Origin of the sequence: Actinoplanes nipponensis (assembly GCF_016862275.1) — a bacterium.
In the GTDB taxonomy this organism is placed as follows: domain Bacteria; phylum Actinomycetota; class Actinomycetes; order Mycobacteriales; family Micromonosporaceae; genus Actinoplanes; species Actinoplanes nipponensis.
On sequence record NZ_BOMQ01000056.1, the window covers coordinates 1 to 54,883 of the forward strand.

The 54,883-nt window shown below is 73.6% G+C and carries 55 protein-coding genes (1 of these 55 cut by a window edge); 28 read left to right on the forward strand and 27 right to left on the reverse strand.

Going from position 1 to position 54,883, the window contains the following annotated elements:
• Positions 1–210: hypothetical protein (locus Ani05nite_RS23715; protein WP_203771564.1), on the reverse strand; the 210-nt coding region annotated here is incomplete at its 3' end.
• Positions 211–611: 401 nt separating this feature from the next.
• A complete protein-coding gene (locus Ani05nite_RS23720) occupies positions 612–1,754 on the reverse strand; it encodes a RecB family exonuclease (RefSeq protein ID WP_203771566.1) in 1,143 nt (380 codons plus the stop codon).
• Between the two features lie 170 nt (positions 1,755–1,924).
• Between Ani05nite_RS23720 and Ani05nite_RS23725 the strand changes: the two genes are divergently transcribed.
• From Ani05nite_RS23725 to Ani05nite_RS23735, 3 genes are all read left to right on the forward strand, one after another.
• Complete coding sequence (locus Ani05nite_RS23725) at positions 1,925–2,995, forward strand: site-2 protease family protein (protein ID WP_203771667.1); 1,071 nt, start codon at positions 1,925–1,927, stop codon at positions 2,993–2,995.
• 11 nt (positions 2,996–3,006) lie between these two features.
• Entirely contained in the window at positions 3,007–3,954 is a 948-nt protein-coding gene (locus tag Ani05nite_RS23730) for a tRNA (adenine-N1)-methyltransferase (RefSeq protein WP_203771568.1), read from the forward strand.
• 75 nt (positions 3,955–4,029) lie between these two features.
• The gene (locus Ani05nite_RS23735; RefSeq protein WP_203771570.1) at positions 4,030–4,620 is read left to right on the forward strand and encodes a hypothetical protein; all 591 of its coding nucleotides are present in this window, start codon (positions 4,030–4,032) and stop codon (positions 4,618–4,620) included.
• 57 nt (positions 4,621–4,677) lie between these two features.
• Here Ani05nite_RS23735 and Ani05nite_RS23740 read toward each other — a convergent pair whose 3' ends face one another.
• Complete coding sequence (locus tag Ani05nite_RS23740; protein ID WP_203771572.1) at positions 4,678–4,971, reverse strand: ferredoxin; 294 nt, start codon at positions 4,969–4,971, stop codon at positions 4,678–4,680.
• A 175-nt stretch (positions 4,972–5,146) separates the two neighbouring features.
• Between Ani05nite_RS23740 and arc the strand changes: the two genes are divergently transcribed.
• From arc to prcA, 6 genes are all read left to right on the forward strand, one after another.
• A complete protein-coding gene (gene arc, locus Ani05nite_RS23745) occupies positions 5,147–6,925 on the forward strand; it encodes a proteasome ATPase (RefSeq protein ID WP_203771574.1) in 1,779 nt (592 codons plus the stop codon).
• A gap of 179 nt (positions 6,926–7,104) precedes the next feature.
• The gene (dop, locus tag Ani05nite_RS23750) at positions 7,105–8,622 is read left to right on the forward strand and encodes a depupylase/deamidase Dop (RefSeq protein WP_344935270.1); all 1,518 of its coding nucleotides are present in this window, start codon (positions 7,105–7,107) and stop codon (positions 8,620–8,622) included.
• 93 nt (positions 8,623–8,715) lie between these two features.
• Entirely contained in the window at positions 8,716–8,931 is a 216-nt protein-coding gene (locus tag Ani05nite_RS23755; RefSeq protein ID WP_023364349.1) for a ubiquitin-like protein Pup, read from the forward strand.
• Positions 8,932–9,373: 442 nt separating this feature from the next.
• Positions 9,374–9,640: an endonuclease VII domain-containing protein gene (locus Ani05nite_RS41325; protein ID WP_239130545.1), complete on the forward strand. Its 267-nt coding sequence runs from the start codon at positions 9,374–9,376 to the stop codon at positions 9,638–9,640.
• Positions 9,559–10,398 (forward strand): proteasome subunit beta, encoded by an 840-nt coding sequence (gene prcB / locus Ani05nite_RS23765; RefSeq protein ID WP_203771576.1) that lies wholly within the window; start codon positions 9,559–9,561, stop codon positions 10,396–10,398. The genes Ani05nite_RS41325 and prcB overlap by 82 nt, the downstream gene beginning before the upstream one ends.
• A 57-nt stretch (positions 10,399–10,455) precedes the next feature.
• On the forward strand, positions 10,456–11,313 hold the full coding sequence (gene prcA, locus Ani05nite_RS23770) for a proteasome subunit alpha (RefSeq protein WP_203771578.1): 858 nt from the start codon (positions 10,456–10,458) through the stop codon (positions 11,311–11,313).
• 146 nt (positions 11,314–11,459) lie between these two features.
• On the opposite strand, the gene rfbB is transcribed toward prcA, so the two are convergent.
• Complete coding sequence (gene rfbB / locus Ani05nite_RS23775) at positions 11,460–12,434, reverse strand: dTDP-glucose 4,6-dehydratase (RefSeq protein ID WP_203771580.1); 975 nt, start codon at positions 12,432–12,434, stop codon at positions 11,460–11,462.
• A gap of 128 nt (positions 12,435–12,562) precedes the next feature.
• Between rfbB and pafA the strand changes: the two genes are divergently transcribed.
• On the forward strand, positions 12,563–13,921 hold the full coding sequence (pafA, locus tag Ani05nite_RS23780; protein WP_203771583.1) for a Pup--protein ligase: 1,359 nt from the start codon (positions 12,563–12,565) through the stop codon (positions 13,919–13,921).
• 24 nt (positions 13,922–13,945) lie between these two features.
• A complete protein-coding gene (locus tag Ani05nite_RS23785; RefSeq protein WP_203771685.1) occupies positions 13,946–14,167 on the forward strand; it encodes a hypothetical protein in 222 nt (73 codons plus the stop codon).
• Between the two features lie 4 nt (positions 14,168–14,171).
• On the opposite strand, the gene Ani05nite_RS23790 is transcribed toward Ani05nite_RS23785, so the two are convergent.
• Complete coding sequence (locus tag Ani05nite_RS23790; protein WP_203771585.1) at positions 14,172–14,681, reverse strand: helix-turn-helix domain-containing protein; 510 nt, start codon at positions 14,679–14,681, stop codon at positions 14,172–14,174.
• 62 nt (positions 14,682–14,743) lie between these two features.
• Here Ani05nite_RS23790 and Ani05nite_RS23795 point away from each other — a divergent pair, with 62 nt between their 5' ends.
• Complete coding sequence (locus Ani05nite_RS23795; protein WP_203771587.1) at positions 14,744–15,373, forward strand: O-methyltransferase; 630 nt, start codon at positions 14,744–14,746, stop codon at positions 15,371–15,373.
• Positions 15,374–16,327: 954 nt separating this feature from the next.
• On the opposite strand, the gene Ani05nite_RS23800 is transcribed toward Ani05nite_RS23795, so the two are convergent.
• Both Ani05nite_RS23800 and Ani05nite_RS23805 read right to left on the reverse strand, forming a co-directional pair.
• Positions 16,328–17,410, reverse strand: a complete 1,083-nt coding sequence (locus Ani05nite_RS23800) for a DUF3866 family protein (RefSeq protein WP_203771589.1) — start codon at positions 17,408–17,410, stop codon at positions 16,328–16,330.
• Positions 17,411–17,420: 10 nt separating this feature from the next.
• The gene (locus Ani05nite_RS23805; RefSeq protein WP_377882862.1) at positions 17,421–18,497 is read right to left on the reverse strand and encodes a cation diffusion facilitator family transporter; all 1,077 of its coding nucleotides are present in this window, start codon (positions 18,495–18,497) and stop codon (positions 17,421–17,423) included.
• Positions 18,498–18,588: 91 nt separating this feature from the next.
• Between Ani05nite_RS23805 and Ani05nite_RS23810 the strand changes: the two genes are divergently transcribed.
• The 8 genes from Ani05nite_RS23810 (at position 18,589) to Ani05nite_RS23845 (ending at position 24,180) form a co-directional block, all read left to right on the forward strand.
• Complete coding sequence (locus Ani05nite_RS23810; protein WP_203771591.1) at positions 18,589–19,584, forward strand: helix-turn-helix transcriptional regulator; 996 nt, start codon at positions 18,589–18,591, stop codon at positions 19,582–19,584.
• A complete protein-coding gene (locus tag Ani05nite_RS23815; RefSeq protein ID WP_203771593.1) occupies positions 19,581–20,567 on the forward strand; it encodes a helix-turn-helix transcriptional regulator in 987 nt (328 codons plus the stop codon). The genes Ani05nite_RS23810 and Ani05nite_RS23815 overlap by 4 nt, the downstream gene beginning before the upstream one ends.
• A 10-nt stretch (positions 20,568–20,577) precedes the next feature.
• Positions 20,578–20,856, forward strand: coding sequence for a hypothetical protein (locus Ani05nite_RS23820; protein ID WP_203771595.1), 279 nt, complete (start codon positions 20,578–20,580; stop codon positions 20,854–20,856).
• 155 nt (positions 20,857–21,011) lie between these two features.
• Positions 21,012–21,389, forward strand: coding sequence for a Sec-independent protein translocase subunit TatA (gene tatA, locus Ani05nite_RS23825; RefSeq protein ID WP_203771597.1), 378 nt, complete (start codon positions 21,012–21,014; stop codon positions 21,387–21,389).
• Positions 21,390–21,395: 6 nt separating this feature from the next.
• Positions 21,396–22,343 (forward strand): twin-arginine translocase subunit TatC, encoded by a 948-nt coding sequence (gene tatC, locus Ani05nite_RS23830; protein WP_203771599.1) that lies wholly within the window; start codon positions 21,396–21,398, stop codon positions 22,341–22,343.
• Positions 22,344–22,368: 25 nt separating this feature from the next.
• A complete protein-coding gene (locus tag Ani05nite_RS23835; protein ID WP_203771601.1) occupies positions 22,369–23,268 on the forward strand; it encodes a diacylglycerol kinase family protein in 900 nt (299 codons plus the stop codon).
• A 68-nt stretch (positions 23,269–23,336) separates the two neighbouring features.
• Positions 23,337–23,528 carry a hypothetical protein gene (locus Ani05nite_RS23840; RefSeq protein ID WP_203771603.1) on the forward strand — a complete coding sequence of 64 codons (192 nt, stop codon included), beginning with the start codon at positions 23,337–23,339 and terminating at the stop codon, positions 23,526–23,528.
• Between the two features lie 67 nt (positions 23,529–23,595).
• Positions 23,596–24,180 carry a carboxymuconolactone decarboxylase family protein gene (locus tag Ani05nite_RS23845; RefSeq protein WP_203771605.1) on the forward strand — a complete coding sequence of 195 codons (585 nt, stop codon included), beginning with the start codon at positions 23,596–23,598 and terminating at the stop codon, positions 24,178–24,180.
• 16 nt (positions 24,181–24,196) lie between these two features.
• Here Ani05nite_RS23845 and Ani05nite_RS23850 read toward each other — a convergent pair whose 3' ends face one another.
• Positions 24,197–24,940 carry an HAD family hydrolase gene (locus Ani05nite_RS23850; RefSeq protein WP_239130547.1) on the reverse strand — a complete coding sequence of 248 codons (744 nt, stop codon included), beginning with the start codon at positions 24,938–24,940 and terminating at the stop codon, positions 24,197–24,199.
• A gap of 89 nt (positions 24,941–25,029) precedes the next feature.
• Here Ani05nite_RS23850 and Ani05nite_RS23855 point away from each other — a divergent pair, with 89 nt between their 5' ends.
• Complete coding sequence (locus tag Ani05nite_RS23855; RefSeq protein ID WP_203771607.1) at positions 25,030–27,834, forward strand: DEAD/DEAH box helicase; 2,805 nt, start codon at positions 25,030–25,032, stop codon at positions 27,832–27,834.
• A gap of 235 nt (positions 27,835–28,069) precedes the next feature.
• Here the strand turns inward: Ani05nite_RS23855 and Ani05nite_RS23860 are convergent, their stop codons facing one another.
• Positions 28,070–29,098: a LacI family DNA-binding transcriptional regulator gene (locus tag Ani05nite_RS23860; RefSeq protein ID WP_203771609.1), complete on the reverse strand. Its 1,029-nt coding sequence runs from the start codon at positions 29,096–29,098 to the stop codon at positions 28,070–28,072.
• Between the two features lie 73 nt (positions 29,099–29,171).
• Between Ani05nite_RS23860 and Ani05nite_RS23865 the strand changes: the two genes are divergently transcribed.
• Positions 29,172–29,987, forward strand: a complete 816-nt coding sequence (locus Ani05nite_RS23865; RefSeq protein WP_203771611.1) for a phytanoyl-CoA dioxygenase family protein — start codon at positions 29,172–29,174, stop codon at positions 29,985–29,987.
• A 47-nt stretch (positions 29,988–30,034) separates the two neighbouring features.
• On the opposite strand, the gene Ani05nite_RS23870 is transcribed toward Ani05nite_RS23865, so the two are convergent.
• Positions 30,035–31,375 (reverse strand): pectate lyase family protein, encoded by a 1,341-nt coding sequence (locus Ani05nite_RS23870; RefSeq protein WP_203771613.1) that lies wholly within the window; start codon positions 31,373–31,375, stop codon positions 30,035–30,037.
• A 137-nt stretch (positions 31,376–31,512) separates the two neighbouring features.
• Positions 31,513–31,893 (reverse strand): VOC family protein, encoded by a 381-nt coding sequence (locus Ani05nite_RS23875; protein ID WP_203771615.1) that lies wholly within the window; start codon positions 31,891–31,893, stop codon positions 31,513–31,515.
• Positions 31,894–31,926: 33 nt separating this feature from the next.
• On the opposite strand from Ani05nite_RS23875, the gene Ani05nite_RS23880 reads away from it, so the two are divergent.
• Both Ani05nite_RS23880 and Ani05nite_RS23885 read left to right on the forward strand, forming a co-directional pair.
• Positions 31,927–32,874, forward strand: coding sequence for an RNA polymerase subunit sigma-70 (locus Ani05nite_RS23880; RefSeq protein ID WP_203771617.1), 948 nt, complete (start codon positions 31,927–31,929; stop codon positions 32,872–32,874).
• Positions 32,858–33,640: an inositol monophosphatase family protein gene (locus tag Ani05nite_RS23885; protein ID WP_203771619.1), complete on the forward strand. Its 783-nt coding sequence runs from the start codon at positions 32,858–32,860 to the stop codon at positions 33,638–33,640. The genes Ani05nite_RS23880 and Ani05nite_RS23885 overlap by 17 nt, the downstream gene beginning before the upstream one ends.
• Before the next feature lie 3 nt (positions 33,641–33,643).
• Here the strand turns inward: Ani05nite_RS23885 and Ani05nite_RS23890 are convergent, their stop codons facing one another.
• Entirely contained in the window at positions 33,644–34,096 is a 453-nt protein-coding gene (locus Ani05nite_RS23890; protein ID WP_203771621.1) for a DUF1707 and DUF4190 domain-containing protein, read from the reverse strand.
• 93 nt (positions 34,097–34,189) lie between these two features.
• Here Ani05nite_RS23890 and Ani05nite_RS23895 point away from each other — a divergent pair, with 93 nt between their 5' ends.
• On the forward strand, positions 34,190–34,663 hold the full coding sequence (locus tag Ani05nite_RS23895; RefSeq protein ID WP_203771623.1) for a DUF3592 domain-containing protein: 474 nt from the start codon (positions 34,190–34,192) through the stop codon (positions 34,661–34,663).
• A 42-nt stretch (positions 34,664–34,705) separates the two neighbouring features.
• Here the strand turns inward: Ani05nite_RS23895 and Ani05nite_RS23900 are convergent, their stop codons facing one another.
• Entirely contained in the window at positions 34,706–35,194 is a 489-nt protein-coding gene (locus Ani05nite_RS23900) for a peptidoglycan-binding domain-containing protein (RefSeq protein ID WP_239130541.1), read from the reverse strand.
• Positions 35,195–35,364: 170 nt separating this feature from the next.
• On the opposite strand from Ani05nite_RS23900, the gene Ani05nite_RS23905 reads away from it, so the two are divergent.
• Positions 35,365–37,740 carry an ATP-binding protein gene (locus tag Ani05nite_RS23905; RefSeq protein WP_203771625.1) on the forward strand — a complete coding sequence of 792 codons (2,376 nt, stop codon included), beginning with the start codon at positions 35,365–35,367 and terminating at the stop codon, positions 37,738–37,740.
• A gap of 5 nt (positions 37,741–37,745) precedes the next feature.
• On the opposite strand, the gene Ani05nite_RS23910 is transcribed toward Ani05nite_RS23905, so the two are convergent.
• From Ani05nite_RS23910 to Ani05nite_RS23970, 13 genes are all read right to left on the reverse strand, one after another.
• Positions 37,746–38,390: an FHA domain-containing protein gene (locus Ani05nite_RS23910; RefSeq protein WP_203771627.1), complete on the reverse strand. Its 645-nt coding sequence runs from the start codon at positions 38,388–38,390 to the stop codon at positions 37,746–37,748.
• Positions 38,387–39,652, reverse strand: coding sequence for a vWA domain-containing protein (locus Ani05nite_RS23915; RefSeq protein ID WP_203771629.1), 1,266 nt, complete (start codon positions 39,650–39,652; stop codon positions 38,387–38,389). Before Ani05nite_RS23915 ends, Ani05nite_RS23910 begins: the two co-directional genes overlap by 4 nt.
• Before the next feature lie 10 nt (positions 39,653–39,662).
• Positions 39,663–40,637 (reverse strand): PP2C family protein-serine/threonine phosphatase, encoded by a 975-nt coding sequence (locus tag Ani05nite_RS23920; RefSeq protein WP_203771631.1) that lies wholly within the window; start codon positions 40,635–40,637, stop codon positions 39,663–39,665.
• 10 nt (positions 40,638–40,647) lie between these two features.
• A complete protein-coding gene (locus tag Ani05nite_RS23925; RefSeq protein ID WP_239130542.1) occupies positions 40,648–42,876 on the reverse strand; it encodes a serine/threonine-protein kinase in 2,229 nt (742 codons plus the stop codon).
• On the reverse strand, positions 42,873–44,072 hold the full coding sequence (locus tag Ani05nite_RS23930; RefSeq protein WP_203771633.1) for a hypothetical protein: 1,200 nt from the start codon (positions 44,070–44,072) through the stop codon (positions 42,873–42,875). Before Ani05nite_RS23930 ends, Ani05nite_RS23925 begins: the two co-directional genes overlap by 4 nt.
• Before the next feature lie 5 nt (positions 44,073–44,077).
• Positions 44,078–45,031 carry a glutamate ABC transporter substrate-binding protein gene (locus tag Ani05nite_RS23935; protein ID WP_203771635.1) on the reverse strand — a complete coding sequence of 318 codons (954 nt, stop codon included), beginning with the start codon at positions 45,029–45,031 and terminating at the stop codon, positions 44,078–44,080.
• A complete protein-coding gene (locus Ani05nite_RS23940) occupies positions 45,031–46,398 on the reverse strand; it encodes a GlnX family signal transduction membrane protein (protein ID WP_239130543.1) in 1,368 nt (455 codons plus the stop codon). Before Ani05nite_RS23940 ends, Ani05nite_RS23935 begins: the two co-directional genes overlap by 1 nt.
• 157 nt (positions 46,399–46,555) lie before the next feature.
• Positions 46,556–48,103, reverse strand: a complete 1,548-nt coding sequence (locus tag Ani05nite_RS23945; protein WP_203771637.1) for a long-chain-fatty-acid--CoA ligase — start codon at positions 48,101–48,103, stop codon at positions 46,556–46,558.
• A 112-nt stretch (positions 48,104–48,215) separates the two neighbouring features.
• The gene (locus tag Ani05nite_RS23950) at positions 48,216–49,058 is read right to left on the reverse strand and encodes a DUF1028 domain-containing protein (RefSeq protein ID WP_203771639.1); all 843 of its coding nucleotides are present in this window, start codon (positions 49,056–49,058) and stop codon (positions 48,216–48,218) included.
• Between the two features lie 125 nt (positions 49,059–49,183).
• Positions 49,184–49,387: a hypothetical protein gene (locus Ani05nite_RS23955; protein ID WP_203771641.1), complete on the reverse strand. Its 204-nt coding sequence runs from the start codon at positions 49,385–49,387 to the stop codon at positions 49,184–49,186.
• Positions 49,388–49,424: 37 nt separating this feature from the next.
• The gene (locus tag Ani05nite_RS23960) at positions 49,425–49,736 is read right to left on the reverse strand and encodes an apurinic/apyrimidinic endonuclease family protein (RefSeq protein ID WP_203771643.1); all 312 of its coding nucleotides are present in this window, start codon (positions 49,734–49,736) and stop codon (positions 49,425–49,427) included.
• 21 nt (positions 49,737–49,757) lie between these two features.
• A complete protein-coding gene (locus tag Ani05nite_RS23965; protein WP_203771645.1) occupies positions 49,758–50,231 on the reverse strand; it encodes a sugar phosphate isomerase/epimerase family protein in 474 nt (157 codons plus the stop codon).
• Positions 50,232–50,253: 22 nt separating this feature from the next.
• Positions 50,254–51,813, reverse strand: coding sequence for an MFS transporter (locus tag Ani05nite_RS23970; RefSeq protein WP_203771647.1), 1,560 nt, complete (start codon positions 51,811–51,813; stop codon positions 50,254–50,256).
• A gap of 184 nt (positions 51,814–51,997) precedes the next feature.
• Here Ani05nite_RS23970 and Ani05nite_RS23975 point away from each other — a divergent pair, with 184 nt between their 5' ends.
• Positions 51,998–53,488 (forward strand): M1 family metallopeptidase, encoded by a 1,491-nt coding sequence (locus Ani05nite_RS23975; protein ID WP_203771649.1) that lies wholly within the window; start codon positions 51,998–52,000, stop codon positions 53,486–53,488.
• Here Ani05nite_RS23975 and Ani05nite_RS23980 read toward each other — a convergent pair.
• Positions 53,485–54,636, reverse strand: coding sequence for a DUF2786 domain-containing protein (locus Ani05nite_RS23980; protein WP_239130544.1), 1,152 nt, complete (start codon positions 54,634–54,636; stop codon positions 53,485–53,487). The two genes, Ani05nite_RS23975 and Ani05nite_RS23980, sit on opposite strands and share 4 nt — an antisense overlap.
• Positions 54,637–54,725: 89 nt before the next feature.
• Between Ani05nite_RS23980 and Ani05nite_RS23985 the strand changes: the two genes are divergently transcribed.
• Positions 54,726–54,883 carry the beginning of a LysE family translocator gene (locus Ani05nite_RS23985; RefSeq protein ID WP_203771651.1) on the forward strand. Its footprint extends 463 nt past the window's final position, so only the first 158 of its 621 coding nucleotides appear in the window; it begins with the start codon at positions 54,726–54,728; its stop codon lies off the right edge, out of view.

Genomic DNA, 54,883 nt, shown 5'->3' on the forward strand with positions numbered 1-54,883 from the left:
CCCGCCCGCCGCTCCCGCCCGCCGCTCCCGCCCGCCGCTCCCGCCCGCCGCTCCCGCCCGCCGCTCCCGCCCGCCGCTCCCGCTCGCTGGTTCCGCCCGGCCGCCGCCCCGGCTCGCCGCTCCGGCCCGCTGGTCCGCCCGCTCCAGCGCCAGGTCGCTGTTCAGCGCGGTTGTGCGCAGGGCGGCGCGGACCGGCGGGTGACGCTGCATCGCGGCTCGAACCCCGGCCGGTTCCGCTGTCCGCGCCGCGCCCGCCGGGACGAAACGGAAGCCCCGGTCCGGCGGCAGATCTTCGGGACCGGTCAGCTCCGGCGCGGCCCATCCGCAGGTCGATCGGCCAGGACGCCGGCGACCCGCCGAGGTCGCCGCAGATCGCGTCGCCGGGCACGGAGAGTTGCCGGGTCAACGCCAGGCACAGCCGTCCGTCGGCCCAAGAGCACCCACCCCACTGCACGATGAAGCCGTCGCACTCCACCCCCAGAAACTCGCCGAACGCGCGCCGACGTCACGCACGCCCGTGGGTCGACACCGTGACGCCGCAGGATGGGGGCGAACACCCCGGCGCCCGACCGCCAAGACGGCAACGCGTGCACTTGTGCACCGCCGTCGGGTCAGGACTGGCGAGGTCCGGGCAGCACGATCGCGTCGTCCCGGGTCTCCAGGACCGGTGTCGCCTCGGGCGCGTGCTCCGGCTCCGGGTACGGCGGCGGGGTGCCGCCGAACTCCGGGCAGAACTGCTGGTGGCTGCACCACCCGCAGAGCTTGCTGGGCTTCGGGCGGAAGTCCCGGTCCTGCTTGGCCCGCTCGATCGCCTGCGACAGGGCCACCAGGGTGCGCTCGAAGCGTTCCAGCTCCGCCGCGTCCGGGCTGTAGTCGCAGATCTCCGCGTCCTTGAGGTAGAGCAGGCGCAGCACCCTGGGCACCACGCCCCGGGTGCGCCACAGCACGAGCGCGTAGAACTTGAGCTGGAACAACGCCCGCCCCTCGAAGGCCTCGCGGGGCGCGCCGCCGGTCTTGTAGTCGACCACCCGCAGGTCGCCGGCCGGGGAGACGTCGAGCCGGTCGATGTAGCCGCGGATCAGCAGCTCGTCGTCGACCAGGGTCGACACCAGGCTCTCGCGCTCGGCGGGCTCCAGACGCCGCGGGTCCTCGACCGCGAAGTAGCCGGCCAGCAGGTCGCCCGCGCCGGCCAGGAAGGCGGCGAGCCGGTCGGCCTCGGCGGCGGCCTCGAGACCCGGCAGGGCTTCCGGGGCGGCAGCGGCGGCGACCGGATCGCCGGCCGCCTCGGTCTTCCCCTCCGACAGGCCGCCCGCACCGGTCGAGGCCGGCCCCTCAGCCCCGGCCGGAGCCGCCGAAGCGGCTGGAGCCGCCGGAGCCGCCGGAGCGGCTGGAGCCGCCGGAGCCGCCGGGCCGGCGACGACCTCGGCGAACAGCGCCGCCAGGGCCGGCTCCTGCTCGAGCAACCGGGCCCACGACGGCGCCACCAGCGCCGCCGCGGCCGCCGGCGTCCGCTCGGCCGCCGGCAGGTCGAACAGGCTTTCCAGCACCGCGTGCACCAGCGTGCCGCGCACCTGGTCGGGCGTCGGCTGCTCCGGCAGGCGGTCGATGGTGCGGAAGCGGAACAGCAGGGGGCAGGTCTTGAAATCCGCGGCGCGCGACGGCGACAGCGACGGCCCGGCGTGCCGCTCCCCGCGCCCGGGAGCGGAGCCGGGCTGCGGGTCCGCGGATGGGGACAAAACCGTTTCTGCCGTCATGGGGGTAAGGCTAGGGGAGGGGTACGACGAAACCGTCGCGGCAGGGACCTCTCAGGCGCGGTCCGTAGCATCGACGTGTGGACGACAGCGCGCAGCAGACCCGCCCCGCCCGCAGCCCGGGCCGGGCGGTCGGACGGGTGCTGGGCATCCCGGTGCGTCTCAACCCGTCGATGCTGCTGCTCGCGCTGCTGGTCACCGTGGTCTACGGCGGCTACGTCGAGGCCGAGCTGGGGCTGGCCGGGCCGTTCGCGTACGCGGTCGGGCTGGGTTTCGTGGCCTGCCTGCTCGGATCCGTGCTGTTGCACGAGCTCGGGCACGCCCTGACCGCCCGGCGTTACGGCATCGGTGTGCGCGGGATCACTCTGGAGCTGCTCGGCGGCTACACGGAGATGGACCGGGACGCGCCCACGCCGCGCGTCGACGCCCTGGTCTCGCTGGCCGGCCCGGCCGTCTCCCTGGTGCTGGGCGCCCTCGGCAGCGCCGCCGCGTACGCGCTGCCCGACCGGACCGTGGCCGGTCAGATCGCCTTCCAGCTCGCCGTCAGCAACGTCCTCGTCGCGGTTTTCAACGTGCTGCCCGGGCTGCCGCTGGACGGCGGGCGGGCGCTGCGGGCCGGCCTGTGGGCGCTGCTCAAGGACCGCAACCGGGCCACCGAGGCCGCCGCCTGGGCCGGGCGGGGCATTGCCGTGCTCACCGCGCTGGCCGTGCTCACGCTGTACCGGCTGAACCTGCTGACCGTGTTCGGCCTGGTGTTCATCCTGCTCGTGGTGTTCACGCTGTGGCAGGGCGCCGGTCAGTCGATGCGGCTGGCCCGGATGACGCGGCGGTTCCCGCTGGTCGACCTGGGGCGGCTCGCGCGGCCGCTGTTCGCCGTACCGTCGGGCATGCCGCTGGCCGAGGCCCACCGCCGGGCCGGTGCCGCCGGCCGGGCCGCCGACGTCCTGGCCGTCGCCGATGCCGGCGGCCGGGTGGTCGCGCTGGTCGACGCGGCCGCCGCCGCTGCCGTGCCGGCCGCGCGCCGGCCCTGGGTGTCGGTCGACACCGTCGCGCGTGACCTGCAGCGGGTGCCTACCCTGCCGCTCGGGCTGACCGGCGAGCAGGTGGTCCGGGCCGTGCAGGCCCACCCGGGTGCGCAGTACGTGGTCACCTCCGGGGAGGATGTCGTCGGCGTGCTGCGCGTGGCGGACCTGGCCGAGCTGCTGGAGCCGCGCCGCGCCGCGCGTCGCACCGCACCGAACTGAGAGAGGGATCCGTGACAGTCCAACCCACCACCGTCGTCGACGAGCCTGTGCCCGCCCACCGGGGGCCGTTCCGCGAGGGCGACCGTGTGCAGCTCACGGATCCCAAGAACCGCATGCACACCATCGTGCTGGAGCACGGCAAGGAGTTCCACACCCACCGCGGCGCGCTGGCCCACGACGCGCTGATCGGCCTGCCGGACGGCAGCGTCGTGGTCTCCGCGGGCGGCACGGCCTACCTGGCGCTGCGCCCGCTGCTCGCCGACTACGTGCTGTCGATGCCGCGCGGCGCGCAGGTCATCTACCCCAAGGACGCCGCGCAGATCGTGGCCATGGCCGACATCTTCCCGGGCGCCAAGGTCATGGAGGCCGGCGTCGGCTCGGGCGCGCTGACCTGCTCGCTGCTGCGCGCGGTCGGCAGCACCGGCGAGCTGCACTCCTACGAGCTGCGCGACGACTTCGCCGCCATCGCCCGCAAGAACGTCGAGGCGTTCTTCGGCGGGCCGCACCCCGCCTGGCACCTGCACTCCGGTGACGTCGCGCAGGCCGAGGGGACCGGTTTCGACCGGATCGTGCTGGACATGCTGACCCCCTGGGAGGCCCTCGACATGGTCGAGCGCGCGCTGATCCCCGGCGGCGTCTTCATCGGGTACGTGGCCACCACGCCGCAGCTGTCCGAGCTGGTCGAGGCGCTCCGCGAGCGCGGCGGCTGGACCGAGCCCCGGGCCTGGGAGTCGCTGGTGCGCGACTGGCACGCCGAGGGCCTCGCCGTACGCCCGGACCACCGGATGATCGCGCACACCGCGTTCCTGGTCTCGGCCCGCAAGCTGGCCCCCGGCGTGACGGCGCCGCCGCGGCGGCGCAAGCCGAGCAAGGGCGCCGAGGCGTACGCGCTGCGCCGGGCTGCTCAGGCGGCGCTGGCGGCCGAGCGCACGGAGACGGCCGACGATCCCGGGGTGTGACGCGCCCGGGCGGATCCGGTAGTTTCCGTCGCGGGTTTCGATGGGTTCGCAGAGCGGAGGGATCGGGTGGGCGCGATGAGTTCTCCGCCGTTCGGTGGCAGCAACGAGATGCCGGCGGTCTTCCCGGACTGGTCGCCGTACGAGGACCTGGACTCGGCCGCCCGGGCCTACCTGCGCGACCCCGAGGTGGCCCTCGACGCCCTGTTCGGGGTGCTGCGCGGCGCCTCGGTGCTCTGCTTCACGCTGGAACGCTTCGTCAACGAGGTCAACGGCGTGTGGCAGGAGGTCGTCATCTGTGACGGCAGCCGGCTGGTGCTGTGGCACGGCGAGGACGTCGCGCCCGGCGACGGGCCGGTCGGCTCGATGACGTCATCCCTGCGGGTGGTCCCGCTGTCGACGGTCACCGAGGTGGGCTGCCGCCGGCGGCTGACCCGGACCTCGACCGGGCAGGCGCGGGTCGACAGCATCGACGTCTATCTGCTGCTCAGCTCCGTGGACGACGCCGTGCCCCCGCCCGGCATGGCCGAGGAGGAGGGCCGGGCGCCGCTGCGGCACGACGCGCTGCGTTTCGGCAAGACGCTCGACGACGGTGGCCCGGGGCAAATTGCCCGCTTGGAGGAATTCTCCCGAGTTGTCGCATCTTTGGTCGGACGCCCGACACTGTGACATTTCCCGCTTCGCCGGGTCGATCTTCCGCGGCCCGGCGCGGCGGCGTAAAACGCTTCAGTCGGCGTCCGGGCCCGCGATCTCCACGTCGTCCCTGGCCCGCACCACGTGGATGCAGTCGCCCGGGCACTCCTTGGCCGCGTCGATCACTTCCAGGTGCAGCCGGGCCGGCACCCCGGTGCGCACACCGGGGCTCTGCAGCAGCTCACCGGCGCTGTCCTTGACGTACGCCAGGCCGTCGATGTCGAATTCGAACACCTCGGGTGCGTACTGCACGCACAGTCCGTCACCGGTGCACAGGTCCTGATCCACCCAGACCTCAAGTGCGTCTGTCTCGGTCTGTGTCGACACCGCTTACCTCCCCCAACTAGCCCGCTCCGACGGTACCCGAACCCCCTGACCACCCGGTGCGCCGCACGGCCCCGATCGATCAAGGTTCAGTGACGAGGGTGTTGCATGGGTCGAAAACCCGTCCGCAGCGGTTAGTGTTATCCCCAAGACGTTCGAGCCCCCGGGGAGGTGGGACGTGGCACGTAGCGACGAGGCGTCAGGCGCCGCACGTTGGGAGAAAGAGGCCAACGATCTCTCCAGCCAGGTTGCGTTCCTGCAGGAGGAACTCGCTCTGGTACGGCGCAAGTTGACCGAAAGCCCCCGACACGTCCGGCAGCTCGAGGAGCGGCTCGCGGCAACGCAGGCGCAGCTGGCCCGACTGACCGAGAACAACGACCGGCTCGTGGCGACCCTCAAGGAAGCCCGATCCCAGATCGTCACTCTCAAAGAAGAGATTGACCGGCTCGCCCAGCCGCCCAGCGGTTACGGCGTTTTCCTGGCCGCCCACGAGGACGGCACTGTCGATGTCTTCACCGGCGGTCGCAAGCTGCGGGTGGCGGTCTCGCCGTCGCTCGTGGTCGAGGATCTCAAGCGGGGGCAGGAAGTCCTGCTCAACGACGCGCTGAACGTTGTCGACGCCTTCGGCTACGAGCGGGTCGGCGAGGTCGTCCTGCTCAAGGAGGTCCTCGAGAACCCCGCCGGCGGTCCGGGCGACCGGGCGCTGGTGATCTCGCACGCCGACGAGGAGCGGATCGTCCACCTGGCCGACTCGCTGCAGGTGTCCAAGCTGCGGGCCGGCGACTCGCTCATGATCGAGCCGCGCTCGGCGTACGCCTACGAGCGCATCCCGAAGAGCGAGGTCGAGGAGCTCGTCCTCGAGGAAGTGCCGGACGTCGACTACTCCGACATCGGCGGTCTGCACTCGCAGATCGAGCAGATCCGCGACGCGGTGGAGCTGCCGTTCCTGCACGCCGACCTGTTCCGGGAGCACCAGCTGCGCCCGCCGAAGGGCATCCTGCTCTACGGCCCGCCCGGCTGCGGCAAGACCCTGATCGCCAAGGCGGTCGCCAACTCGCTGGCGAAGAAGATCGCCGAGCGCCGCGGCGAGGAGAAGCACACCAGCTACTTCCTCAACATCAAGGGTCCCGAGCTGCTCAACAAGTACGTGGGCGAGACCGAGCGGCACATCCGCCTGGTCTTCCAGCGGGCCCGGGAGAAGGCCGGCGAGGGCACGCCGGTCATCGTGTTCTTCGACGAGATGGACTCGATCTTCCGTACCCGGGGCTCCGGCGTCTCCTCCGACGTGGAGAACACCATCGTCCCGCAGCTGCTCAGCGAGATCGACGGCGTCGAGGGCCTGGAGAACGTCATCGTCATCGGCGCCTCCAACCGGGAAGACATGATCGACCCGGCGATCCTGCGCCCCGGCCGCCTCGACGTGAAGATCAAGATCGAGCGCCCGGACGCGGAGGCGGCGAAGGACATCTTCGCCAAGTACATCCTCAGCGGCCTGCCGCTGAGCGAGGACGACCTCACCGAGCACGGCGGCGACCGCGACGTCACCGTCGCCGCGATGATCGAGGCCGTCGTCCTGCGGATGTACACCGAGACGGAGGAGAACCGCTTCCTGGAGGTCACCTACGCCAACGGTGACAAGGAGGTCCTGTACTTCAAGGACTTCAACTCCGGCGCGATGATCCAGAACATCGTCGACCGCGGCAAGAAGATGGCGATCAAGGAGTTCCTCACCTCCGGCAAGAAGGGGCTGCGGCTGCAGCACCTGCTCGACAGCTGCGTCGACGAGTTCCGCGAGAACGAGGACCTGCCCAACACCACCAACCCCGACGACTGGGCCCGCATCTCCGGCAAGAAGGGCGAGCGGATCGTCTACATCCGCACGCTGGTCTCCGGCGGCAAGGGCGCCGAGGCCGGCCGCTCCATCGAGACGGCCAGCAACACCGGTCAATACCTGTAGGCAGGGGCAACAGCAACGCCCGACGCGGGCGGGGAGGCGCTACGAGGCGCCGCCCCGTCCGCGTCGTGCATCTCCACCCTGCGTGTTGTGGTGCGCACGTGCGGGTGAGAGAACGGACAGGGAAGCGTCTAGGCTCGATACATGGGCAACGGCAGCACAGTGGCGGGTGGGGTGGCGGTATGAGCGTTCGCAGGATCATGGGTACCGAGGTCGAGTACGGCATTTCGGTGCCCGGGCAGCCCGGCGCCAACCCGATGGTCACCTCGTCGCAGGTGGTCAACGCCTACGGCGCCCGGCCGGAGCTCAACCGCGGCGGCCGGGCCCGGTGGGACTACGAGGAGGAGTCGCCGCTGCGCGACGCCCGCGGCTTCACCTACTCCGGCGCCGCGTACGACCCGGCCGACGCGCTCGCCGACGAGGACCTCGGCCTGGCCAACGTGATACTGACCAACGGCGCCCGCCTCTACGTCGACCACGCCCACCCGGAATACAGCACGCCGGAGTGCACCAACCCGATGGACATCGTCCGCTGGGACAAGGCCGGCGAACGGGTCATGGCCGAGGCGTCGCGGCGGGCCGCCACGATCCCCGGCACCCACCGCATCCAGCTCTACAAGAACAACACCGACAACAAGGGCGCCTCGTACGGCTCGCACGAGAACTACCTCATGCGCCGGCAGACGCCCTTCGCCGACATCGTGGCCCACCTGACCCCGTTCTTCGTCACCCGGCAGATCTTCTGCGGCGCCGGCCGCGTCGGCATCGGCCAGGACGGCAGCGGCGCCGGCTTCCAGATCTCCTCGCGCGCCGACTTCTTCGAGGTCGAGGTGGGCCTCGAGACCACGCTCAAGCGACCGATCATCAACACCCGCGACGAGCCCCACTCCGACGCGGACAAGTACCGCCGGCTGCACGTCATCATCGGCGACGCCAACCTCTCCGAGATCTCCACCTACCTCAAGGTCGGCACGACGGCCCTGATCCTCAACATGATCGAGGAGAAGGTCTTCACCGGCGAGCTCGGCATCGCCGACCCCGTCTCCGAGCTCAAGGCGGTCAGCCACGACCCCTCGCTCAAACACCTCATGCGGCTGCGCGACGGCCGCAAGCTCACCGCGCTGGACCTGCAGTGGGCGTACTACGAGCGGGCCAAGGCGTTCTGCGACGAGCGCTACGGCGCCGACACCGACGAGCAGACCGCCGACGTCCTGCAGCGCTGGGAGGACGTGCTGGACCAGCTCGGCCGCGACCCGATGCAGCTCAGCGACCAGCTCGACTGGGTGGCCAAGCTGCGGCTGCTGGAGGGCTACCGCGAGCGGGAGAACCTCACCTGGTCGTCGCCCAAGCTGCAGCTGGTCGACCTGCAGTACTCCGACGTACGGACCGAGAAGGGCCTGTACCACCGCCTGGTCGCCCGCGGCTCGATGAAGACGCTGCTGGACGACGACGAGACGCGCCGCGCGATGGTCGAGCCGCCCGAGGACACCCGGGCCTACTTCCGCGGCCAGTGCCTGGCCCGGTACGCGTCCGAAGTGGTCGCGGCCAGCTGGGACTCGGTGATCTTCGATGTCGGGCGCGAGTCGCTGGTCCGGGTGCCGATGATGGAGCCCGAACGGGGCACCAGGAAGCACGTCGGCGCCCTGTTCGACAAGTGCGACACCGCGAAGGACCTGCTCGAGGTGATCACCAGCCGCTGACGAGAATCGCCCGGGTGGGCGGACGTTTTTCGTCGGACCCGCGAGGTAAGTTTTTCCCAACCCGAACCAGTTGGGTCATGAAGGGGGACAGCCATGGCAACGCGAGACACCGGCGGTCAGTCGCAGTCCGGCAAGGGCAAGCGCGACGAGGAGATCGAGGACGTCACCACCGAGGCGAACCCCGAGGTGGCCGAGCGGCACGCCGAGATCACCGAGGACGTCGACGACCTGCTCGACGAAATCGACTCCGTCCTTGAAGAGAATGCCGAGGAGTTCGTCCGCGGCTATGTGCAGAAAGGCGGCGAATAGGGCATAGATGGGCAATTCGGACATGCCGCGGGGGTTGGACGATCGTGACGGCGAACGGCGCTGCCGCGATTGTGACGAATGGAAGCCGTTGGAACAGTTCTGCGCCGGTAGCAAGCGTCCGAGCGGCCGTGGTAGCTACTGCAAGGACTGCTACAACGTCAGGTCCAAGGCAAGCTATGCCAAGCGGATCCAGGAACGCCACGGCCGAGCTGTCCAGGCCCCGCGGGTGGTCCCGGAAGGCCACCGATACTGCCCTGACTGCGGGTCCGTTCGGCTCCTGACGGAGTTCCCCCGTAGCCGAAGCGGTACCGGTGGCTACGGCAGGTACTGCAAACCGTGCCATAACGCTCGCGGCAAAGAGTCGAAGGATCGACTGCACGGTGGCACGCGCGAGTACCACCTGCGGCGGCGCTACGGCATCGGTCAGGTCGAGGTCACCGAGATGCTCGCCAAGCAAGGAGGCCTCTGTGCCATCTGCGGCGCCCCTGATCCCCAACATGTCGATCACGATCACCGCACCGGCTGGGTTCGCGGGATACTGTGCTTCAACTGCAACGGCGGCCTGGGGCAGTTCCGGGACAGCCCGGTGTTCCTCGCCGAAGCTATTACGTACCTGAAAGGAACCACGTGGCAGCGGGTTTTGATCCATCCGGGCGTCTTCCAGATGTGTTCACCAACGCGGGGACGTCCTCCTTCACGCAGTTCCTGAGCCAGGCCGCCCCCGAGCTGCTGCCGGGTCGCCGGCCGCTGCCGCCGGGGATGGCCGCCGACATCGCGCCGCACGGCACGACCATCGTCGCCATCGCCACCGCCGAGGGCGTCGTGATGGCCGGCGACCGGCGGGCCACCATGGGCAACCTCATCGCCAGCCGGGACATCGAGAAGGTGCACCCGGCCGACGCGTACTCGCTGATCGGCATCGCCGGCACGGCCGGCATCGGCATCGAGCTGATGCGCATCTTCCAGGTCGAGCTGGAGCACTACGAGAAGATCGAGGGCGCGATGCTGTCCCTCGACGGCAAGGCCAACCGGCTCGCCGCGATGGTGCGCGGCAATCTCGGCGCGGCCATGCAGGGCCTGGCCGTGGTCCCGCTCTTCGCGGGCTTCGACCTGTCCCCGGCCGACCCGTCCAAGGTCGGCCGCATCTTCAGCTTCGACGTCGCGGGCGGCCTCTACGAGGAGACCGGCTACGACGCGATCGGCTCCGGCTCGCTGTTCGCCAAGTCGGCCCTGAAGAAGCGGTACCGCCCCGGCGTCAGCACCCAGGACGCGATCCGGCTGGCGGTGGAGGCGCTCTACGACGCCGCCGACGACGACACGGCGACCGGCGGACCCGACCTGACCCGGAAGATCTACCCGGTGGTGATGACCGCGACCGCGGACAGCACCCACCGGCTCACCGAGGCCGAGATCAACGCGGTGGCCGAGCAGGTCGTCGCCGGACGGATGGAGAACCCGGGCGGCTGATCGCCCACCGGTTTTCGCAGCCAGCCCGCCATCCGGTCTTCGAAGGAGTTGCCACCCGTGGCCATGCAGTTCTACGCCTCACCCGAGCAGGTTCAGCGCGACCGCTCGGAATACGCCCGCAAGGGCATCGCCCGCGGCCGTTCCGCCGTCGTCCTCACCTACGAGGGCGGCGTGCTGCTGGTCGCCGAGAACCTCACCTCGCTGCGCAAGATCAGCGAGCTGTACGACAGGATCGGCTTCGCGGCGGTCGGCCGCTACAACGAGTTCGAGAGCCTGCGCCGGGCCGGCGTGCGGATGGCCGACCTGAACGGGCTGGCCTACGACCGCCGGGACGTCACCGGCCGGGCCCTGGCCAACGCCTACACCCAGACGCTCGGCGCGATCTTCTCCGAGACGCAGAAGCCGTACGAGGTGGAGATCTGCGTCGCGCAGGTCGGCGCCTCGCCCGAGAGCGACGAGCTCTACCGGATCACGTACGACGGTTCGGTGCAGGACGAGCCCGGCTTCATGGCGATGGGCGGCTCCGCCGAGGCCATCTCGACCGTGCTGAAGTCCCGTCACGACGTCGCGGCGGACCTGCCCAGCGCCCTGGCGCTCGCGGTGGAGGGCCTGGCCAGCGTCGGCGGGGAGAACGGCACCCCGCGCACGCTGGGCGCCTCCCAGCTCGAGGTGGCGGTGCTGGACCGCAACCGCAAGGGCCGCACCTTCCGCCGGATCGCCGGCGCGGCGCTGACCACGCTGCTCGAGGGCGGCAAGGACGAGCCGGAGAAGGAGATCGGCGAGGCGGGCGACGTGGCGCCGCCGGCCCCCGCCGAGGACAAGCCCACGGTCTCGGCCGCCTCGGTCGACCTGGAGGGCAAGCCGCCGGCCGACAAGGCCGAGCCGGCGGACGGCACCAACGGCGACGGCTCCTGAGCCGTCCTCCGCTCGCGTCCCCAGCCCTCGGCCGTCGGCCCGGGGCTGGGGGAGCGGCGGTGGGTTGCTGACGCGCCCGGCGCGGGCCGGACGGTGCGGCGGCGACGCGGTCCTGCGCCTTCGTGGGAGTGCGGGCCTTCCGGCGGTCAGTCGATGACGAGCGGGCGCCACCACTCCTCGTGCTCCCGGTACCACCGCACGGTCTCGGCCAGCCCCTGCTCGAACTCCACCCGCGGCCGGTAGCCCAGCTCCTGCCGGATGCGCTCGTCGTCCAGCGCGTACCGCTGGTCGTGGCCCTTGCGGTCCTCGACCGTGACCACCCGGTCCCAGTCCGCCCCGCACTCCCGCAGCAGCATGCCGGTCAGCTCGCGGTTGGTCAGTTCCCGGTTCCCGCCGATGTGGTAGACCTCGCCCGCCCGGCCCGCCAGCAGCACCAGCGCCGTGCCCCGGCAGTGGTCGTCCACGTGCACCCAGTCGCGCACCTGCTCGCCGTGGCCGTACAGCGGCACCGTGCGGCCCTCCAGCAGGTTCGTGACGAACCGGGGGACCAGTTTCTCGGGGTGCTGGTACGGCCCGTAGTTGTTGGCGCTGCGGGTCACCACGACGGGCAGGCCGTGGGTGCGGTGGTACGCCAGGGCCAGCAGGTCCGCGCCCGCCTTGGTGGCCGCGTACGGCGAGTTCGGCGCCAGTGGCGAGCGTTCCGTCCACGCGCCCGTGCCGATCGAGCCGTAGACCTCGTCGGTGGACACGTGCACGAAGCGGGCGGTGCCGTGCCGCAGCGCCGCGTCCAGCAGCACCTGGGTGCCGACCACGTTGGTCGTGGCGAACTCGGCGGCCGCCCGGATGGAGCGGTCGACGTGGGACTCGGCCGCGAAGTGCACCACCGCGTCGTGGCGGGGCAGGACCGAGGCGACCAGGTCGGCGTCGGCGATGTCGCCGGGGACGAAGTCGAGGCGTTTGCTCTCCGCGACCGGGCCGAGGCTGGCGAAGGTGCCCGCGTACGTCAGCTTGTCGAGCACCGTGACGCGGGCGCCCTCGAGCCCCGGCAGCGCGTCGGTGAGCACGCTGCGGACGAAGTGGGAGCCGATGAAGCCGGCGCCGCCGGTGATCAGAAGATTCATCAAGCGGCAGTGTATCCGCAGGTGGTGGGCCTGGTAGTTGATCTTCTGAAGGGGACGCCACGCTCCGCGTCGGTGAAAGGGCGCGTTGTCACTGCCGCTGACGCCCCCTGTGCGGCTAGTGTTTCGTCATGGAACGGCGAATTTTCGGCCTCGAAACCGAGTACGGAGTCACGTGCACCTACCGGGGACAGCGGCGGCTTTCTCCGGACGAAGTGGCCCGCTACCTGTTCCGCCGAGTGGTGTCCTGGGGACGCTCCAGCAACGTGTTCCTCCGCAACGGTGCCCGCCTCTACCTCGATGTCGGTTCCCACCCCGAGTACGCGACCCCCGAGTGCGACTCCGTCACCGACCTGGTCGCCCACGACCGGGCCGGCGAGCGGATCCTGGAGGGCCTTCTGGTCGACGCGGAGAAGCGTCTGCACGACGAGGGCATCGCCGGCGAGATCTACCTCTTCAAGAACAACACCGACTCGGCCGGCAACTCCTACGGCTGCCACGAGAACTACCTCGTCAGCCGGCACGGCGAGTTCGGCCGCCTGGCCGACGTGCTCATCCCGTTCCTCGTCACCCGGCAGCTGATCTGCGGCGCCGGCAAGGTGCTGCAGACCCCGCGCGGGGCGGTCTTCTGCCTCTCGCAGCGGGCCGAGCACATCTGGGAGGGCGTCTCCAGCGCGACGACGCGCAGCCGCCCGATCATCAACACCCGCGACGAGCCGCACGCCGACGCCGAGCGCTACCGGCGCCTGCACGTCATCGTCGGCGACTCCAACATGAACGAGGTCACCACGCTGCTCAAGGTCGGCAGCGCCGACATCGTGCTGCGGATGATCGAGGCCGGTGTGGTCATGCGCGACCTGTCGCTGGAGAACCCGATCCGGGCCATCCGCGAGGTGTCGCACGACATCACCGGTCGCCGCAAGATCCGCCTGGCCAACAACAAGGAGGTCAGCGCGCTGGAGATCCAGCAGGAGTACCTCGCGAAGGCCACCGAGTTCGTCGAGCGCCGGGGCGGCGACCCGACCGCCAAGCGGGTCGTCGAGCTGTGGGGCCGGGTGCTCAACGCGATCGAGAGCGGCGACCTCGACCCGGTGTCGCGCGAGATCGACTGGGTGTCGAAGTACAAGCTGATCGAGCGGTACCAGGCCAAGCACGAGATGCCGATGTCGCACCCGCGGATCGCCCAGCTCGACCTGGCGTACCACGACGTGCGCCGCGGCCGTGGCCTGTACGCGCTGATGGAGAAGCGCCAGCAGGTCGACCGCATCTCCAACGACCTGGAGATCTTCGAGGCCAAGGAGACGCCGCCGCAGACGACCCGGGCGCGGCTGCGCGGCGAGTTCATCCGGCACGCGCAGGAGAAGCGGCGCGACTTCACGGTCGACTGGGTGCATCTCAAGCTCAACGACCAGGCGCAGCGCACGGTGCTGTGCAAGGACCCGTTCCGCGCCTACGACGAGCGGGTGGAACGGCTCATCGCGAGCATGTGAGACGGACGGTAGGCTGGTCGGGCCATGACGACACCAGCGCGCGAGCCCGACCAGCACCCGCCCGGCGAGAAGCCGGAGCGCAGCTTCGAGGACGTCATGTGGGGGCGCGTGGAGCGCCGCCGCGAGCGCATCCGCGCGCAGGTCCGGACGGCCCGCGCCGGCGACCACAAGGTGCCGACGTGGGTCCTGGCCACCGTCCTGGCCCTGTTCCTGCTGGGCTGGCTCTACCTGATCTTCTTCGGCTGACCGTTCAGTCGTCCGGCGGCAGCACCGGGATGTCCGCGCGGTAGACGCTGAGCAGCACCCCGTACGGCCGGCCCTCGGGCCCGTCCGGCAGCTGCAGGGCCTCCAGCGCGGCCGCGACCCCGGCCGCCTGCTCGGCGGTCAGCCGGACGTGGCGCAGCAGGGTCCGATCCGGATCATCCGGCGCCGGCGGCAGCATCTCGGCCAGCGCGGCCCGCACCAGGAACTCCCCACCCACCGGCGCGTCCGGCGCGATGCGCAGCCGCTCGCTGGCCGGCGCGTAGTACTGCTCGGTGCCGCCGCGCACCCGCCGCTCGTGGGTCACCCGCACCAGGCCGGCGTCGTGCAGCACCTTGACGTGGTAGCCGACCGTGCCCTTGGCGGCGCCCAGGGCGGCCGCGAGCTGGGCGAGGGTGGCGGGCCGCTGGCGCAGCGCGATCAGCAGCCGGTGCCGCAGCGGATGCCCCAGCGCCTTGAACTGCGCCGGGTCCCGCAGCACCAGATCTTCGTCGGCCACCCGGTAAGCATCCGGGAAAGTCGCCTCTTGTCCAAGTGTCGAAAATATTAGACGCTTACCGCATGACGATCAGCGACTACCTCCTGGCCCACTGCACCCCCGCCGACGCCGTCCTGGCCGACCTGGCCGCGGAGACGGCGGCGGCCTTCCCCGACGCCGCCCACATGCAGGTCTCCCACGACGAGGGCGGCCTGCTGACGATGCTGGTCCGGCTCATCGGCGCCCGTACCGCCGTCGAGGTGGGGGTCTTCACCGGCTACTCGGCGATCTGCATCGCCCGCGGCCTGCCGGCCGACGGCCGGCTCCTGGCCTGCGACACCTCGCCGGAATGGACCGCGCTGGCCCGCACCCACTGGCAGCGCGCCGGGCTCGCCGACCGGATCGACCTGCGCCTGGCGCCGGCCGCGGACACGCTGCGGGCCCTGCCACCCGAGCCGGTGTTCGACTTCGGCTTCATCGACGCGGACAAGACCGGCTACCCCGTGTACTACGAAGAGCTGCTGCGCCGGCTGCGGCCGGGCGGACTGCTGGTGCTGGACAACGTGCTGCAGCGGGGGCAGGTCCTCGAGCCGGCGCGGCACCCGGCGGTCGAGGCGATCCAGCGGCTCAACGACCGGATCGTGCGCGACGAGCGGGTGGAATCGGTGATGCTCCCGGTCCGCGACGGGATCACCCTCATCAGGAAGCGCTGAGCAGGGGATCGCCAAGGCCGATCGGGATCGGGATCGTCGAGGCGGACCGGGATCGTCAAGGCGGCGGCCCGGGATCGTCAGGGCCGACGGGGATCGTCAGGGCCGACCGGGATCGGCAGGGCCGACCGGGATCGGCAGGGCCGACTGGGATCGGCAAGGTCAACGGCAGGATCGCATTTCGGTCGTGCCTGGTTGCGTGGTGCTGACCGTCGCTCCCGCCGATTGCCGGCTGCGTGCTTTGTTCCATCCGGTTCCGGCTGGTTGCCGGGTGGAGCTGGGGGACGGATCTTGAGACCGCGGGGCCTGGGAGGCGAGGTCAGGGGTTGGTTGCCTCGGCCCTCGACGGTGTCGCGGGAGGTAAGAAGCCACTCGCTGCCCGACCACGCGGCGCTACGACCGGCCCGGGGCCTGCCGGGCGGTGCGGGCCGAGACGGTGTCGGCTGGGCGCCGGGGACGGCTGAGCCGGTCCGGGCTGTTGCTGCGTTCAGGGCATCGCGCCGGCGCCTGCCGAGGCCGCGATACGTTCCCACGGTCCTGGCTGGGCCGGCTCGTCAGCGACCGCCCGGCCGAGGCGACCGACCGGGCCGTCCGACTGCGCGGCGGACCGCACGAGAACACCAACGGGCGGCTACTACCCCAAGAGGCAGCAAGGACTTCCGCGCCGTCAACCCAAACCGGTCTCGACCTCACCGCCACCCAGATGGACGTCCACTCAACGAATTCCCGACTCCCCGGGCTCTCCAAGATCCACGGGCGGCGGGCGGCGGGCGGCGGGTGGCGGGCGGCGGGCGGCGGGTGGCGCGCAGGCGCGCGGCCGATCGGGCGGGCAGGCGGCCGTGCGGGCAGGCGGGCAGGCGGCCGTGCGGGCAGGCGGGCGGCGAGCGGGCAGGCGGCCGTGCGGGCGGGCAGGCGGGTGGGCGGCCGAGCGGGCGGGGGAAGGTGGGTGTGGCGGGGTCAGGGGATGAGGGTGGCGGCGTGGCGGCCCGCCGCGGCCGCCGTCACGAAGTAGGCGTGGTCGTCCAGGAGGCCGCGGCCCATCGTGGACAGCCGGACCGGGCTGGCCTGCAGGGCCGCGTCCAGGCCGGCGGTGGCCACCGTGACCACGCGGTGCAGCGTCGCCAGCGGCGCCAGTGCCTCCTCCACCTGCTTGGCCAGGTCGGCCGGCAGGTCGTCCGGGACGACCAGGTCCGCGGGGACCAGCGCGACCTTCCCGTACGCGGTGAGGCTGTGGTGGGAGACGCCGCGGTGGCGGGGGCGGGGGTCCGCGTCCGAGATGCGCAGCGAGCCGACCGGTGTGCCGCGCAGGGCCACGATCGCGTTCACCGCCTCGCCCAGCGCCACGCCGGAGAAGCCCCAGGGCGTGCCCGTGCCCAGGTTGCCCGGGCCCTGCGCCACGATCGCCACGTCGGCGCCGAGCACGTGCCGGGCCGCCAGCAGGCCGGTGTGCAGCGTCGCCGCCTCCAGGTCGCCGCCGAACGCCTGGCCCGTCGTGACCGTGCCGGCCAGGTGCTCGCGCAGGCCGTCGAGGGTGCGGGAGAACCAGGCCGGCAGCGCGCCGCCGTCGGTCATCACGTACGCCACCTTGGCGTCCGGGCGGTCCGCGTGGATGCCGGCCAGCACCGCCGGCAGCGCCGAGTGCAGGTCCGCCGTCACCACGGGCATGCCGTCCAGGCTGTCGGCGGCCGCCATCACCGCGCGGTGCGGCGACGCCTCCTCGTCCACGCCCAGCAGGATCGGCTGCAGCGGCGTGTACCGGGCCTTGACCAGGTGGCCGGCGTCGCGGTCGGTGCCCGCCGACGGCGGGTCCTCGGGCAGCCGGTCGGGCAGCGCCACCACGAGCGCGTAGCCGCCGGTGCCCAGGCCCATGACCTGGGCGCCCACGTTCAGCAGGACCCGGTCGCCCGGCTCGGGCGTACCGGTCAGGGCCGGGTAGGCCAGCGCCCGCAGCGTGCCCTGCTCCGTCGTCACCTCGAGCTCGACGGCGCCGCGCCACGCGCGCCGTACCGCGGACACCGTTCCTGATCGCCAGCGCACCATGGCGGCGACCCTATATGTCCACCCCGCCGTCGCGGTGGTTGTGCCCCGCCCGGCCGCGCGTCGGGTCCAGGAACACGTACCGGATGGCGGGGTAACGGGCCCGCAGCCGGCGCTCGGCCTCGTCCGAGGCCGCCTCGATCTCGCCGCCGCTCACGTCGTCGTGGAAGTCGACCTTCGCGGCGACCAGGATGACGCCCGGGCCCAGCTGCATGGTCAGCAGCGTCGGGACCGCGGTCACCACCGGGATGCCGGCCAGGTCGTCGGCGATCTGGTTGTGGATGCGGCGCGGCACCGCCCGGCCGACCAGCAGCGACACGTTGGCGCGGGCCAGCACGGTGGCCACCACCAGCAGCAGCAGGCCGATCGCGATCGAGGCCAGGCCGTCCCAGAGCTCCGAGCCGGTGAGCTGAGACAGCGCGATGCCGGCGGCGGCCAGGATCAGGCCGATCAGGGCCGCGGAGTCCTCGAAGTAGACCGCCTTGACCGTGGTGTCCGAGGTGGCCCGCAGGAACCGCCGGCGGGACACGTTCCACCGCCGCGACTCGCCGGTCACCTGCCGCTGCGCCTTGAGGAACGAGACGCCCTCCGCCACGAACGACACGGCCAGCACGATGTACGACACCAGGAAGTTGCCGCTGTGCTCGCCGCTCATGATGGTCGTCACGCCGTGGTAGATCGAGAAGCCGGCGCCGCCGACGAAGGTGAACACGGCCGCGATGAACGCCCAGACGAAGCTCTCCTTGCCGTAGCCGAACGGGTGCTCCTCGTCGGGCTCCTTGGTGCCGCGGCGCAGCGCGACGAACAGGAACACCTCGGTGACCGTGTCGGCGAGCGAGTGCGCGGCCTCCGACAGCATCGCCGCCGAGCCGGACAGCAGGCCCGCCACCAGCTTCGCGGCGGCGATGGCCAGGTTGGCCAGGCCCGCGACGATGACGGTGCCGACGCTCTCGCTGCCCTGCTCCTCCCCGGCGGCGCCCGGGTGGCCGGGCTCCGCCGGCGCGGGCAGCGCCGAGGCGCCGGCCACGCCGACCGGAAGGTCCTCGTCGGCGGTACGGGGGGCGGGGGTGGCGGGCGTCGTCTCGGGCACGGGTGCTGGTTTCCCCCCGGACCGCACGAATAACCCCGGCCCGGCTTCCGGCTGCCGCCATCCGGCGTCGTTGCTGCTAGCGTTTCCTCTCGTGTCGCGGACCCGCACCGAGCGCCTGGTGAACCTGGTGATCTGTCTGCTGTCCACGCGACGGTTCCTGACCGCCGCGCAGATCGCCGCGACCGTGCCCGGCTACGAGCACGACCCGGAGGATCCGCGCGACCACGAGGCGTTCCAGCGCAAGTTCGAGCGGGACAAGGCCGAGCTGCGCGAGCTGGGCGTGCCCCTGGAGACCGGCCTGGCCAGCGCGTTCGACACCGAGCCGGGCTACCGGATCGCCCACCGCGAGTACGCCCTGCCCGACATCCCGCTGGAACCGGACGAGGCCGCCGCCGTGGGCATCGCGGCCCGGCTCTGGCAGCACGCCGGTCTGGCCGCCGCGGCGTCCTCCGGCCTGGCCAAGCTGCGCGCCGCCGGCGTCGAGGTCGACCCGCAGGCCACCCTGGGCATGGAGCCGGTGATGACCGTGGACCCGGCGTTCGGGCCGCTCACCGCGGCCGCCCGGGCCCGCCGTGCGGTCACCTTCTCCTACCGGGTCCCCGAGGTCGACGAGCCCTCCACCCGGCGCCTGCAGCCCTGGGGCGTGGTCTGCTGGCAGGGCCGCTGGTACGTGGTCGGCCACGACCGGGACCGCGACGCCACCCGCTGCTTCCGGCTGTCGCGCATCGTCGGCGCGGTCCGGCCGGTCGGCGCCGAGGGCGCGTTCACCCCGCCGGAGAACGTCGACCTGATCAGCCACGTCGCCCGCTGGTCGGGCCCGGTGGAACGCAACGGGCGGGCCACCGTGGTGGTGGAGCCGGGCCGGGCCGCCGGGCTGCGCCGGCTGGCCATCGAGACGGTGCCCGGGCCCGACGGCGACCGGCTGACCATCCCGTACTCCGACGTCGAGTGGCTGGCCTCGCGGCTGGTCGGATACGGCGCCGAGGTGCGCGCGGACGGGCCGCCGGAGCTCCGTGACGCGGTCATCCAGCAGCTCAAGGAGGTCGTGGCGCGCCACGAGCGGGTGCTGCCCGCGGTGGCCCGATGACCCCGCACCCGCGTACCCGGGAGAACAAGGCCTCGGCCGACCGGCTGGGCCGGCTGCTCAACCTGGTGCCCTACCTGCTGGCCCGGCCCGGGATCCTGGTCGCGGAGGCGGCCGCGGCCTTCGGGATCACCGAGCGGCAGCTGCGCGAGGACCTGGAGCTGCTCTGGGTCTGCGGGCTGCCCGGGTACGGGCCGGGCGACCTGATCGACATGGCCCTCGACGGCGACCGGGTGACCATCACCTACGACGCGGGCATCGACCGGCCGCTGCGGCTCAACCCGGACGAGGCGCTGGCCCTGGTCGTGGCCCTGCGGATGCTGGCCGAGACGCCGGGCACCGGGTCCCGCGACGCCGTCGAGCGGGCGCTGGCGAAGATCGAGCACGCGGCCGGCGACGTCGCCGACACCCCGGTGGCGGTGCGGCTGCCGGCGGACAGCCAGCGGGTCGACGCGATCCGGGGCGCGGTCGAGCGGCGGCACGCGCTGCGCCTGACCTACTACACGGCCGCGCGCGACGAGACCACCGAGCGGGTGGTCGACCCGATGCGGATGCTGATGGTCGGCCCGCGGGCGTACCTGGAGGCCTGGTGCCGCCGCGCCGAGGGCACCCGGCTCTTCCGGGTCGACCGCATCGACGCCTTCACCGAGCTGGACGAGCCCGCCGCGCCGCCGGCGCAGGCGGTCCCGCACGACGTCAGCGACGGGGTCTTCCACCCGTCGCCGGACCTGCCGCTGGTCACGCTGCGGGTGGGCCGGGGCAGCCGGTGGATCACCGAGTACTACCCGTGCGAGGACGTGCGCCGCGACGGCGACGAGTGGGTCGTGACCATGCGGGTCACCGACCTGGGCTGGGCCCAGCGGCTGCTGCTCGGGCTCGGCCCGGACGTGACCGTGGTCGGGCCGGTGGAGCTCGTCGACCGGATCCGCGCCCAGGCCACCACCGCGCTGGACCAGTACGCGACGGCGCCGCCGGTCACCGCCTAAGCTGTCCGCCATGGTGAAGTGGATCGCGATCGCCGTGGTGGTGCTCGCGCTGATCGTTCTGGTGGCGTCCGTGTTCTCCGTCCTCAACCGGCTGACCGGGCTGGACCGGGCCGCCCGGCGCCTGCAACAGCGCCAGGCCGAGGCGCTGAGGCTGCAGCGGGACGCGACGGCGCTCGAGGAATCCGTGGCCGGCCTGCAGCAGCGGGCCGAGATCATGCAGGACCGGCTCGCGGTGATCAAGGCCGGGCGGGGCGCATCGGACGGGAAGCACTCCTTACAGAAGGCGTGAGCCCGTGGTAGCGTGCGGCGTTCCCCGGCCGTTGTCCGAAAATTCCTCGGTGGATCTCAATCAAACAGGTCCGGCAGGGGTCGCGCACAACAACCACACGTACGATGGACCCCGCATCACCTGTCAGGACCTGATCCGATCGACTGGAGTTACCCATGGGCGCCCTCAAGCCGTGGCACATCGCCATCTTCGTCGTCGTCCTCGTGCTGCTGTTCGGCGCGAAGCGGCTGCCGGACGCCGCGCGGTCGCTCGGTCGTTCCCTGCGCATCATCAAGGCTGAGACCAAGGGCCTGGTGGACGACGACAACGTCGCCGAGAAGGCCGAGCCGCAGTATTCCCGCCAGCCGCTGCAGCCCAACGAGATCCACCAGCCGGGCCAGCCGGGCTACCAGCAGGCGCCCCCGGCGGGCTACCAGCAGCCCGGGTACCAGCAGCCGGGCTACCAGCAGCCCAACGGTCAGCAGTTCCCGCAGCCGCAGCAGCCGCCGGCCCAGCCGTACGTGGACCCGGTGCAGCGCAGCAACGACCGCTGATCCGCCGTGGCCCTCTCCCTACGCCGTCAGGGACCGAGCAAGTTCCAGCAGGCCTCCGACGGCTCCATGACACTGATCGAGCACGTCCGGGAGTTGCGTAACCGCCTCTTCTGGGCGTCGCTCGGCATCGTGGCCGGCCTGATCGTCGGCTTCATCGTCTCGCAGTGGGTCTTCCACCTGCTCTCCGGGCCGTACTGCGCGCTGCCGAGCTCGTACGTCGCGGGCGAGTGCAAGTTCCTCGTCCTCGGCGTCGCCGACACGCTCATCCTGCGCCTCAAGATCGCCCTCTGGGTCGGCCTGATCGTGGGCGCGCCGGTCTGGCTCTACCAGCTCTGGGCGTTCATCGCGCCCGGCCTGCACCGCCACGAGCGCAAGTGGGCCTACATCTTCGTCGCGATCGCCGCCCCGCTGTTCGCCGGCGGCGCGGTCCTGGCCTACTTCGTGGTCCAGCACAGCCTGGCCTTCATCATGCAGGCCGGCGTCGTCGGCGACACCACGCAGCTCGAGGTGACCTCCTACGTCGGCTTCGTGACCAGCATGATCCTGCTGTTCGGAGTGGCCTTCGAGTTCCCGCTGGTGCTGCTCATGCTCAACTTCACCGGCGTGGTCACCGCCCGCAAGCTGATGAGCTGGTGGCGGGTCGTGGTCTTCCTGTCGTTCGGCTTCGCCGCGATCGCCACGCCCGACCCGGGCCCGTTCGGCATGACGCTGCTCGCGGCCTGCATGGTGGTGCTCTACCTGATCGCCGTGGGCGTGGCCGCGATCAACGACAAGCGCAAGGGCCGCGGCAAGGAGATCTACGCCGGCCTGGACGACGACGAGATCTCGCCGCTGGAGGACGACCGCCAGCCGGTCGGCGCGGGCAGCCGGATCGAGACGCCCTCGCCGGTCGAGGCGCCGGAGCCCGTGGCGAAACCGTTGCCGCTGGAGAGCCGCTTCGACGACATGACCTGACCCGGCAGCCGGTAGCCTCCCGGCTGTGAACAGCGACGACATCGCGGTGCTGGCCAACCCCCGGGCGGGGCGCGGCCGGCACCGCGGTCTGCTGCCCGGGGTGCTCGAGCGGCTGGGCACCTCCGGACGTACGGTGCGGCTGCTCGGCGCGGACAGCGCGGAGTCGGCCGAGAAGGCCTGCCACCGGGCCGTCGCCGAGGGCGTCGGCGCGCTGGTGGCCGTCGGCGGCGACGGGACCCTGCACCGGGCCGTGCAGGCGGTGGCCGGCACGCCGACCCCCTTCGGGCTGGTCCCCGCCGGCACCGGCAACGACTTCGCGGCCGGCGCCGGCGTACCGGCCGATCCGCTGACCGCCGCGACCGCCATCGCCGCCGCCGTCCGCGAGGGCCGGAGCACCCCGCTCGACCTGGCCCGGATCACCACCGGGCGCGGCGACGTGCGCTGGTACGGCGCGGTGCTGGCCGCCGGTTTCGACGCGGTCGTCAACGAGCGCGCCAACCGGATGCGCTGGCCGCGCGGGCCGCGCCGCTACGACCTGGCCATCCTGCTGGAGCTGGCCCGGCTGCGGCCGCGCCGCTACACCCTCGAGCTCGACGGCGTCGACCGCGGTTGCACCGCCGACCTGGTGGCGGTCGGCAACTGCCGCAGCTACGGCGGCGGCATGCTGATCTGCCCCGACGCCGACCCCACCGACGGCCTGCTGGACGTGGTCGTCGCGGCGCCGCTGGGCCGCGGCACGCTCGTGCGGCTCAAGCCGCGGCTGCGGAGCGGCACCCACGTCGACGATCCGCGGGTCACCAGCTACCGGGCGCGCGAGGTGCGGATCGGGGCGCCGGGCATCGTCGGGTACGCCGACGGGGAGCGGGTCGCCGCCCTGCCGTTCGTGGTGCGCTGCGAGCCGGGTGCGGTCCGGTTGCTGGTGTGAGCCCGGCGTCAGCGCCGGCGCGGCCCGGCCGAACGGACGGGGGAAGCCGCAGATCCTCGGGAGGCAGCATGTCGATCGGTTCGCTGAGCTCGAGCACCGTGTCCACCGGGATGCCGGCCTCTACCGACCCGGGACAGGCCGGCCCGGCCCGCGAGGCCGACGCGCCGACGATCGCCGACCACGTCGCGGCCGCCGCCGCGCGGGAGCCCGTCCGCAGCGTCTCGGCGACCCTGGGGACCCTGGTCGACACGTACCTCTGAGCCGCTGTCACATCCCGTCCCCGGCCGGTGTCTTCCTGACGAGACCCACCGTGGACGAGGAGGAGCCATGACCGGCAACACCCGCATACCCCCGGCCGAGATCACCGGGGTCTACGGCGCCGTGCTGAAGCGGGTCACCCGCAGGATGCTGGGCGACGTGCCCGAGGCGCTCGGCGTGATGTGGCACAACCGGCCGGTGCTGCGGTTCAGCATGGGCATCGGCCGCCGGGCCGCCCGGTGGAACCGGTGCGACGAGAGCCTGAAGGCGTACGCCCACATGGCGGTGGCCGCGCTGGTCGGCTGCTCGTTCTGCCTGGACCTGGGGTACTTCCAGGCGTACCACGCGGGGCTGGACGTGGCCAAGGCGCGGGAGGTGCCCCGGTGGCGGGAATCGGAGGTGTTCACGCCGCTGGAGCGGGACGTGATGGCGTACGCCGAGGCGATGTCGCAGACGCCGCCCGCCGTCACCGACGAGCTCTCCGCTCGGCTGCTCGACCGGCTCGGGGCGCCGGCGCTGGTCGAGCTCACCGCGTTCGCCGCGCTGGCCAACCAGTTCGCCCGGGCCAACATCGCCCTCGGCATCAGGGCCCAGGGGCTGGCGGCCTCGTGCGGGCTGGCCCCGCTGCCGAGCCGGGCCGGCTCCCGCGCCTGACGCGCCGGGCCGGCGCTCAGACCGGGCAGCCGGCCAGGGCCAGGGTGGCGCCGAGCCCGTTGGAGCGGCCCGGCTCGGCCGCCGGCAGCACCAGCGCCGCGCAGCCGGCCTGGACCGCGCCCGCGTCGGCCGGGCTGTCGCCGACCATCAGCGTGCGCTCCGGGTCGGCGCCCAGCATCCCGCAGGCGCGCAGGAAGATGGCCGGGTCCGGCTTGGTGCGGCCCACCTCGTAGGACAGCGCGAACGCGTCCACCAGGCCGATCAGCCCCCAGGCGGCGAAGTGCGGGCGGATGTCGAAGCCGATGTTGCTGACCACGCCCACCTTGATGCCGGCGTCGTGCAGGGTGCGCAGGGTGCGCTCGGTGTCCGCGTACGGCAGCCAGCCCTGCGGGACCAGGAGCCGGTCGTAGAGGGCGTCGGCCAGGCCCTCCACGTCCGTGCTGACGGTGGCGGCCAGGCCGGTGTAGGCGGCGCGGTGGCTGTGCTCGTACAGGTCGCGGTCGGCCCAGTGCTCGGCCAGGTGCAGCGGCACCCGGTAGGGCAGCGGGCCGCCGGCGCGCCCGGCGGTGACCAGCCGGTCGGCCAGGATCGTGGCCCGGCCGCGGTCGAGCTCGCGCCCGCAGGCCGCGGCCGCGGCGGTCACCCAGGCCACCGGCTCCTCGACCTGGGCCAGGGTGCCGTGGAAGTCGAAGAGCACGGCGTCGACCTGGCGGCGCGACGGGTAGGCGGTCGATTCGGCGGCATCCGGCACGCCGTGCACCTTACCCAGCGCCGGCCACGCGACTGTCGGCAACCGCCCGGCGAGGCATGACCTTCGTTGTGTCACACCCACGCACTAGCCTTGTGTTCATGACGACCCCCGCCGGTGATGTGAGCCCCGCCGAACGGTATGCGGCTTCGAAGCGCCGGGCGGCCCGGGCCGCCGAGTTTCCGGCCCTGGACGATTTCATGCTCGACGTCGGCTTCGACCTCGACGACTTCCAGCGTCAGGCCTGCGAGGTGCTGGAGCGCGGCAGCGGCGTGCTGGTCTGCGCGCCGACCGGCGCCGGCAAGACCGTCGTCGGCGAGTTCGCCGTGCACCTCACGCTGCGGGCGGGCGGGGCCGGGCCGCGGCGCAAGTGCTTCTACACGACGCCGATCAAGGCCCTGTCCAACCAGAAGTACCACGACCTGGTGGAGCGCTACGGCGCCGACCAGGTCGGCCTGCTGACCGGCGACAACGTGGTCAACGGCGACGCGCCCGTGATCGTCATGACCACCGAGGTGCTGCGCAACATGCTCTACTCGGGCTCGGCCAGCCTGCAGGGCCTGGCCTACGTGGTGATGGACGAGGTGCACTACCTGGCCGACCGGTTCCGCGGCGCGGTCTGGGAGGAGGTCATCATCCACCTCCCCTCGTCGGTGACGCTGGTCTCCCTGTCCGCCACGGTCAGCAACTACGAGGAGTTCGCCGACTGGCTGGTCACCGTGCGCGGGCGGACCGAGGTGGTGGTCAGTGAGCACCGGCCGGTCCCGCTCTGGCAGCACATGCTGGTCGGCAAGCGGATGTTCGACCTGTTCCACGACGCCGACGCGGCCCGCAAGCACGACGTGCACCCCGAGCTGCTGCGCTACACCCGCGAGATGCTGCGCCGGCTGGAGCTCACCGACCGTACGGCCGGGCCGGGCTGGCACTCCCGCGGCGGCCGGCCGCGGCGCTGGCAGCCCCCGCCGCGCGCCGAGGTGGTGGAGCGGCTCGACCGCGCCGACCTGCTGCCGGCGATCCTGTTCATCTTCAGCCGCGCCGGCTGTGACGCCGCCGTGCAGCAGTGCCTGGCCGGGGGCCTGCGGCTGACCGGCGCCGACGAGCGGGCCGAGATCCGCCGCATCGCCCAGGCCAAGGTGGCCGGCATCCCCAGCGAGGACCTCTCGGTGCTGGGCTACTGGGAATGGCTGGACGGTCTCGAGCGCGGCGTCGCGGCCCACCACGCCGGCATGCTGCCCGCCTTCAAGGAGGCGGTCGAGGAGTGCTTCGTGCGCGGCCTGGTCAAGGCCGTCTTCGCCACCGAGACGCTGGCGCTGGGCATCAACATGCCGGCCCGGTGCGTGGTGCTGGAACGGCTGGTCAAGTTCAACGGCGAAGCCCACGTCGACCTGACCCCGGGGGAGTACACCCAGCTCACCGGCCGTGCCGGCCGCCGCGGCATCGACATCGAGGGCCACGCGGTGGTGCTGTGGAGCCCCGAGGTGGACCCGCGGCACGTCGCCGGCCTGGCCTCGACGCGGACCTACCCGCTGCGCTCCAGCTTCCGCCCGTCGTACAACATGGCGGTCAACCTGGTCGGCTCGGTCGGCGCGGAGAAGTCCCGCGACCTGCTCGAGTCCTCGTTCGCGCAGTTCCAGGCGGACCGCTCGGTGGTCGGGCTGGCCCGGCAGGTGCAGCGCAACGTCGAGACCATGCAGACGTACGACGACGACGGCGCCTGCCACCACGGCGACTTCGACGAGTACTTCGCGCTCCGGGTGGCCATCGCCGACCGGGAACGCGCCATCGCCCGGCAGGGCACCGCGCAGCGCCGCGCCGCCGCGGTGTCCTCGCTGGAGAAGCTGCGCGTCGGCGACGTGATCCGGGTGCCGCAGGGCCGCCGGGCCGGCCTCGCCGTCGTCCTCGAGCCGCCCACCGGCGGTTTCGGCGAGCCGCGCCCGCTGGTGCTGACCCAGGACCGCTGGGCCGGGCGGGTCAGCCCGGCGGACTTCCCCGGCGCGGTCGACGTGCTGGAACGCATCCGGGTGCCGAAGAACTTCAACCCGCGTTCGCCCGGCGCCCGCCGCGACCTGGCCGCGACGGTCAGCGCCACCGGCCTGGACCGGCACGGCTCGGGCGGCGGCGGCGGCCGGCGCGGCCGCGGCAAGGCCGCCCCCGGCGAGGACGCCGAGATCGCGCTGCTCAAGGTGCAGATGCGCCAGCACCCATGCCACGCCTGCCCGGATCGCGAGGAGCACGCCCGCTTCGCCGAGCGCCGGCACCGCCTGGCCCGCGACACCGACGCCCTGCGCGACAAGGTCGCCGGGCGCACCGGCTCGCTGGCCCGCACGTTCGACCAGGTCTGCGCGGTGCTCGCCGGCCGCGGGTACCTGTCCGACGACGGCGAGGTGACCGAGTCCGGCCGGATGCTGGGCCGGATCTGGACCGAGGCCGACCTGCTGGTCGCCGAATGCCTGCGCCGCGGCGTCTGGGAGGGCCTGGCCCCGGAGGAACTGGCCGCGGCGGTGTCCATGGTGCTCTACGAGTCACGCCGGGAGGGCGACGAGCGCGCCTCGGTCCCCAAGGGAGCGACCACGGCGGCGGTCGACGCGTGCCACAAGCTGTGGGCCGAGATCGAGTCCGACGAGGCCGAGCACGGGCTGTCGCTGACCCGCGAGCCGGACCCGGGCTTCGTGTGGCCGATGTACCGCTGGGCCCGCGGTGAGCCGCTGGCCCGGGTGCTGGCCAGCGGGCACAACTACGAGTCCGACATGCCGGCGGGGGACTTCGTCCGCTGGGCGCGGCAGGTGCTCGACCTGCTGGCGCAGCTGAAGGACGCGTCGGCGGCGAGCTCCGGGGTGCGGGAGACGGCTCGCAAGGCGATGGTCGCGGTGAATCGGGGGGTGCTGGCCTACCAGACGGCGCTGTGAGCGCGGGGCGGCGCGTGCGGGGCGCGGGGCGCGGTGCGGCGCGTTGTGGGCGCGGGGCGCGGTGCGGCGCGCTGTGGGCGCGGGGCGGCGCTGTGAGCGCGGGGGGATCGGCGGATGGCGCTGTGAGCGCCGGGCGGCGGTCCGCGGCACGCGGACGGGGTGTGGACGGCGAAGGGGAGCGGCCGCCTGGTGTGGGACCCCGATCAAGCCGGTCCGGGCCCGGCGCCGGGGCCGGTTATGACCGCCGGCCCGCGAGCCCCGCGGTGCTGTCCCGGATCACCAGGCGGTGACCGGCCACGATGCGCCGGGCCGGCCGGTCCTGGTGGCCGCTGCCGAGCCGGTCGGCCAGGCAGTTCAGGGCGTCGCGGGCGATGGCTTCCTTGTCCGGCGCGATCGTGGTCAGGGACGGGGTCGCGTAGCGGCCGTCCTCCACGTCGTCGAAGCCCACCACGGCCAGCTCGCCGGGTATCCGTACCCCCCGCGACAGCGCGGCCTGCATCGCGCCCAGCGCCAGCTGATCGCTGAAGCAGAAGACCGCGTCCACCTCGCGGCCCGCGTCCAGCAGCGCCGCCATGGCGGCGGCGCCGTCGGCGCGGTGCAGCCGGGCCACCGGGACCTCGCGGGCCGGGTCCGCGGGCAGCCCGGCCTCGGCCAGCGCCTGTCGGTAGCCCTCGACGCGGCGGGCCGCGGTGCCGTTGTCCAGCTGGGGTTGCGGCCCGATGGCGGCGATGCGGGTCCGGCCCAGGGTGATCAGGTGCCGGGTGGCCTCGCGGGCGGCGGCCACGCTGTCGACCGCCACGTGGTCGAGCAGCCCGTCGGCGTCCTGTTCGCCCAGCAGCACCACCGGCACGCCGCCCGGTGCGCGGCGCAGCTCCCGGGGCGACAGCGCCCAGGGGCTCAGCACCAGGCCGTCGACGACCTGGCCGCGTACCCCGTCGAGCAGGCGGCGTTCGTGCTCCGCGTCGCCGTCGGTCTGCTGCACCAGCAGCATCCAGGAGCGTCGCTCGGCCTCGCGGACCAGCAGCCCGGCCAGCTCGCCGAAGTACGGCGAGGCGATCTCGGGCACGGCCAGCGCGACCAGGCCGGACCGGCCGCCGCGCAGGTGCCGGGCGGCGGCGTTGGGGCGGTACCGCAGCTCGTCGATGGCCTCCTGCACCCGGGCCCGGGTGTCCGGCGCCACCTGGGCGAAGCCGCTGACCACGTTCGAGACCGTGCGGATCGACACCCCGGCGCGCTCGGCGACCTGGCGCAGGCTCGCCGTCATCGTCGGTTCCCCATGGCGAAAACCCTACCGGCACCGCTTGCCACGTGGCATACAACGTTGCAAAGTGGGCCTCATGACTTCTTCGACCGGTACGGCGGCCCGCGACGCGCTCTACGACCAGGGCATCACCGCCTGCCCGGGCGCCTTCAGCCCGGCCTGGGCGGACGCCATGCGCGAGGACATCGAGAAGGCGTTCGCCGAGGCCCTGGCCCGGCCCGACGGCGCGGTCGGGCGCGGCCCGCACCGCTACTACGTCGAGATCCACCCCGAGCAGCTGCGCGGGTTCGTCGACCTGGTCACCCACCCGTGGGTGACCGCGGTGTGCGAGGCCGTGCTCGGCCCGCGGTACGAGATCGTCGAGCTGGGCTTCGACGTCCCGCTGGCCGGCGCGGTCAACCAGCCCTGGCACCGCGACTTCCCCATGCCGGAGGTGACCCGCACCCAGCGGCGGCTGAACTCGCTGGCCTTCAACCTCACCGGGGTCGACACCACCGAGGAGATGGGCCCGTTCGAGATAGCCCCGGGCACCCAGTTCGACGACGAGCCCGAGTTCGGCCACGGCATGTTCCCGCCGAAGTCGTTCTACCCGCGCTACGAGCAGCGCGCGGTCCGCAAGTACCCGAAGCGGGGCGACATCTCCGCCCGCTCGGCGCTGACCATCCACCGGGGCACCCGCAACTACTCCCAGCTGTCGCGCCCCGTGCTGGTCCTCGGGGTGGACGCGCCCGGCGCGGGCAACGGCGAGCGGCACGACACGGCGGTCACCGGACCGTTCTGGGAGTCGCTGCCCGATCAGGTCAAGGCGCACCTGCACTGCCCGGTGGTGGACACGCTCACCCCGATCACCCAGAAGCACACGATCGAGGGCCTGGTCATGGGCGAGGCCTGAGAAGGGGGCCCGGCCGGGTGTGGGAAGTCCCGGCCGGGCGTACGGGGTCAGACGCCGAGCCGGCGCGATCCGGCGGCGGCCTTGACGATGACCGGGACCAGGAGCGTCGGGTCGAGGCGGGGCCGCAGCGTCGGCGCCCAGCCGGCGTCCGGCGTGAAGTCCGGGTCGTAGGCGGCGTTGTACGCGGCGACCAGGTCCACCGGCCGCGGCGGCCGGCTGCCCACCTGGACCAGGGTGCCCTTGGCGGTGATCCGGGTGCCCTTCCAGTACTTGAGCAGGTCGGCGTCCGCGACGTCCGCGCTGCGCACGAAGTAGTTGTTCTCCGCGTAGATGCTCGACTCGAAGCCGACGCCGAGGGAGTAGCCGTAGTCCTCGGCGGTCGCGACGTACAGGTTGTTGTAGACGTCCACCTGGCCGAAGCGCACCCGGGGCGCCCGCTGGACCACGTTGCCGAAGCGGTTGTGGTGCACGGTGACGCGCAGCTTGCCCACGTCCACGCCGGGGGTGTCGGTCGAGCCGATCAGCATCGTCTTGTCGTGGTCGTAGTAGTTGTTGTACGAGACGGTGACCAGGTCCGAGCCGCGGATGATGTCGCTGGCCCCGTCGTGCACCTGGTACGGCCGGCCGAAGTACAGCGGCTGGGCGGCGTCGTGGTTGTTGCCGTCGCTGAACGTGTTGTGGTCCAGCCAGACGTTGGTCGCGCCGGTCAGCGACACCAGGTCGTACAGCGAGTTCCAGTTGCCGGTCGAGCCGTCGGTCGGGTCCCAGGCCGGGAAGCAGTCCGCCGCGTCGGTGAACTCGATGTTGCGCACGATCACGTTGTGCACGTTCTGCAGGACCATGCTGCCGTGCTCGATGCGGGCGCCGTTGATCCCGATGACGGTCGTGTCCGACGGGACGATGACCTTGATCTGGTCGCCCTGCCGCTTGGCCGAGCGGACCCGGGCGTCCTCCAGTGGGCCGCTCGGCTTGGCCGTCCGGCCCCAGACCGCCGGGTCGTACGCCTGCCGGAAGGCGGCCAGGTCGTACTCCGGGTCGGCGAAGTCGGCGCAGCTCAGCGGCTGCCCGTCGGCGCCGGTGCGCATGCTGAACCGGCCGTCGACCACGACGATGCGCGGCGCGGCCTCGCCGCTGAGCGCCGCGACGAGCTCGGCCCGGTTGTGGACGACGAAGGTGTGGGCGGCGTCGGCGGCCGAGCCACCGGTCGTGCCGGTGCCGGCGGCGGCCCAGCCGTCGTCGGCCGGCAGGGGCTGCCGGGCCAGGCGCAGCGCCGCGGCCGGCACCCCGGCGGCCGCGGCCGCCGGGGCATCGGTGGCCGCGGCGGGCAGGGCCGGGGTGAGGCCGGCGGCCACGATCAGGCTCGCCGCGAGGAGGGATCTACCGCGCATCGTGCGCTCCAGGTACTCGATGATCCGGGGGGAGGAAAGCGCTTTCCCAACGAGCAACGGTTACACGCGTGTTTCGGCGAGTCAATGCCCCGGAACGTGCAGGAAGTTTGCAGTGGACCCGGCGCCGGCCGGGGCGCTCAGGGCCAGACGGTGCAGTGCGCGGCGAACAGCTCGGGGGCGCTGTGCACCGGCACGACGCAGAGCAGGTGGCCGCCCGGCGCCCGCATGATGTGGCAGTCCAGCCACCGGTTGATCTCGACCGCGCCCAGCGCCGTGAGCCGGGCCGCCTCCGCGTCGTGGTCGTCGGTCTCGATGTCCACGTGGTAGCGCGGCGCGTCGTCGACCGCCTGCACCCCGAGGGTCAGTGCCGGCAGCGCCTCCCGCAGCATCGTGAACTGCGGCTCGTGCTCCTCGGGCACGGCCGGCGTGCCCAGCGCGGCGGACCAGAACGCCGCGGCGGCCGGCGCCTCGGCCGCGGGCGTGTCGACGAAGAGGCCGTACAGGCGGCTGCGATGCACGGTGCCACGGTAGCAACGCGGTAGTCTCCCGGCGTGCAGCTCGAGGCGGAGAAGTTCCGGGTGGAGCTCACCGGGTACGCGTACCGGATGCTCGGCGCGGCCGCGGAGGCCGAGGACGCCGTGCAGGAGACGCTGGTGCGGGCCTGGCAGCACGCCGACCGCTTCGACGACGCCCGGGCCTCGCTGCGTACCTGGCTGTATCGCATCGCCACCAACGTCTGCCTGGACATGCTGCGCAGCGCCCGGCGCCGGGCCCGCGCCGTCGACCTGGGCCCGGCCGCGGAGGCGGGCGCCCCGCTCGGGACGCCGCTGCCGCCCGGCGCCTGGGTCCGGCCCGTCGCCGACGCGCGGGTGCTGCCCGGCGACGACCCCGCCGAGCACGCCGTGCGCCGGGAATCCGTACGGCTGGCCTTCATCGCGGCCCTGCAGCGGCTCTCGCCCCGGCAGCGGGCCGTGCTGATCCTGCGCGACGTGCTGGGCTGGCACGCCGGCGAGGTGGCCGAGCTGCTCGACACGTCGGTGCCCTCGGTGACCAGCGCGCTGCAGCGGGCCCGGGCCACCGTGCGGCGCGCCGGGCCGGTCGCTCCGCTGGAGCCGGACGCCGCCGCGCTGCTCGACCGGTACTGCCGGGCGTTCGAACGGTACGACGTGGCGGCGATGGTGGCGCTGCTGCACGAGGACGCCACCATGACCATGCCGCCGTTCGCCTGGTGGCTGCGCGGGCGCGAGCAGATCCGGCAGGTGCTGCTGCACGGCGACGGGTCGTGCCGGGAGGCCCGGATGGTGCCGGTCGCCGCCAACGGCACCCTCGCGTACTGGCAGGAGCGGCCGACCGGCCCGGACGGGACGTACGAGCCCTTCGCGCTGATGATCTTCGAGACGCGGGGCGGTCTGATCACCGAGATCACCACCTACCTCGACGAGCCGCCGGGCGCCGCCGGCGGCCGCCGGGCAGGATGGTGGCGTGCAGAGCGATCTTGATCTGGCCAGAACCGCCGCCCGCGCCGGCGCCGCGGTCGCCCTGGAGTACTTCGCGGCCCTGGCCGACCTGCCCCGGGAACGCAAGGCGGACGGCAGCGTCGTCACCGAGGCGGACCGGGCGACCGAGGCGGCCGTGCGCGCCGTGCTGGCCGCGGCTCGGCCCGGCGACGCCGTGCTGGGCGAGGAGGGCGGCCAGACCGGCGCGGCGGACCGGCGCTGGATCATCGACCCGATCGACGGCACCGCCCAGTTCGTCGCCGGCGACGACCGGTGGCTGGTGCTGGTCGCCCTCGAGGAGGCCGGCGAGATCGTCGTCGGGGTGGCCGCGGTCCCGGCGCAGAACCGGGTCTGGTGGGCGCGCCGCGGCGGCGGCGCCTTCGAAGGAACCCTCGACGGTACGGCGGCCACGCCCGTCCACGTCGCCGCCCCCGCCCCGGCGCTGGCCGGCAGCCGGCTGGGCGTCATCCCGGTGGCTCCCAACCTGTACCCGAGCGACGAGGCGATCGCGGCGCCGCTGAGCGCCGTCACCCCGTCGGTCGAGTGGGACGTGCACGCCGCCCTGCTCGTCGCCGGCGGCCGGCTGGACCTGGCCCTGCAGACCCGCGGCCAGGTGTGGGACTTCGCGGCCACCGCGTTGATCGTCACCGAGGCCGGCGGCTGCTACGGCGGCGCCGACGGCATCCGCGGCCCGCGCCCGGGCGTCTCGCTGTTCGCCGCCGACCGCACGCTGTGGCAGGCCGCCCACGACGTGCTCTGGCCGGCCTGACCGCTACGGGGAGGTGCTGGTGTTCAGCGCGAAGACCAGCGCCGCGACCGCCCCCACGGACAGCACCACGCTGATGATGCCCAGCACCCGCCCGATCAGCGCCGGGCCGACGCCGTGGGCGCCGCGGCCCCGGGTGCTCAGCACGATGGCCGCGATCCCGGGAATCCAGCCGAGCAGGCAGAACGACAGCGGGACGCCGGCGATGCCGAGGATCAGGGCGGACCGGCCCGCGGTGCGGTCCGGCGGCGTCGGCGGCGCCGCGTTGCGCGGGTCCCACTGCAGCCGGGGCGGCAGATCCTGCACCTGCGACAGCAGGTCCGAGGCGTACGTGGCCGTGCTGACCGCGACCACCCGGCCGTCGTACTGCTCGGTGCTGAGCAGGCCCTCGCCGAGGGCCCGGGTCAGCTGGTCGATGACCTGCGTGCGGTGCACCGTGCCGATGCGCTCGTCCTTCATCGGTGGCGAACGTATCGCGCGTCCGGCCGCCCGCGTGGCCGAACCGCCCACAAGGCCGGCCGCCGTGTTGACCGGGGGACGTAACGTGCGGTCATGACCTCCGACGGCGAGGACCCGGCGCGGCGGTGGACCTGGCGGCTCACGGCGACCGGGCTGGCCATCAGCGCGGCTCTCGCGGTGCTGGCCGCGGGCGTGTTCCTCGCCGGTGAGCAGCAGCGCCGGCAGATCGTGGCGCACGGCAGCGCGGTCCGGGCCGTCGTCACCGCCGATCACGACGACGAGTTCGATCACTGGTACACGGTGAGCTACCCGGCGCGGGGCGCCACCCGCAGCGCGGATCTGCGCTATCCGTGGCTGCTGATCGACAAGTGGCCGGTCGGGCGGGCGCTGACGGTGTACGTGGACCCCGACGACCCGGAGCGGATCGCCACCGCGGACGGCTACGCCACCCCGGTCTGGACCTCCGCGCCCGGCTTCCTGGCGGTCCTGGCCGTCCTGGCGGCGTTCGTGTCGATCAGCGGCCACGTCGGGGGCCGCCGGAAACGCCGGCGGTCACGGCCGTCGTGAGGCGCCCGGACGCCGCGGCGGCGTCCGGGCTCATCGCGTCGCTCAGAACCGGACCTGGGTGTGGCAGACGTTGTACGCGCCGCGGGTGTAGAAGATGGCGCAGTCGCCCGCGATGGCGGCCCAGGTGTTGTTGCCCACCAGACCGTCCCGGGTGAGGCCCCGGAGCTCCTGGAACCGCCGCACCGCGTTCGAGGTGCCGGACCCGAAGTGCCCGTCGACCGGTCCGGGATAGAGCCGGGTGTCGCCCGAGACGAAGGCGATCGCCGCCAGGAAGTGCTGCAGCGACGCCACGCAGGCGTGCGTCGATCCGGGACCCAGCAGCGGGCGGAGCTGTTCCGAACAGGTCACCGGCGCCGGCGCGATCCCGTGATGGGAGGCGGCGGCGGGCGTCGCCGTGGCGAGCAGGCAACCCACCATCATGGCCGCCGCGAGCAGGGCGCCCGCGAGGCGGCGTCGCCGGCCGCTCCCCGTCCGGCCCTTCGATGCCGCGTCCGGCCGGGTCGCCGCCGGACCGTGCAGTGTGACTGTCATGAGTGGACTCCGTTTCAGGTGCGTGGACGCTGCTCCCGTGACTCGCGGCCGCGGCTGCGGGACTCTGATGGGGACGACAGTGCCGGCCGGCCCGTCCCGGGGCGTCCATTCGGGACGACACCGGACACCTCGGGACGCCGCGTGGCCGTCGGGACGGGACGGGGGCAGGGATGGGGCACGCGGACGATCCGGCGGCCGGGCTCCGGGCGCGGCTCCACGCGCTGTACCGGCTGGTCCGCAAGCCGGCCTACCGGGAGTTGCGGAGGAAGGCCGCCCTGGCCGGCGCGACACTGCCGCCGGCGACCCTCGGCGCGCTGCTCAACGGCCGGGGTGTGCCGCGCTGGGAGACGGTCGCGGCGTTCGTGACGGCCTGCCGGCGCTGCGCCGAGGATCACCGGCCGCACCTGCCGCTGCCCCCGGAGATGGTCGACCTGGAGCTCTGGTGGTCCCTCCACGAGCAGGTCACCACCGCCCGGCGGCAGCGCGCGGACGCGGCCCGGGACGGCTCCCGCCGGGCGGCAGTCGCCGTGCCGGCGCTGCTGCCGGCCGACGTGCGCGGCTTCGCCGGCCGCGACGCCCAGCTCGCCGCGCTCGACCACCTCCTGGCCACCGCCGGCGAGGAACCGACCGCGGTGGTCATCTCCGCGGTCTCGGGCACCGCCGGGGTGGGCAAGACCGCACTGGCGGTGCACTGGGCCCACCGGGTCCGCCGGCGGTTCCCGGACGGCCAGCTGTACGTCAACCTCCGCGGCTTCCACCCCACCGGCGCGGTCATGGACCCCGCCGAGGCCATCCGCGGCTTCCTCGACGCCCTCAGCGTCGCGCCCCAGCGCATCCCGGCCGGCCTGGACGCCCAGGCCGCCCTCTACCGCACCGTCCTGGCCGACAAGCGGATCCTGATCCTGCTCGACAACGCCCGCGACGCCGAGCAGGCCCGCCCGCTGCTGCCCGCCACCGGAGGCTGCCTCGCGGTGCTCACCAGCCGTCACCAGCTCACCGGGCTGGTCGCCGCCGTCGGCGCCTACCCGCTCACCCTGGACCTGCTCACCGACGACGAGGCCCGCCAGCTGCTGACCCGCCGGCTCGGCCCGGACCGGATCGCCGCCCAGTCCGCCGCCGTCGACGAGATCATCACGGCGTGTGCCCGGCTGCCGCTGGCGCTGGCGATCGTGGCCGCCCGCGCCGCCGCCCAGCCCCACCTGCCGCTGACCGCCCTCGCCGAGCAACTGCGCAGCAGCCAGGGCCGGCTCGACCTGCTCAGCACCGGAGATCCCGGCACCGATGTCCGGGCGGTGTTCTCCTGGTCCTGTCAACGGCTCAGCGCCGCCGCCGCCGGGCTCTTCCGGCTGCTCGGCCTGCACCCGGGTCCCGACATCTCACTGCCGGCGGCGGCCAGCCTCGTCGGCCTGTCGCCGGCTCGGGCCCGGCCGCTGCTGACCGAGCTCGTCCGCGCCCAGCTGATCACCGAACCCGCCGCCGGCCGGTATGCCCTGCACGACCTGCTGCGCGCGTACGCCGTCGAACAGGGACACATCCACGACCCCGAACCGGACCGGCGCGCCGGCACCCACCGCCTTCTCGACCACTACCTGCACACCGCCTACGCCGCGGACCGGCTGCTCAACCCGCAACGCGACCCGATCGCCCTCACCGCGCCGCGGCCCGGCGTCACCCCGGAGCCGGTGACCGACCACGGCCGGGCGCTGGCCTGGCTCACCACCGAGCACCGGGTGCTGCTGGCCGCCCTCCACCACGCCGCCGTCGCCGGGTTCGACACCCATACCTGGCAGCTCGCCTGGACCCTCGTCACCTTCCTGGACCGGCGCGGGCACTGGCACGACGCGCTCGCCACCAAGGAGGCCGCGCTGGCCGCCGCGCTCCGCTCGGCCGACCTGCCCGCCCAGGCCCGGGCCCACCGCCTCCTCGGCCAGACCTACACGCGGCTGGGCCGGTACGACGACGCCCACAGCCATCTCCGTCAGGCCCTGACCCGGTACGGCCGGCTGGCCGACCGCACCGGCGAGGCCCGCACCCACCTCGACCTCGGCCTGATGTTCGGGCGGCAGGACGACTACGGGCGGGCCCGCACCCATGCCCAGCAGGCCGAGATCCTGTTCCGCGCCGTCGGCCACCGGGTCGGCCAGGCCAACGCCCACAATGCCGTCGGCTGGTACCACGCCCGACTCGGCGACCACGAGCAGGCCCTGACCTACTGCTGCCAGGCCCTGGCCTGGCAGCAGGACCTCGGCAACCGCCACGGGGAGGCCTCCACCTGGGACAGCCTGGGCTACGTCCACCACCACCTCGGCCACCACGACCGGGCCGTCGCCTGCTACCAGCGGGCCGTCGACCTGTTCCGGGAACTCGGCAACCGCCACCACGAGGCCACCACCCTCACCCGCCTCGGCGACCTCCAGCACGCCGCCGGCAACACCACCGACGCCCGCGCCGCCTGGCAGCACGCCCTCGACATCCTCACCGACCTCCACCACCCCGACGCCGGCCCCCTGCGCGTCAGACTCCACCCCCCGGCCGGAACGGCGTGACCCGATCAGACCGGGGCGTGCAGGGTGATGGTCGTCCAGGCGCCCACGTGCACCCGGTCGCCGTCGCCGACGCTGCGGGTCTGCCCGGCGGTCAGCGGCTTGGGCTCGTCGTTGAGGTAGGTGCCGTTGGTCGAGCCCAGGTCCGAGACCAGCCAGACGCCGTCCACGCTCAGGGTCAGCAGGGCGTGGCTGTGCGAGACGCCCGGGTCGGCGTCGGCCAGGTCGATCTCCGGGTCCGTGCCCTTGGAGGTGCTCCGGCGGCCGATCCGGACCTGCGGGGCCGGCAGCGGCACCGTCCGCTCGGCGGGCTGGGCCGGGAAGTCGACGCCCTCGATCGCGTTGGCCGCGAAGTACTCGCGGTCGGCGAACACCGTCGCCGTCCACTGTGCCGTCGCCGGGGCCGTGGCCGTCGGCTGGACCAGCGCCGGCACCTTGCCGGTGCTGTGGTCGTAGCCGCAGTCCTCGCAGAAGCGGCCCGCCCCGGCCCGCGGCGTGCCGCAGTTCGGGCACGGCTCCCCGCTCGGGAACGCGGGCGGGGCGGCCGGGGCGACGCCCGGGCTGAACACCGCCGTGCCGCCGATCTTCGCGCCGCAGGTGTCGCAGAAGTCGTCCGTCGTGGACGCGTGGCCCTTGGGGCAGGCGTACGTCATGACGACCGGCCCACCCGCACGGTCTTGGTCGACCGGGTGTCCAGCGCCATCTCGTCGGCCGCCTCGACCTTGCGGCGCAGCCGGACCGTGCCGGTCGCCGCGTCCTCGATCTCGACGACCGTGGCCAGCAGCTCCTCGGTCGCCTTGTTGCCGCTCTCGTGGGCCAGCTGGGCGGCCCGGCCGAACTTCAGCGTGGCCGTCCGGTCGTCGCCGGCCTTGCGCGCCTCGATGCCCGCCTGGATCGCGTCGGCCAGCTCGGCCTGCCCGGTGTAGTGCGCCACCTGCCGGTTGATCCGGGTGGACAGCGCCGCGTCCTCGGTCCACACCGCCCGCACCAGGGTCTGGGCCAGTACGGTGTCACCCTCCACCACCGACACCCGCGCCGCCAGCATCTCGTCGCCGGCCGCGCCCGGGGTCACGTCCACGCAGATGTGGTAGTCGCGGCTCTCCGCGCCCCACGCGCCCAGCGGGTAGCGCCCGGCCCGGGGACCGTCCTCGACCCGCTTGCCGGTCAGGTCGGCCACCTGCGGCTCGACCTGCTTGACGAAGCGCACCGTGGCGTTGACCGGGGTCCAGACCTTGAGCTGCACGTCGGCGCTGGTCTTGCCCATCGCCGCGGTCATCATCTGCTCGAACGCCGCGGCCAGGTCCTGCGGGCGGGCGACGATGTCCACGGTGCCCAGCATCGCCGCGGCGATCTTGCGCAGCTCGGAGACCGTCCAGTTGGTGCCGACGCCGCGGCAGTCGCAGGTGAAGGTGCCGCCGAGCTCCTGCAGCACCCCCTCCAGGTAGCCCTTGTACTCGCCGTTCTCGCCGTCGGTGAGCAGGATGGCGTGCGCGATGTCGCCCGGGCGCTGCGCGAACAGCTGGCCGGCGAGCTTGAGCCAGGCGCCCATGGCCGTACCGCCGTTGGCCTGCAGCCGGTCGATCGCGCCGACCGCCTGCGCCCGGGTCTCGGCGGTGGCGACGGCGAGCTGGCCGGGCGCCGGGAACAGCTGCTGGGCGGTGCTCACGCCGGCGATGATGGCGAAGCGCACGCCGTCGTCGATGCAGTTCACCGCGGCCTTGGCGGCCTGCCGGGCGGCGGCCATCCGGCCCTCCGCCTGCATCGAGCCGGAGCAGTCCACGATGATGATCTCGGTGGCGCCGGCCGTGCGCCGCTCGCCCTCGGCGCCGGACTGCTCCACGGTGACGATCGCGTTGACTTCGGTCGCGCCCAGGGCGAGGAACTCGTTCTGGAACGCCTCGGCGGTGTACGGCACGGGCTCTCCCTTAGCTGTCGAGGGTGTTGAGGGGGACGAGGGCGACGGTGATGTTGTCCGAGCCGCCCGCGGCGTTGGCGAAGTCCACGAGCTTGCGGCCCGCCTCCAGCAGACTCGCCGACCCGCGCAAGGCGTCCCGGACGGTGTCGGCGAAGGCGGCCGGTTCGGTCAGGTAGTTCCACAGGCCGTCGCTGCACAGCACCAGGTGGCCCGGGGTCTCGGCGAAGAACGCGCCGGTGCGCGGGCGGATCGTGCCCGCGTCCGCGCCCAGCCAGGCGGTGATGGCGTGCGCCTTGGCGTCGTTCCACGCCGACTGCGGGTCGGCGCCCAGCGAGATGGCGTGGGTGGCCCACGAGTCGTCCTCGGTGAGCTGCACGGCGTCGCCCTCGACGGGCACCCAGTAGCCGCGGCTGTCGCCGACCCAGCCGTACCCGATCTCGGTGCCCCGCACGCAGGCCGCGACGATCGTGCAGGCCGGGTTGGACGCGGCCCGGCGCGGATCGCCGGTGGTGGCCAGGGCGGCGACCGCGGCGCCGGCGGCGACGATCGCCGCGGCGATGCTCTCCGGCAGCTCGGCGGTGGCGGTGATCAGCGCCTTGCCGGTCACCTCGGCGGCGATCTCGGAGGCCACGTCCGGGTCGAACGACGAGGACACCCCGTCGCACACCACCACGTCGAGCTCCGCCCCCCGGGCGGCCAGCCACATGGCGTCCTCGTTGCGGTGATGCCGCCGGCCACGGTCGGTGACCGCGGCGGCGACCGGGCCGGCGTCGGCCTCCACGTGGTCGCGCGGCCGGGCCGCCAGCAGGCCGCAGGTGCCGCAGTAGCCGTCGTCGCCGACCGCGCCGGCCGCCCCGCACGACGGGCAGTCGTGGCCGACGGCCCGGCCCGCGCCGGTGGCCAGCGGCTTGCCGCAGCTCTCGCAGAACGCGGCCCCGGCGGCCCGCTCGTCCCCGCAGGAGGGGCAATCCGGTCGCGAACTCATCAGCTGCACCTCACGTGCGGGTTCTCGGCCGGGAAGCGTTGGCCAGGTCCACCAGGCGGATCTTCTCCGGCCCGTGCGCGGCCCGGGCCATCTCCCGGTACGCGCCCTCCAGCGCGAAGCGTACGGCCCGTTCCCCGGCCGGTCCGGCGCCGGGCGTCCCGAGCACCGCCGCCGGCACCGCGGTGCCGGCCGCGAGCGTGCTCAGCGCCCGTTCGAGCAGCTCGGCCCGGAGCGCGGCGAGCTGGGCCGCCTCCATCTCCAGCCGGTCGATCAGCGCGGCCGCGGCCGCGAGCGCGGCCACGTCGGCCACCGCCGCGGGATGCGCGCGGACCAGCGCCCGCACGGCGCCCACCTGGGAGCTGCCGTACGCCGCCGAGGTGCCCGGCACCCGGTTGTACGCCTCCACGGCCCCGTCGCGGTCCCCGGTGGCGAGCCGGCACCGGGCCAGCCCCGCCGCCGCCGTCGTGTACGCCGGATCCGTGCGGCTCACCACGTCGTAGTAGGCCGCCGCCTCGGCCGGGCGCCCGGCCAGCTCCAGGGTCAGCCCCAGCGCCAGCTTGGGCGCCAGCTCACCGGGCAGCGCCGAGTAGACCGCGTCGAACTGGGCCTGCGCCCGGGGCAGGTCGCCGGAGGCCAGCGCCAGCACGCCGTCGTACCAGGCCAGCCGCCAGTCGCCGGCGGCATGCCCGGCGAGCGTGTCGCGCAGCCGCACCGCGTCCGCGAAGGCGTCCCGGCCGCTGCCCGCCGCGCCCAGGTCGATCAGCGCGCGCAGCGCCCGCAGCTGCACCTCGATGGTGTTCTCCGGGGCCTTGCCGAGCAGCATCAGCACCTGCTGCGGGTCGGTGACGGTCACCGAGGCGAGGAACGCCGCCGCCGGGTCGGCCAGGTCGATCATCGGCGCCGGCAGGAACCGCCACTGCGGCTCGTCGGAGCGGGGATCGGTGCGCAGCTCGCCGGTGAACAGCCGGGACGTGCCCGGGTGCGGGTCGCCGTCCGCGGCCAGCACCTCGCGCAGCACGCCGAGCATCTGCTCGGTCATCTCGCCGGCGTCGACGAAGCGCTCGTCCGGGTCGAGCCGGGTGGCCCGCTGCAGCAGCCGGTAGAACGACTCGTGGCGCTGGTAGACGGCGAACTCGCCGCGGTCGGGCAGGCTGTGCTTGAAGGTGCTCTGGTAGCCGCGGAAGTCGGTGGTCAGCACGGCCAGCGTGCGCCCGATGGTGTAGATGTCGGACTGGATCGACGGGCCGGCCTCGGCCATCTCCGGGGCCTGGTAGCCGACCGTGCCGTACAGCGCGGCGTCCTGGTCGTCGATGTGCACCACGCCGCCGAGGTCGATGAGCTTGACCTGGTCGCCGGTCTGGATGACGTTGTCCGGCTTGAAGTCGCAGAAGATCAGGCCACGGTCGTGCAGGTAGCCGAACGCCGGCATGATCTCCAGCACGTAGGCCAGCGCCTGCTCCACCGGCAGCGGGTCGCTCTGCCCGCCGTTGGCGGTCCGGCGGTCCTTGAGGATGCCCTTGAGCGATTCCCCGCCGACGTACTCCATGACGATGTAACCGGCGCCGTCGTGCTCCACGAAGTTGTAGATCTTGACGATGTTCGGGTGCTCGACCTCGGCCAGGAAGCGCTGCTCGGCCACCGCCGCGGCCAGCGCGTCCTCGTCGCCGGAGTTGAGCAGCCCCTTGAGCACCACCCAGCGGTCCGAGACCCGCTTGTCGTTGGCCAGGTAGATCCAGCCCAGGCCGCCGTGGGCCAGCGCGCCGAGCACCTCGTACTGGCCGCCGACCAGCTCGCCCGGGCCCAGCTTGGGGGTGAAGTTGAACGCCTCGCCGCAGGACGGGCAGAAGCCGGCGGTGCGACCCGGCCGGTCGCCTCGGGCCCGGCCCACCGGGTTGCCGCACTTGGCGCAGTACCGCTTGTCCTCGGGCACCTCCGCGACCGCCATGATCGCCGTGGCGGGGTCGCGGACGGGCAGCGGCGCCACGTCGACCAGCCCGCCGCCGAACCGCCGCCGCCGGCTGCCCGTGCGGGCGCTGCCGGTGCGGGCCGAGCCGCCGGTCCGCGTCGACAGCGCCCCGGTACGCAGCGAGGGCGCGGTGGCGGTGCGCTGCTTCGGCGTCGGGGCCGCGGCCGGCGCGCCCGTGGTCCCCGGCGACGAAGCAGCCTTGAGCGGCGCCATGCCGCAGGTGTCGCAGTAGCCGTCCTGGATGGTGCCGGGACAGTCGCGCTGGCATTTCACGAAAGGCCGTCCCTCGCAGTGGTCGTGGCGGTGAGTCTGGCCACCGCGTCCTGGTACGCGTTCACGGCCACCCGGGCGGCGTCGAGATCGCAGGGCGCGGTGTAGAGCGCGGCGCGGGCCCGTTCGGCCAGCGGCGCGAGGGCCGGATCCTCGGCCAGCCCGCGCCGGCCGGCCTTGGCCTGGTACGCGTCCAGGCGTCCGCGCAGCTCGTTGCGGGCCGCCAGCAGCCCGGCGTTGCGGGCGGCGGCCTCCCGCAGCGCGGCGACCCGCTCCCGGGCCCGGCGGCTCCAGTCGGCCAGCCGCGGGCTGATCAGCGCCCAGTGCCCGGCGGCGGCCAGCGCGTCCAGCGCGGCCAGGTCCGGGCGCAGGTCGGGGCCGGAGACCACGGCCACCGCCGGGTCGGCGAACCGGCCGGTCGCCTCCTGCTCGGCCGCCGCCGCGGCGCGGGCCGCGCCGGCCAGCTCGTCGAGCAGCGCGTGGGCGTCGGCCAGGCGCTGGGTGAGGGCCTCGCGCAGCTCGCCGGCCGAGGTGCGTTCCGCGTCGGCGCGGTCCAGCAGCACGCGCACGGCCGCCAGGGCCTGCTCGTCGCAGCCGAGCGGGTCGGCCGCGAGCGCCGCGGTGAAGTCGCCGAGCCGCCGGTCGGCCTCGTCCAGGGTCGCCGAGCGGGTCAGCCCGCGCAGGTGGGCCAGCCGGGACGCGACCGTGGCGGCCTCGGGCATCAGCCGGTGCCACACCTCGCCGGCGCGGGTGGCCACGTCGACGGCCGTGCGGAACGCGGCCTCCATCGCCGACAGCAGCTCGGCGGGGGAGCAGGTGGTGCTGACCTGGCCGGCGCCGAGCAGCCCGCGCTGGGCCAGCGGCACGGTCGTGGTCGACAGCGTGACCGAGCGGCCGAGGACCTGGTGCACGTACGCGGACTTCTCGCTGTCGGTGAACCGGCGCTGGTTGCGGGCCGCGCGGGCCGCCAGGATCAGCGCGGTGAGCAGGCCGTAGCCGTCCCACAGCTGGGTCAGCGCGGCGGTCGCGTCGGCCCAGGCGGCGGCCGTGCGGCCGGTCAGCGGGCCCCGGTCGAGGTCCTTGCGGGCGGTGTTGTCGTCGAGGTCCACCAGGTTCGCCGCGACGGCCGCCGCGGCCGCCTCGAGGCGCAGCAGCTCGCTGTCGGCCCGGCCGAGCAGGTCCTGCGTGGGTGCCGTCACGGGAGTCAGTCCCGGTACTCGGCCACCGGCGGCCGCGGCGCGGCGCCGAAGTCACCGAGCCACCGCTCGTACGTGGACTTCCAGGTGCCGTTCGCCCGGTTCTCGGCCAGCACCGCGTTGACGAAGCGGGTGAACTCCGGGTGCTTTTTGCTCATCGCCATGCCGTACGGCTCTTCGGTGAAGGCCGTGCCGACCACCTTGGCGTACGGGTCCTGCGCGGCCAGCCCGACCAGGATGGTGTCGTCGGTGGAGATGGCGTCGACCTCGTTCTGCTGGAAGGCGACCAGGCAGTCGCCGAAGCCGGGCCGGTCCACCGCGATCGGCTTGGCCGGCCGCTTGGCGATGTTGTCGTACGAGGTCGAGCCCTTGGCCGCGCACACCTTCTTGCCGCCCAGGTCGTCGATGCTCTTCGCGGTGGAGGTCGAGGAGACCAGCACCTTCTGCCCGGCGTCGTAGTAGATGGTGGAGAAGTTGACGTCCTTCCACCGGGCGCAGTTGGCGGTCATGGTGTCCGCCACGACGTCGACCGAGCCGTCCATGGCCGAGCTGACCCGCTTGTCGTACCCGATGACCTTGATCTGGATCTTGTTCGGGTCGCCGAAGATGGCCGCGGCGATCTGCCGGCCCATGTCCACGTCGAAGCCCTCGACCTTGCCGGTGAACGGGTTGCGCGAGCTGAACAGCAGGGTGTCCTGGCTGGTGCCCAGCACCAGCCGGCCGCGCTTGAAGATCTCCGCCATGTAGCTGCCGGCCGGCATCCGGCCGGGCGCGGGCAGCGCGCCGGCCGGTTTGAGGCTCGCGCGCGGGCGGCAGGAGTCGTCGACGGGCGCGGCGCCGGTCGGGGCGGGCGCCGCCGAGGCGCTCGGCCGCCCGGGCAGCGGGGAGGAGTCGCCGGAACAGCCGGCCGCGGCGAGCACGGCCAGCGCGGCGACGGCGGCGAGGGTGACACGGGCACGCATCAGCGGTACTCCTCGAGTCGGGCGCGGATGCCGGCGTAGGCCAGGCCGCAGACCAGCAGCGCGAGCAGCGGACCGAGTACGGTGAGCAGCCCCAGCCCGCGCCCCGCCGCCCCGATCTCGGCGCTGAACACGTCCTTGCGGCTCTCCAGCCCCCGGTCGATGCCGCCGGTGAGGCCGGCGAAGGCGGTGCTGGTCCGCGGTCCGATGGCCAGCGCCACGGCGCCGTCGTAGTCGCCGCGGTTGTCCAGGTCGCGGACCTGGTCGTGGGCGCCGACGTAGGCCCGGTGGGACTCCGCCGCGGAGCGCACGGCCGCGCCCGCGGCGCCGTCGGGCATGAGCGCGGCGGCGTCGGCCAGCAGCTCGTCGAGCCGCCCGCTGGTCAGGTCGAAGTCGGCCTCCAGGTTGCCGGCGGCGGCGCGCTGGGCCAGCGGGAGGCTCGGGTCGCCGCCGCCCTCACCGGCGCGGGCGGCCAGCGTCAGCGCCTCGTCGCCGCGTTCGCGCAGGGCGGCGATCCGGGTCTCGGCCAGCAGCGCGACCGGCGCGGAGCCCTCGGTGTCGGCCTCGGACAGGTGCGCGCGCTGGGAGATCAGCACGCCGCCGCCGCCGAGCGCGAGCACGAGGGTGACCGCCGTGGCCACCAGCAGCGGGACGTTGAAGGTGCGGTGGGTGGTGCGGCTCAGGTGGCGCTGGGCCAGCAGCAGGGCCGCCAGCAGGGCCAGCAGCAGGACCACCAGCAGGGCGGTCCACCAGGAGCTGCGCGCGTCGCCGTAGCCGTCGCCGACCTCGCGCTGCGCGGACTGGAACAGCGCCTGGGCCTGCGGCTGCAGCGACTCGCGGCTCAGCTTGGACGCCGAGGCCAGGTACGAGGCGCCGATCGGCAGCCCCTGGCGGTTGTTGGCGCGGGCGCTGGCCACCAGGGCCGCGTACCGGGAGACGTCGGCCGACAGCCGCCGGATCGCCTCGGCCGACCGGCCGGTCTCGGGGGTACGGCGGGCCGCCGAGGTGAGCGCGGTGGTGGCCCGGCCGAGGTCGCCCTCGTAGCGGCGGGTGAGGGCGACCGGCTCCAGGCCGCCGGCCAGGAACGCCTGCGCGGCGGTGGTGTCGGCGTCGGCGAGCGCGGAGTAGATCGTCTCGGCCTCGACCAGCAGCGGCTGGGCCCGGTCGCCGAGGTCGGCGGTGCCGGTGGCGGCGGCGCCGGCGGTCAGACCGGCGACGAGGCCGGTCAGCAGGCCGAGGGTCACCAGGACGGCGAGCAGGAGCTGCAGCCGGCCGGGGGAGGTGCGCCGCAGCCGGGCGACGCGGTGCCGGACGCCGCCGGAGGGCTTCACCGCGACCGGCGCCGGCCGGTCGAGCCGTGCTGTGCTCAAGCTTCCTCCGTCGGTGCCGTGCGTGGTCGGGCGCTCACCCGCTCACTGTGCCGCACCCACGCAAATGATCTTCGTGGTCGCCCGGCCGGCCGAGTCTACGCACGAAGGCGCACCCGGGCCGTCCCCCTCCGGGTGCGCGTTCGGCGGACTTTCGCGCTCAGGTCAGGGCGCGCTTGAGCAGCTTGCCCGTCGCGGTCATGGGCAACGAGTCCACGAAGGTGACCAGCCGCGGATACTTGTAGCCGGCCATCTGCTCCTTGCCCCAGGCGATCAGCTCCTCCTCGGTGACGGTCGCACCCTCCTTGCGGATGACGTACGCCTTCACCTCCTCGCCGTGGGTCGGGTGCGGCACCCCGATGACGGCCGCGAGCGACACCGCCTCGTGGGTCATCAGCACCTCCTCGATCTCGCGCGGGTAGACGTTGAAGCCGCCTCGGATGATCATGTCCTTGGCCCGGTCGACGATGTAGTACCAGCCGTCCTTGTCCCGCTTGCCCAGGTCGCCGGTGCGGAACCAGCCGTTGTTGATCACCTCGGCGGTGGCCTCGGGCCGGTTGTAGTAGCCGCGCATGATGCAGTGCCCGCGGATGGCGATCTCGCCGATCTCCTCGCTGCCCTCGACGGTGTTCCAGGACTCGTCGATCAGCTTGACCTCGACGCCCCAGATCGGCACGCCGATCGAGCCGGGCCGCGGCTCGCTGTCCGGGTCGCTGAAGGTCGCCACCGGGGAGGTCTCCGACAGCCCGTAGCCCTCCAGGATGGTCCAGCCGAGCCGGCTCCGCACCTCCTTGATGATCTCCAGGGGCAGGCTGGAGCCGCCGCTGACCGTGCGCCGCATGGTGCGGGCGATCTTGTCCACGTCCACGTCGTCGGTCAGCGCGTTGAGCAGGCCCCAGTACATCGTCGGCACCCCGGCGAAGAACGTGACGCTCTCCTGCTCGAGCAGCTTGACCGCGGCCGCCGGCTCGAAGCGGGGCAGCAGCACCAGCGTCGAGGCGCTGGCGAAGCCGGCGTTCATGTTGACCGTCGAGCCGAACGAGTGGAACAGCGGCAGCACCAGCAGGTGGGTGTCCTGCCCGGGCTTGGACTGGAAGAGCCGGTTGCAGGTCAGCGCGTTGAGGATGAGGTTGGAGTGGCTCAGCTCGGCGCCCTTGGCCTGCCCGGTGGTGCCGCTGGTGTAGAGGATGACCGCGGGATCGGTCTCGGCGGCCAGCACGGTCTCGAAGACCGGCGACTGCCCGGCCAGCGCCTGGCCCAGCGTCTCGGCGCCCTCGATCGGGGAGGCCGCGGCCGGGTCGGCGGTGATCAGGAAGAAGTGCTCGCAGCCGGGGGTCTGGCCGAAGCCGGTGTGACCCTCGGCGCCCATCGGCAGCTCCGGGGAGCCCTGGAAGCAGAAGTACGCCTTGGCCTGCGAGTCGGCCAGGTGGTACGCGATCTCCCGGCCCTTGAGCAGCACGTTCAGCGGGACGACGACCGCGCCGGCCTTGAGGATGCCGTAGTAGACCACCGGGAAGTACGGCAGGTTCGGGCAGGACAGCGCGACCTTGTCCCCGGGGCCGATGCCGCGGGCCCGGAGCAGGTTGGCGACCTGGTTGGCGGCCGCGTTCACCTGGGCGTAGGTCAGGCGCTGAGCGCCGAGGACGACGGCCTCCCGCTCCGGGTAGTGACGGGCGCTGTCCTCCAGGAAGACGGAGAGGTTGAGCATGGGTGGGTCTCCTCGACAGTTCCGCTGGGGCGACGGCCTCAATCCCAACATGCCGGCCGGGACGGAAGAACCCTCCGTTTCGTTTTTGTTTCCCGGCCGCGGCCGACCGGTCTCAGGCGCTGCGCAGCTGGTCCAGCACCAGGGGGTCGATCTTCCCGGCGACGATGCGCTCCTCCAGGTTCGCGACGCCGGCCCAGGAGGCCAGGGCCTCGTCCAGCTCCGCCGGGGCGGGACCGGCCGGGTGGCCCAGGGCCGCGAGCCGCTCGCGGACCTCGGCGCCGACCTCGCCGTCGAGGCCGAGCAGGGTGGCCGGGTCCGGGCGTTCGAAGTACAGCGAGTGCAGGGCGAGCAGCCGGGCCAGCTCGGTGACCGGCTCGGGGTGGTCGTCCACCCGCAGGTCGACCAGGACGTCGCTGGTGCCGCCGTACCCCTGGCCCTTGGCCACCACCAGCAGGGCCGCGCTCTGCCGCCCGCGCCGGTCGCCGCCGGCCTCGTCACCGGCGCGCAGCGCGTCGAGCAGCCGGTAGGCGAGCCGGGTCTGGCCCGTCCCGGCCAGCCACGTCCGGCGCATCTGCTCGACCACCTGCGGACCGGCCAGCATGTTGCCCTGGATGGCGAAGCCGTCCCCGGCCGCCCCGCCGGCCCACTCGTGGCAGGCCGGCCCGGTGAACGTGGCCCCGGGCCCCTCGGCGCCGACCACGCCGACCTGACGGTGGTCCACCGGGCCGGCGTCCGCGGCGATGAGCCCGGCGACCGTCTCGGTGGCCGGCACCCCGGTGCCCAGCAACGCCAGCGCCTGGGGCCGGTAGGCCAGGTTGGCGTACGACTGGGTGGCCACCGCGCCCACGTCGGCCAGGGCGGCCGGCACCGCCGCGCCGACGCCGAGGAACTTGCTGGCCACAGCCACGCCGAGGGCGTCACCGGCGGCGGCGCGGGCCACGATCGAGAAGGTCATGAGCGCACGTTAGCCCAGGCGTGACCTGCGGGGTGAAGACCCTCGGCGGGAGATCGCGCGGCGGCGTGGTTCCGGAGCTGTGGGCGGGCCGGCGCTTGCCGGCCCGCCCACAGGCGCCGTGTGGGTCAGCGCCCGAACGCGAAGCGGGAGCGCTTCTTCTGCCGGCCGAAGCGGCCCTGCAGCGTGTCCGCGCCCTGGCGCAGCAGCCTGGTGCCCCGGCTGGGTCCGCGCCGGGCCTCGACGGTGTCGCTGAGCTTGCGGGCACCGGCCGCGGCCAGCGGGATGGCGATCGCCATCACCACGTAGCGCCTGATCAGATTGAAGAACATGGGAGTCTCCTCGTAGCCGGGTATGTCCGTCCTCGTATTACCCCCGGCCGCGATCGTCACACTCGCCGGCGCGGCCCGACCGGGTGACCAGCGCCCGCAGGTGGGCCAGGTCCCGGCCGAGGCCGGCCACCGGATCGGCGGTGAGGTAGTGCGCGTGCAGGGCGAGCGGGCCCGGGTAGCCGCGGTCCCGCAGGGTGCGCAGCGCCGCGGGCCAGTCGACGACGTCGCCGGCGGCCAGCGGCTGCCAGCGCAGCGCGCCGGCCCGCCAGGCCGCGTTCTTCACGCCCACGCACGCCACCCGGTCGCCGAGCAGGTCCAGGCTCATCGGCAGCTGCTCGCTGCCCTCCATGGCCTGGTTGCCCGGGTCGAGCTAGACGGCCAGCTCCTCGGTCAGGCGCAGGGCGTGCGCCGCCGAGGGGTGGATCGTGCCGTGGTGCAGCTGCAGGGCCAGCCGTACGCCGTGCCGCCGCCCCAGCCCCGCGAGTCCGGCCAGCGCGCGCCGCGCCCGGTTCAGGGTGTGCTGGTAGCCGGTCGCGGCGTCGTAACGCCACCAGCCCAGGCGGACCAGCGGCACGCCCAGCTCGGCGCAGCGGCCGAGAATCCGGTCGGCGGTGTCGTCCGCCGCGACGAGGTCGGTGGTGACCACGCCGAGGCGCAGGCCGTGCCGGGCGAGCTCGCGCGCGGCGTCGCGCAGCCGGCCCGGCTCGTCCGGCGTCACGGTCTGCCCGGCGCGGACCACCAGCTCCGCCCCGTCCGCGCCCAGCGTGGCGAGCACCTCGGCGAGCCGCCCGGGGGAGAGCGCCCCGAGGGGTCCGGTCATGACCAGGAGGGGATTGTCGTCCATGGGGAGGACGATTCCAGCCGGGTCAGGCGCCGGCCGGCGGGGCCTCGGCGGGGTGCTCGCCGGCGCCCGGCCGCCCGCCCGGGTGCGCCAGCGCCACCAGGAACGACAGGGCCAGGGCGATCGCCATGCCGTACAGGACCCACTGGGTGGCGACGGCGAAGTCGTGGCTCACCACCGTGCGCATCGCCGCCGGCATCTCGCCGCCGCCACCCGCGGAGCCGCCCCGCGAGGCCGTGTCCGCGATGTCCCGGGCGGTCGCCGCCGGCACGCCGAGGTCGGTCAGCGACGTGGTGAGCCGGTTCGCGAAGACCGTCGACAGCACCGTGCCCAGGACGGCGATGCCCAGCGCCGAGCCGTAGTTGCGCACGGTCTGGGTGATGCCGGTGACCTCGCCGTACGAAGCGCCGAAGGCCCGGTTGACGGCGTCCGTGCTGGCCGGGCCGAGCAGCAGCCCCACCCCGGCCCCGGCGAGCACGATGAACGGCCACTGCGCGCCCAGGCTCAGCTCGGTGAGCCGCGTTCCCCACAGCGCGAACCCGGCGGTGGCGGCCGCCGCGCCCAGCACCACCGGCAGGCGCGCGCCCCGGCTGTCCAGCAGCCGGCCGCCGACCTGGGCCGCCGGGGCAAAGCCGGCGAAGAACACGAGCAGGTACAGCCCCGCCGAGTTGGCGTCGTAGCCCAGCGAGACCTGGGCGTAGACGCTGGCGAAGAAGAACACCGGGACGAAGGCGATCATCGACAGGAACAGCACCGCGTTGTCCACCACGAACGCCCGGTCGCGGAAGATCCGGACCTGGATCAGCGGGCTGTGGGTGCGGGCCTCCACGGCGGCGAACACGACGATCGCCACCAGGCCGCCGCCGATGCAGAGCCAGGTGCCCGCGTTGCCCCAGCCCCACTCGGGCGCCTGTTCGAAGCCGAGCACCGACAGGCCCATGCCGATCGCCGCCAGCACCGCGCCGCGCACGTCGATGCGTTCGCGGCGGCGCGACGGCGCGATGTGCGCGGCGGCCAGCAGCACCAGGGCCAGCACCGCGATCGGCACGTTGATCCAGAAGATCGAGCGCCAGGTCCACTGGGTGAGCACGCCGCCGGCGATCGGGCCGACGGCGGTCAGGCCGCCGCTGACGCCGAAGAAGATGGCCAGGGCCCGTCCCCGTTCGCGGACCGGGAACGCGCCGACGACCACGGCCAGCGCGGCCGGGATCATGACGGCCGCCGCCATGCCCTGCAGGGCGCGGAAGGTGATGATCCAGGCCTGCGCGGCGTCGTTGGCCGGGACCAGCCCGCACAGCAGCGAGGTGACGGCGAAGCCGATGATGCCGACGGTGGCCATCCGCCGGTGCCCGAGCACGTCGGCCAGGCGCCCGCCCAGCGCGAAGGTGGCGGCCAGCGCCAGCAGGTAGGCGTTGATGACCCAGCGGGAGCCCTCCTGGCTGAGCGAGAGCTCGGCCTGGATGTTCGGGGCGGCGATGGCCACGATCGTCTGGTCGATGAAGGTCATCGCGACGGCGAGCAGCATCGCCACCAGGGCGAGGTTCTTGGCGCGGGTGGTGGCCGGGGCGGCCGTGGTGGCTGACATGGGTTCAGCATGATCAATGCGTGGCGTCCGGGGTATCGGCCCGCCGTGGGACTCCGGCTGTCCGTCGAGTGGTGGACACGCCGGGGTGGCGGCGGGGCGACAAGCGTCGACGAACTTCGATAGGTTCGAGCCGACCACTCCCCGTAGGACCGTGACCCGGTCCGCGACGGAAGGAAGTTCGACCGTGCGACGACTGCTGGTGGCAACCCTGGCCACCGCACTGACCCTGGCCGGGACCGCGCTCCCGGCCCAGGCCGCACCCGCTCCCGGCGGGGCCGGGCTGGGGGACGAGTACTTCCCGGACTACGGCAACAGCGGCTACGACGTCTCCCACTACGACGTCCGGCTGCGCTACTACCCCGAGCAGGACCGGCTCACCGGCACGACGACCATCCTGGCCGCCGCGACGCAGGACCTCAGCTCGTTCCACCTCGACTTCGTGCTCGACGTGGCGTCGGTGAAGGTCAACAACCGGCCGGCCACGTTCGCCCGCGAGGGCGACCACGAGCTGGTCGTCACGCCGCCGCGGGCCGTCACCCGCGGGCAGGCGATGACCGTCGTGGTGCAGTATTCCGGCGTGCCGTCCAACAAGGTCGCGGCCGGCTTCACCGCCTGGACGCGCACCGCCGACGGCGGCCTCGCGGTCGGCGAGCCGGAGATGGCCTGGTGGTGGTTCCCGAGCAACGACCACCCGAGCGACAAGGCCACCTTCGACGTCTCGGTGGCCGTGCCCGACGGCGTCGAGGTGCTCAGCAACGGCGTCATGCCGCGCAACCCCACCCAGGACATCCTGGGCTGGAAGCGGTGGAGCTGGCGCTCGGTCAAGCCGCAGGCCACCTACCTCGCGTTCCTGGCCATCGGGCAGTACGAGATCACCCGGGACACCGCCGCCGACGGCCAGCAGGTCATCAACGCGTACTCCGACCTGCTGCCGCCGGACTTCGAGGACGCGGCCAGGGCCAGCGTCGAGCGGACGGCCGAGGTCATCGACTGGGAGAGCAGCGTGTTCGGGCCGTACGCCTTCGAGGCGCGCGGCGGCGTCGTGGCCCCGCCCGGCGCGCTGGGCTTCGCCCTGGAGACGCAGACCCGCCCGGTCTACTCCTCCGGCTTCTTCCGCAGCGGCGCCAACATGTCGGTGATCGTGCACGAGAACGCCCACCAGTGGTTCGGCGACGCCGTGTCGGTCGACCAGTGGAAGGAGATCTGGCTCAACGAGGGCTTCGCCAGCTACGCCGAGTGGCTGTGGTCCGAGGCGCAGGGCGAGGGCACCGCGCAGGAGATCTTCGACTACCTGTACGCCACCGAGCCCGACGACTTCTGGACCGTCGCGCCGGCCGAACCGGGAGCGGCCGAGATCTTCGGCGGCGCCGTCTACGACCGGGGCGCCATGACGCTGCACGAGCTGCGCCGGGCCATCGGCGACGACGACTTCTTCGCGCTGCTGCGCACCTGGACGGCCGAGAAGAGGTACGGCAACGCCGACACCGCCGAGTTCATCGCGCTGGCCGAGAAGGTCTCCGGCCAGCAGCTCGACGAGCTGTTCCAGGCGTGGCTCTACACCCCGTCGAAGCCGGCCGTGGAGGGCGCCTCAGCGCTCGCCCGCGCGGCGGCGCCGCAGGCCCCGAAGTCGTGGGCGCAGATCCGGCAGACGCACGAGTTGCTGCGCTCGCACTAGTGCAGCTTCGCCGCGTCCGCGGCTTCCCGGCCGGACTCCCAGCCCTCGAGGCTGGCCACCCGGAAGCCGCGGCCGCGGGTCGTGCTCGGGAACGAGCGGTCCCTGGCCTCGCGCACCTGCACGTCGCGGGAGGCCAGGACCGGCACCAGCGCGGCCGGGTCGCCGGCCTGGGCCAGGGCGGCCCGGCTGGCCTCGGCGAGCCGTTCGCCGATCCGCACCGCGTAGCCGACCAGGAACGACTGCCGGAAGCTCTTGAGCCGGGAGCGGCCGGCCCGGCCCCGCGGCTCGGTACGGGCCATCGCCCGGTGCGCCTGGACCAGCAGCGAGGTGTGCAGCAGGTCCACCGCGTCGATGTCGGCGTCGAAGCCGAACACGGTGGCGAAGCCGAACTCCGGGGACCAGACCACGTGGCAGCGGTTGGCCCGGGCCACGGAGTCGAGCAGCGACGCCTTCTCGCTCTCGTACGGGTGGTCCACCCCGATGCGCCGGGCGTACGGGACCACCGCGGTCTCGCCGCCAGCGGCCAGCAGCGCCTCGTCGATGCTGTGCCGCGAGATCAGCTCCTGGGCCTTGGCGCTGTACGCCTCCGCCTCCGCGGGGAACGTCGTCGCCTCGGCCTTGGCCAGCAGCGCGCGGACCCGCTCGAGCTTGGCGTCGGCGCCGGGCGCCCGCCGCGCGGGAGCGGCCTGCCCGGGCGGCGGCACGAGCATCTCGATCGGCGGCAGCTCGGCCAGCAGGGTGATCAGGCCGAGCACGGCGTCGATCAGGGTGACCCGGTCGACGCGGCGGTGCATGGTGACCTGCCGCAGGTAGCCGGCGTCGTCGCCCCACCAGGGGCGCGCGTCGAGCTCCGCGGCCTGGGCGCGCCAGCGCTCGTCGACCGCCTTGGGCCGGAAGCCGCGCAGGTGGGCGGCCACGGCATCGGTGATCAGCAGCGGCTGCACCCCGGAGCCGCGCCGGGTGACCAGGCGGTGCAGTTCGGCCGGCTGCCAGCCGCCGCGCCAGAGCCGGGCGGTGGCCTCGAACAGGGCCGTGGCCAGCGCCGGGTCCACCTCGGCGGCCGGGGCGACGGCGAGCGTGTCGAGGGCGTCCTCGTAGCCGAGCCGCCCGCCGGCGACCGCGCCGATCGTTTCCCGCACCGTGTCCACGCCGCCATGATGCCCGGTCCGGCCCGGGGTTCCCGCACCGCGCGGGCGCCGGGCGGCGCAGGTCACCCCGGCGGTCGTAGCGTAGGCCCATGACGACGACCGGGCAGCTGGTGGCGTTCTGCGGGGTGGTCGGCCTGGGCGCGATGTCCCCGGGCCCGGACTTCGCGGTGGTCGTGCGCCGCTCCGCGCTGCGCGGGCGGGCCGAGGGGATGGCCGCGGCCACGGGCGTGGCCACCGGGGTGTTCCT

What these genes read in the sequence shown, in the direction of transcription:
- Ani05nite_RS23720 (WP_203771566.1), bottom strand. Translation starts at nt 1,754, where the DNA reads ATGACGGCAGAAACGGTTTTGTCCCCATCCGCGGACCCGCAGCCCGGC.
- Ani05nite_RS23725 (WP_203771667.1), top strand. Translation starts at nt 1,925, where the DNA reads ATGCTGCTGCTCGCGCTGCTGGTCACCGTGGTCTACGGCGGCTACGTC.
- Ani05nite_RS23735 (WP_203771570.1), top strand. Translation starts at nt 4,030, where the DNA reads ATGAGTTCTCCGCCGTTCGGTGGCAGCAACGAGATGCCGGCGGTCTTC.
- dop (WP_344935270.1), top strand. Translation starts at nt 7,105, where the DNA reads ATGAGCGTTCGCAGGATCATGGGTACCGAGGTCGAGTACGGCATTTCG.
- Ani05nite_RS23755 (WP_023364349.1), top strand. Translation starts at nt 8,716, where the DNA reads ATGGCAACGCGAGACACCGGCGGTCAGTCGCAGTCCGGCAAGGGCAAG.
- Ani05nite_RS41325 (WP_239130545.1), top strand. Translation starts at nt 9,374, where the DNA reads ATGCTCGCCAAGCAAGGAGGCCTCTGTGCCATCTGCGGCGCCCCTGAT.
- rfbB (WP_203771580.1), bottom strand. Translation starts at nt 12,434, where the DNA reads ATGAATCTTCTGATCACCGGCGGCGCCGGCTTCATCGGCTCCCACTTC.
- pafA (WP_203771583.1), top strand. Translation starts at nt 12,563, where the DNA reads ATGGAACGGCGAATTTTCGGCCTCGAAACCGAGTACGGAGTCACGTGC.
- Ani05nite_RS23785 (WP_203771685.1), top strand. Translation starts at nt 13,946, where the DNA reads ATGACGACACCAGCGCGCGAGCCCGACCAGCACCCGCCCGGCGAGAAG.
- Ani05nite_RS23795 (WP_203771587.1), top strand. Translation starts at nt 14,744, where the DNA reads ATGACGATCAGCGACTACCTCCTGGCCCACTGCACCCCCGCCGACGCC.
- Ani05nite_RS23800 (WP_203771589.1), bottom strand. Translation starts at nt 17,410, where the DNA reads ATGGTGCGCTGGCGATCAGGAACGGTGTCCGCGGTACGGCGCGCGTGG.
- Ani05nite_RS23815 (WP_203771593.1), top strand. Translation starts at nt 19,581, where the DNA reads ATGACCCCGCACCCGCGTACCCGGGAGAACAAGGCCTCGGCCGACCGG.
- Ani05nite_RS23820 (WP_203771595.1), top strand. Translation starts at nt 20,578, where the DNA reads ATGGTGAAGTGGATCGCGATCGCCGTGGTGGTGCTCGCGCTGATCGTT.
- tatA (WP_203771597.1), top strand. Translation starts at nt 21,012, where the DNA reads ATGGGCGCCCTCAAGCCGTGGCACATCGCCATCTTCGTCGTCGTCCTC.
- Ani05nite_RS23840 (WP_203771603.1), top strand. Translation starts at nt 23,337, where the DNA reads ATGTCGATCGGTTCGCTGAGCTCGAGCACCGTGTCCACCGGGATGCCG.
- Ani05nite_RS23845 (WP_203771605.1), top strand. Translation starts at nt 23,596, where the DNA reads ATGACCGGCAACACCCGCATACCCCCGGCCGAGATCACCGGGGTCTAC.
- Ani05nite_RS23855 (WP_203771607.1), top strand. Translation starts at nt 25,030, where the DNA reads ATGACGACCCCCGCCGGTGATGTGAGCCCCGCCGAACGGTATGCGGCT.
- Ani05nite_RS23860 (WP_203771609.1), bottom strand. Translation starts at nt 29,098, where the DNA reads ATGACGGCGAGCCTGCGCCAGGTCGCCGAGCGCGCCGGGGTGTCGATC.
- Ani05nite_RS23865 (WP_203771611.1), top strand. Translation starts at nt 29,172, where the DNA reads ATGACTTCTTCGACCGGTACGGCGGCCCGCGACGCGCTCTACGACCAG.
- Ani05nite_RS23870 (WP_203771613.1), bottom strand. Translation starts at nt 31,375, where the DNA reads ATGCGCGGTAGATCCCTCCTCGCGGCGAGCCTGATCGTGGCCGCCGGC.
- Ani05nite_RS23890 (WP_203771621.1), bottom strand. Translation starts at nt 34,096, where the DNA reads ATGAAGGACGAGCGCATCGGCACGGTGCACCGCACGCAGGTCATCGAC.
- Ani05nite_RS23895 (WP_203771623.1), top strand. Translation starts at nt 34,190, where the DNA reads ATGACCTCCGACGGCGAGGACCCGGCGCGGCGGTGGACCTGGCGGCTC.
- Ani05nite_RS23900 (WP_239130541.1), bottom strand. Translation starts at nt 35,194, where the DNA reads ATGACAGTCACACTGCACGGTCCGGCGGCGACCCGGCCGGACGCGGCA.
- Ani05nite_RS23905 (WP_203771625.1), top strand. Translation starts at nt 35,365, where the DNA reads ATGGGGCACGCGGACGATCCGGCGGCCGGGCTCCGGGCGCGGCTCCAC.
- Ani05nite_RS23910 (WP_203771627.1), bottom strand. Translation starts at nt 38,390, where the DNA reads ATGACGTACGCCTGCCCCAAGGGCCACGCGTCCACGACGGACGACTTC.
- Ani05nite_RS23920 (WP_203771631.1), bottom strand. Translation starts at nt 40,637, where the DNA reads ATGAGTTCGCGACCGGATTGCCCCTCCTGCGGGGACGAGCGGGCCGCC.
- Ani05nite_RS23935 (WP_203771635.1), bottom strand. Translation starts at nt 45,031, where the DNA reads ATGCGTGCCCGTGTCACCCTCGCCGCCGTCGCCGCGCTGGCCGTGCTC.
- Ani05nite_RS23945 (WP_203771637.1), bottom strand. Translation starts at nt 48,103, where the DNA reads ATGCTCAACCTCTCCGTCTTCCTGGAGGACAGCGCCCGTCACTACCCG.
- Ani05nite_RS23950 (WP_203771639.1), bottom strand. Translation starts at nt 49,058, where the DNA reads ATGACCTTCTCGATCGTGGCCCGCGCCGCCGCCGGTGACGCCCTCGGC.
- Ani05nite_RS23955 (WP_203771641.1), bottom strand. Translation starts at nt 49,387, where the DNA reads ATGTTCTTCAATCTGATCAGGCGCTACGTGGTGATGGCGATCGCCATC.
- Ani05nite_RS23960 (WP_203771643.1), bottom strand. Translation starts at nt 49,736, where the DNA reads ATGGAGGGCAGCGAGCAGCTGCCGATGAGCCTGGACCTGCTCGGCGAC.
- Ani05nite_RS23965 (WP_203771645.1), bottom strand. Translation starts at nt 50,231, where the DNA reads ATGGACGACAATCCCCTCCTGGTCATGACCGGACCCCTCGGGGCGCTC.
- Ani05nite_RS23970 (WP_203771647.1), bottom strand. Translation starts at nt 51,813, where the DNA reads ATGTCAGCCACCACGGCCGCCCCGGCCACCACCCGCGCCAAGAACCTC.